General features: G+C 54.8%; 47 protein-coding genes and 1 pseudogene. 26 read left to right on the top strand and 22 right to left on the bottom strand.

Features of this window, described 5'->3' with window-relative positions:
- Nucleotides 1-148: 148 nt before the first annotated feature.
- Together JTI98_RS15175 and JTI98_RS15180 are read left to right on the top strand one after the other, a co-directional pair.
- The gene (locus JTI98_RS15175) at nt 149-1,804 is read left to right on the top strand and encodes a glucan biosynthesis protein D (protein ID WP_044327040.1); all 1,656 of its coding nucleotides are present in this window, start codon (nt 149-151) and stop codon (nt 1,802-1,804) included.
- Nucleotides 1,805-1,970: 166 nt separating this feature from the next.
- A complete protein-coding gene (locus JTI98_RS15180) occupies nt 1,971-2,195 on the top strand; it encodes a YdcH family protein (RefSeq protein ID WP_042318909.1) in 225 nt (74 codons plus the stop codon).
- Nucleotides 2,196-2,405: 210 nt separating this feature from the next.
- Here JTI98_RS15180 and JTI98_RS15185 read toward each other — a convergent pair whose 3' ends face one another.
- From JTI98_RS15185 to JTI98_RS15215, 7 genes are all read right to left on the bottom strand, one after another.
- Nucleotides 2,406-3,182 (bottom strand): DeoR/GlpR family DNA-binding transcription regulator, encoded by a 777-nt coding sequence (locus JTI98_RS15185; protein WP_058588105.1) that lies wholly within the window; start codon nt 3,180-3,182, stop codon nt 2,406-2,408.
- Between the two features lie 15 nt (nt 3,183-3,197).
- Entirely contained in the window at nt 3,198-3,830 is a 633-nt protein-coding gene (locus tag JTI98_RS15190; protein ID WP_130097080.1) for a ribulose-phosphate 3 epimerase family protein, read from the bottom strand.
- 10 nt (nt 3,831-3,840) lie between these two features.
- Entirely contained in the window at nt 3,841-4,272 is a 432-nt protein-coding gene (gene sgcA / locus JTI98_RS15195; RefSeq protein WP_044257860.1) for an SgcA family PTS sugar transporter subunit IIA, read from the bottom strand.
- Nucleotides 4,273-4,390: 118 nt separating this feature from the next.
- Nucleotides 4,391-5,197, bottom strand: a complete 807-nt coding sequence (gene sgcQ / locus JTI98_RS15200) for a BtpA family protein SgcQ (RefSeq protein WP_042318916.1) — start codon at nt 5,195-5,197, stop codon at nt 4,391-4,393.
- A gap of 11 nt (nt 5,198-5,208) precedes the next feature.
- Nucleotides 5,209-6,522 (bottom strand): PTS sugar transporter subunit IIC SgcC, encoded by a 1,314-nt coding sequence (gene sgcC, locus JTI98_RS15205; protein WP_044257862.1) that lies wholly within the window; start codon nt 6,520-6,522, stop codon nt 5,209-5,211.
- A gap of 12 nt (nt 6,523-6,534) precedes the next feature.
- A complete protein-coding gene (gene sgcB / locus JTI98_RS15210) occupies nt 6,535-6,813 on the bottom strand; it encodes a PTS sugar transporter subunit IIB SgcB (protein ID WP_086512595.1) in 279 nt (92 codons plus the stop codon).
- The gene (locus JTI98_RS15215; protein ID WP_058588104.1) at nt 6,810-7,931 is read right to left on the bottom strand and encodes a M42 family metallopeptidase; all 1,122 of its coding nucleotides are present in this window, start codon (nt 7,929-7,931) and stop codon (nt 6,810-6,812) included. Before JTI98_RS15215 ends, sgcB begins: the two co-directional genes overlap by 4 nt.
- A 183-nt stretch (nt 7,932-8,114) precedes the next feature.
- Between JTI98_RS15215 and rimL the strand changes: the two genes are divergently transcribed.
- Nucleotides 8,115-8,660 (top strand): 50S ribosomal protein L7/L12-serine acetyltransferase, encoded by a 546-nt coding sequence (rimL, locus tag JTI98_RS15220; protein WP_044327416.1) that lies wholly within the window; start codon nt 8,115-8,117, stop codon nt 8,658-8,660.
- Here rimL and ydcK read toward each other — a convergent pair.
- A complete protein-coding gene (gene ydcK, locus JTI98_RS15225; RefSeq protein WP_216081460.1) occupies nt 8,652-9,632 on the bottom strand; it encodes a YdcK family protein in 981 nt (326 codons plus the stop codon). The genes rimL and ydcK overlap by 9 nt on opposite strands.
- A gap of 112 nt (nt 9,633-9,744) precedes the next feature.
- On the opposite strand from ydcK, the gene tehA reads away from it, so the two are divergent.
- The 3 genes from tehA to JTI98_RS15240 all read left to right on the top strand — a co-directional run bounded on the left by tehA (nt 9,745) and on the right by JTI98_RS15240 (nt 12,167).
- Nucleotides 9,745-10,749 (top strand): dicarboxylate transporter/tellurite-resistance protein TehA, encoded by a 1,005-nt coding sequence (gene tehA / locus JTI98_RS15230; protein ID WP_044327418.1) that lies wholly within the window; start codon nt 9,745-9,747, stop codon nt 10,747-10,749.
- Entirely contained in the window at nt 10,746-11,342 is a 597-nt protein-coding gene (tehB, locus tag JTI98_RS15235) for a tellurite resistance methyltransferase TehB (protein WP_044257871.1), read from the top strand. Before tehA ends, tehB begins: the two co-directional genes overlap by 4 nt.
- Before the next feature lie 156 nt (nt 11,343-11,498).
- On the top strand, nt 11,499-12,167 hold the full coding sequence (locus JTI98_RS15240; RefSeq protein ID WP_043000637.1) for a DUF3313 domain-containing protein: 669 nt from the start codon (nt 11,499-11,501) through the stop codon (nt 12,165-12,167).
- A gap of 33 nt (nt 12,168-12,200) precedes the next feature.
- Here JTI98_RS15240 and JTI98_RS15245 read toward each other — a convergent pair whose 3' ends face one another.
- Nucleotides 12,201-13,094: a DMT family transporter gene (locus JTI98_RS15245; RefSeq protein ID WP_044267098.1), complete on the bottom strand. Its 894-nt coding sequence runs from the start codon at nt 13,092-13,094 to the stop codon at nt 12,201-12,203.
- Between the two features lie 171 nt (nt 13,095-13,265).
- Here JTI98_RS15245 and JTI98_RS15250 point away from each other — a divergent pair, with 171 nt between their 5' ends.
- Entirely contained in the window at nt 13,266-14,141 is an 876-nt protein-coding gene (locus JTI98_RS15250; RefSeq protein ID WP_216081461.1) for a helix-turn-helix domain-containing protein, read from the top strand.
- Here JTI98_RS15250 and JTI98_RS15255 read toward each other — a convergent pair.
- Nucleotides 14,118-15,272: a benzoate/H(+) symporter BenE family transporter gene (locus JTI98_RS15255; RefSeq protein WP_216081462.1), complete on the bottom strand. Its 1,155-nt coding sequence runs from the start codon at nt 15,270-15,272 to the stop codon at nt 14,118-14,120. The two genes, JTI98_RS15250 and JTI98_RS15255, sit on opposite strands and share 24 nt — an antisense overlap.
- A gap of 91 nt (nt 15,273-15,363) precedes the next feature.
- Between JTI98_RS15255 and JTI98_RS15260 the strand changes: the two genes are divergently transcribed.
- On the top strand, nt 15,364-15,900 hold the full coding sequence (locus tag JTI98_RS15260) for a helix-turn-helix domain-containing protein (RefSeq protein ID WP_216081463.1): 537 nt from the start codon (nt 15,364-15,366) through the stop codon (nt 15,898-15,900).
- A 78-nt stretch (nt 15,901-15,978) separates the two neighbouring features.
- Entirely contained in the window at nt 15,979-17,940 is a 1,962-nt protein-coding gene (locus JTI98_RS15265) for a U32 family peptidase (RefSeq protein ID WP_216081464.1), read from the top strand.
- A 39-nt stretch (nt 17,941-17,979) separates the two neighbouring features.
- Here the strand turns inward: JTI98_RS15265 and JTI98_RS15270 are convergent, their stop codons facing one another.
- From JTI98_RS15270 to JTI98_RS15280, 3 genes are read right to left on the bottom strand one after another with little or no spacing between them, the layout of a single operon-like run.
- Nucleotides 17,980-18,108 carry a DUF2474 domain-containing protein gene (locus tag JTI98_RS15270; RefSeq protein ID WP_071888398.1) on the bottom strand — a complete coding sequence of 43 codons (129 nt, stop codon included), beginning with the start codon at nt 18,106-18,108 and terminating at the stop codon, nt 17,980-17,982.
- Complete coding sequence (gene cydB / locus JTI98_RS15275; RefSeq protein ID WP_058588098.1) at nt 18,108-19,118, bottom strand: cytochrome d ubiquinol oxidase subunit II; 1,011 nt, start codon at nt 19,116-19,118, stop codon at nt 18,108-18,110. Before cydB ends, JTI98_RS15270 begins: the two co-directional genes overlap by 1 nt.
- Entirely contained in the window at nt 19,118-20,521 is a 1,404-nt protein-coding gene (locus JTI98_RS15280) for a cytochrome ubiquinol oxidase subunit I (protein WP_043000644.1), read from the bottom strand. The genes cydB and JTI98_RS15280 overlap by 1 nt, the downstream gene beginning before the upstream one ends.
- A gap of 221 nt (nt 20,522-20,742) precedes the next feature.
- Here JTI98_RS15280 and JTI98_RS15285 point away from each other — a divergent pair, with 221 nt between their 5' ends.
- From JTI98_RS15285 to patD, 7 genes are all read left to right on the top strand, one after another.
- Nucleotides 20,743-21,165, top strand: a complete 423-nt coding sequence (locus JTI98_RS15285; RefSeq protein ID WP_216082255.1) for a type II toxin-antitoxin system HicB family antitoxin — start codon at nt 20,743-20,745, stop codon at nt 21,163-21,165.
- A gap of 87 nt (nt 21,166-21,252) precedes the next feature.
- Nucleotides 21,253-22,662: a PLP-dependent aminotransferase family protein gene (locus JTI98_RS15290; protein ID WP_216081465.1), complete on the top strand. Its 1,410-nt coding sequence runs from the start codon at nt 21,253-21,255 to the stop codon at nt 22,660-22,662.
- 324 nt (nt 22,663-22,986) lie between these two features.
- A complete protein-coding gene (gene ydcS, locus JTI98_RS15295; protein WP_090050444.1) occupies nt 22,987-24,132 on the top strand; it encodes a putative ABC transporter substrate-binding protein YdcS in 1,146 nt (381 codons plus the stop codon).
- 17 nt (nt 24,133-24,149) lie between these two features.
- Nucleotides 24,150-25,163 (top strand): ABC transporter ATP-binding protein, encoded by a 1,014-nt coding sequence (locus JTI98_RS15300; RefSeq protein ID WP_216081466.1) that lies wholly within the window; start codon nt 24,150-24,152, stop codon nt 25,161-25,163.
- Nucleotides 25,164-26,108: an ABC transporter permease gene (locus tag JTI98_RS15305; RefSeq protein WP_216081467.1), complete on the top strand. Its 945-nt coding sequence runs from the start codon at nt 25,164-25,166 to the stop codon at nt 26,106-26,108.
- Nucleotides 26,098-26,904 (top strand): ABC transporter permease, encoded by an 807-nt coding sequence (locus JTI98_RS15310; RefSeq protein WP_216081468.1) that lies wholly within the window; start codon nt 26,098-26,100, stop codon nt 26,902-26,904. The genes JTI98_RS15305 and JTI98_RS15310 overlap by 11 nt, the downstream gene beginning before the upstream one ends.
- A 21-nt stretch (nt 26,905-26,925) precedes the next feature.
- Complete coding sequence (patD, locus tag JTI98_RS15315) at nt 26,926-28,350, top strand: aminobutyraldehyde dehydrogenase (RefSeq protein ID WP_043000650.1); 1,425 nt, start codon at nt 26,926-26,928, stop codon at nt 28,348-28,350.
- Between the two features lie 96 nt (nt 28,351-28,446).
- On the opposite strand, the gene yncL is transcribed toward patD, so the two are convergent.
- Nucleotides 28,447-28,542, bottom strand: a complete 96-nt coding sequence (gene yncL, locus JTI98_RS15320; RefSeq protein ID WP_071887673.1) for a stress response membrane protein YncL — start codon at nt 28,540-28,542, stop codon at nt 28,447-28,449.
- Nucleotides 28,543-28,735: 193 nt separating this feature from the next.
- Here yncL and ortT point away from each other — a divergent pair, with 193 nt between their 5' ends.
- On the top strand, nt 28,736-28,909 hold the full coding sequence (gene ortT / locus JTI98_RS15325) for an orphan toxin OrtT (RefSeq protein WP_042318948.1): 174 nt from the start codon (nt 28,736-28,738) through the stop codon (nt 28,907-28,909).
- Nucleotides 28,910-28,943: 34 nt separating this feature from the next.
- Here ortT and JTI98_RS15330 read toward each other — a convergent pair whose 3' ends face one another.
- The 3 genes from JTI98_RS15330 to JTI98_RS15340 are packed head-to-tail and all read right to left on the bottom strand — an operon-like array spanning nt 28,944 to nt 35,378.
- Entirely contained in the window at nt 28,944-31,094 is a 2,151-nt protein-coding gene (locus JTI98_RS15330; RefSeq protein WP_216081469.1) for a virulence factor SrfC family protein, read from the bottom strand.
- Nucleotides 31,091-34,072, bottom strand: coding sequence for a virulence factor SrfB (locus tag JTI98_RS15335; protein WP_216081470.1), 2,982 nt, complete (start codon nt 34,070-34,072; stop codon nt 31,091-31,093). The genes JTI98_RS15330 and JTI98_RS15335 overlap by 4 nt, the downstream gene beginning before the upstream one ends.
- Before the next feature lie 4 nt (nt 34,073-34,076).
- Nucleotides 34,077-35,378, bottom strand: a complete 1,302-nt coding sequence (locus JTI98_RS15340; RefSeq protein WP_216081471.1) for an SrfA family protein — start codon at nt 35,376-35,378, stop codon at nt 34,077-34,079.
- 259 nt (nt 35,379-35,637) lie between these two features.
- On the opposite strand from JTI98_RS15340, the gene JTI98_RS15345 reads away from it, so the two are divergent.
- Both JTI98_RS15345 and JTI98_RS15350 read left to right on the top strand, forming a co-directional pair.
- Entirely contained in the window at nt 35,638-37,236 is a 1,599-nt protein-coding gene (locus JTI98_RS15345) for an ABC transporter substrate-binding protein (protein WP_216081472.1), read from the top strand.
- Between the two features lie 9 nt (nt 37,237-37,245).
- Nucleotides 37,246-37,479, top strand: coding sequence for a YdcY family protein (locus JTI98_RS15350; protein WP_044267074.1), 234 nt, complete (start codon nt 37,246-37,248; stop codon nt 37,477-37,479).
- Nucleotides 37,480-37,569: 90 nt separating this feature from the next.
- Here JTI98_RS15350 and JTI98_RS15355 read toward each other — a convergent pair whose 3' ends face one another.
- Nucleotides 37,570-38,019, bottom strand: a complete 450-nt coding sequence (locus JTI98_RS15355) for a DMT family transporter (protein WP_043000656.1) — start codon at nt 38,017-38,019, stop codon at nt 37,570-37,572.
- Complete coding sequence (gene mddA, locus JTI98_RS15360; protein WP_216081473.1) at nt 38,016-38,534, bottom strand: L-methionine sulfoximine/L-methionine sulfone acetyltransferase; 519 nt, start codon at nt 38,532-38,534, stop codon at nt 38,016-38,018. Before mddA ends, JTI98_RS15355 begins: the two co-directional genes overlap by 4 nt.
- A 37-nt stretch (nt 38,535-38,571) precedes the next feature.
- On the opposite strand from mddA, the gene JTI98_RS15365 reads away from it, so the two are divergent.
- From JTI98_RS15365 to JTI98_RS15375, 3 genes are all read left to right on the top strand, one after another.
- The gene (locus tag JTI98_RS15365) at nt 38,572-39,147 is read left to right on the top strand and encodes an XRE family transcriptional regulator (protein ID WP_044327434.1); all 576 of its coding nucleotides are present in this window, start codon (nt 38,572-38,574) and stop codon (nt 39,145-39,147) included.
- Nucleotides 39,148-39,204: 57 nt separating this feature from the next.
- Nucleotides 39,205-40,242: an NADP-dependent oxidoreductase gene (locus JTI98_RS15370; protein WP_044327435.1), complete on the top strand. Its 1,038-nt coding sequence runs from the start codon at nt 39,205-39,207 to the stop codon at nt 40,240-40,242.
- A gap of 236 nt (nt 40,243-40,478) precedes the next feature.
- Complete coding sequence (locus tag JTI98_RS15375) at nt 40,479-41,144, top strand: GntR family transcriptional regulator (protein ID WP_216081474.1); 666 nt, start codon at nt 40,479-40,481, stop codon at nt 41,142-41,144.
- A gap of 57 nt (nt 41,145-41,201) precedes the next feature.
- Here JTI98_RS15375 and pqqU read toward each other — a convergent pair whose 3' ends face one another.
- Nucleotides 41,202-43,322, bottom strand: coding sequence for a TonB-dependent receptor PqqU (pqqU, locus tag JTI98_RS15380; RefSeq protein ID WP_216081475.1), 2,121 nt, complete (start codon nt 43,320-43,322; stop codon nt 41,202-41,204).
- Between the two features lie 263 nt (nt 43,323-43,585).
- Here pqqU and JTI98_RS15385 point away from each other — a divergent pair, with 263 nt between their 5' ends.
- Nucleotides 43,586-44,647 carry a YncE family protein gene (locus JTI98_RS15385; protein WP_216081476.1) on the top strand — a complete coding sequence of 354 codons (1,062 nt, stop codon included), beginning with the start codon at nt 43,586-43,588 and terminating at the stop codon, nt 44,645-44,647.
- 35 nt (nt 44,648-44,682) lie between these two features.
- On the opposite strand, the gene ansP is transcribed toward JTI98_RS15385, so the two are convergent.
- The gene (gene ansP, locus JTI98_RS15390; RefSeq protein ID WP_044267069.1) at nt 44,683-46,125 is read right to left on the bottom strand and encodes an L-asparagine permease; all 1,443 of its coding nucleotides are present in this window, start codon (nt 46,123-46,125) and stop codon (nt 44,683-44,685) included.
- Nucleotides 46,126-46,353: 228 nt separating this feature from the next.
- Nucleotides 46,354-47,895 carry a PAS domain-containing methyl-accepting chemotaxis protein gene (locus tag JTI98_RS15395; RefSeq protein WP_216081477.1) on the bottom strand — a complete coding sequence of 514 codons (1,542 nt, stop codon included), beginning with the start codon at nt 47,893-47,895 and terminating at the stop codon, nt 46,354-46,356.
- A 402-nt stretch (nt 47,896-48,297) separates the two neighbouring features.
- Here JTI98_RS15395 and JTI98_RS15400 point away from each other — a divergent pair, with 402 nt between their 5' ends.
- The 3 genes and pseudogenes from JTI98_RS15400 to pptA all read left to right on the top strand — a co-directional run bounded on the left by JTI98_RS15400 (nt 48,298) and on the right by pptA (nt 49,538).
- Complete coding sequence (locus tag JTI98_RS15400) at nt 48,298-48,915, top strand: glutathione S-transferase family protein (protein ID WP_156595233.1); 618 nt, start codon at nt 48,298-48,300, stop codon at nt 48,913-48,915.
- Nucleotides 48,916-48,943: 28 nt separating this feature from the next.
- Nucleotides 48,944-49,246, top strand: a pseudogene (locus JTI98_RS15405) (substrate-binding domain-containing protein); the annotation flags it as partial.
- A gap of 64 nt (nt 49,247-49,310) precedes the next feature.
- On the top strand, nt 49,311-49,538 hold the full coding sequence (gene pptA / locus JTI98_RS15410) for a tautomerase PptA (RefSeq protein WP_044257912.1): 228 nt from the start codon (nt 49,311-49,313) through the stop codon (nt 49,536-49,538).
- Nucleotides 49,539-49,567: the final 29 nt, after the last annotated feature.

Raw genomic sequence — 49,567 nt, forward strand, 5'->3', positions numbered from 1 at the left:
ATTCCGTTTTGTTCAGATAATCTGCGGCCAACAATTGGATTATTAATCAATTTTGTCTAGAGTGAGCGGTCAGAATTATGCATCTTCTTGCCGCTGTCGAGCGCCAGCGCGGGACCCTTCACATGACCAGAAGGATTTACTTTCAGGTATGAATCGCAGACGATTTATTAAAGGTTCAATGGCAATGGCCGCCGTGTGCGGTACCAGTGGTATTGCATCACTTTTCACCCGTGCCGCGTATGCGGCGGAATCCGACATTGCGGACGGACAAACCGTCCGCTTTGATTTTTCCGTGCTGCAATCGATGGCGCACGATCTCGCGCAGAAACCGTGGGGCGGTGCGCCGCGCGCATTGCCCAATACGCTGGCGAATCTGACACCGCAGGCCTACAACAGCATTCAGTATGATGCCGCGCAATCGCTGTGGAACAACGTCGAAGGCCGTCAGCTGGACGCGCAGTTCTTTCACGTTGGGATGGGCTTCCGTCGTCGCGTGCGCATGTTCTCCGTCGATTCCAGCACCCATCTGGCGCGGGAGATTCACTTCCGTCCGGAACTGTTTAAATACAATGATGCTGGCGTTGATACCAGACAACTGGAAGGGCAAACCGATCTCGGCTTTGCCGGTTTTCGCGTCTTCAAAGCGCCTGAGCTGGCACGACGCGACGTGGTTTCTTTCCTCGGTGCGAGCTATTTCCGCGCCGTCGATGATACCTATCAGTACGGGCTTTCCGCGCGTGGTCTGGCGATAGACACCTACACCGACACCAAAGAAGAGTTCCCGGACTTCACCGCCTTCTGGTTCGATACGGTGAAACCCGGCGCCACCACCTTTACCGTGTACGCGCTGCTGGACAGTCCGAGCATCACCGGTGCCTATAAGTTCGTGATTCACTGTGAGAAGAGCCAGGTGATCATGGACGTTGAAAACCGTTTGTATGCTCGCAAAGACATCAAACAGTTGGGCATTGCGCCGATGACCAGCATGTTCAGCTGCGGCAATAACGAACGCCGCATGTGCGATACCATTCATCCGCAAATCCATGACTCCGATCGTCTGGCGATGTGGCGGGGCAACGGCGAGTGGATTTGCCGCCCACTGAATAACCCGCAAAAGCTGCAATTCAACGCCTATACCGATAACAACCCGAAAGGGTTCGGCCTGCTGCAACTGGATCGTGATTTCTCCCACTATCAGGACATCATGGGCTGGTACAACAAGCGCCCAAGCCTGTGGGTGGAACCTCGTAACAAGTGGGGCAAAGGCACCATCGGGCTGATGGAGATCCCGACAACCGGCGAAACGCTGGATAACGTGGTCTGCTTCTGGCAGCCGGAAAAAGCCATCGAAGCGGGTGATGAGCTGGAATATAAATACCGTCTGTACTGGAGCGCACAGCCGCCGGTCCGTTCGCCACTGGCGCGCGTGATGGCCACTCGCACCGGTATGGGCGGATTCCCGGAGGGCTGGGCGCCGGGCGAGCACTATCCAGAGAAATGGGCGCGACGTTTTGCAGTCGATTTCGTCGGTGGCGATCTGAAAGCGGCCGCGCCGAAAGGCATTGAGCCGGTGATTACGCTGTCCAGCGGCGAAGCGAAGCAGATTGAAATTCTCTACGTTGAGCCGTTTGACGGTTACCGCATCCAGTTTGACTGGTATCCCACGTCAGACTCGACCGAACCGGTGGACATGCGTATGTTCCTGCGCTGCCAGGGCGACGCGATCAGTGAAACCTGGCTGTACCAGTATTTCCCGCCGGCGCCGGATAAACGGACCTACGTCGACGATCGCGTGATGCGTTAATCTGCGCCAACGCCCTTCGAAATGCGAAGGGCGTCAACAGCCAGGCATGCGAAATATCTGTTCAGGAATTAAACACGATCCTGTTCGCATTTTTCCCTAAGTCAAATGGGTAAGCTGATGGAGTGTATTTCTTATACACATGGTTTATCACTAACAGGGAGAGCGTATGTTTCCAGAATACAGAGATCTGATTTCCCGACTGAAATCCGAGAATCCTCGCTTTTTGTCGCTTTTTGAAAAGCATAACAACCTTGATCATGAAATTGCCAGGCTGGAAGGTTCCGATGGTCGGGGATACAATCTCGAAGTCGTTCGGCTGAAAAAACAGAAACTTCAGTTGAAGGACGATATGCTCAAAATACTGCAGAAAGAAAGTGTTGACGCGGGATAATCCGCATTTATGAGCCGCCAGCCCTGGCGGCTTGAGAGAGATGACAAACCTTATCCTGATACCGGATAAGAAGAAATCACCTCATTAAAAATCAGGAAAATCAATTTATTGATTTTCGGCTGATAATTACAGAGAAGGAAAAACCACGCTTTTTCCTTCTCTGTCAGCAATCTAAGCCGCCAGCCCTGGCGGCTTTTTTGTGCCTGCTATTCAACGGTGTGGTAAAACCAGGTGGCATCCCGCTTGGGTATAACGCTGAACAATATCATCCGCTAACGCGCTGTCGCTGATAATCGTTTTAATGCAAGAGAGCGTGGCGACGGCATGGGGTTCCACCGCATCAAACTTTGAATGATCGGCCATCAGTATCACTTCTCGTGAACGCTGAATAATCCGCGTCTTCACGCCGACTTCAAACAGGGTGGCGTTAGTGATCCCCGTGGCCAGCGACAGCGCATCGCAGGAGATAAAGGCCCGTTCCACTGAAAACGCATTGAGCATCTCCAGCGCCAGGCTTTCACCAACCGAAAAGTAACCCGGACGAATAAGTCCGCCGATAATGTAACTTTCGACGTGCGGAAAACAGCCCAGTTCATTGGCGATTTTAATGTCATTGCAGATGACCTTCACACGTGCATCGGCCAGACATTTCGCCAGTTCGAGACAGGTCGAGCCGGAATCGAGAAAGAAACAGTCACCGTCTTTGATCATCGTGCGGGCAAGGGCGGCAATCTCTTTTTTTGCCTCGGATTGCAGTGTCCGCTTAACCTCAAAGACATACTCTTTGTCGTCCATACTGTCGTCGAAATCCAGACAGCCATGACCGCGAGTCATACCGGGATACTGGCTGGCGATATACTGGAAATCGCGACGGACGGTCGCCTCCGCATAACCAAACAGTTCCATGGCCTGTTGGGTGGAGAGATGACGATGTTGCCACAGATAGTGCAGCATCTGTTTGATACGGTCAGGGCGCTGTTGGCTCATCGAAGCAATCTCCTCTTACAGTCCTGCAAACCGGGATAACGTGGTGTGATAATTCTCTGATGAGAACAGTGCACGCCCCACGACAAGATGTTGTGCGCCCGCCGTCGCCAGGTGTTGTGCCGCAGAAAGCGTAATGCCGCCATCGGCCCAGCACGCGGCTTGTGGAAAATACTCACGCACCTGGCGGACTTTGGCGCACAGGGGGGGAATAAACTGTTGTCCGACCCCGTCTGGTTCGCTGGTCATCACCATTAGCGCATCCAGTTGCGGGGCCAGATATCGATACCCGTCAATTGGCGTGGCGGGATTCACCGCCAGCCCGGCTTTTGCGCCGATTTCGCGAATTTCTGCCAGCGTCTCAGAAGGGTATGCCAGCGCTTCGGCATGAACAAAAATCCATGCCGGTTTGATCTCTGCCAGAATGGGAAACCAACTCTGCGGGCGGGCAATCATGAAATGAAACGAAAGGGGATGCGTCGTCTGTTGGGCGACAGCCTGTACGGTTTTGAGGCCAAAGGTGATGTTGTTAATAAAGCTGCTGTCTTCGATATCCAGATGCAGTGAGCCGATATCGGCATCGGCCAGCGCGCTCAACGTCGCCCCGTAGTGCAGTGGATCTGCCGATGCGAGAGAAGGGTGCAGAATCATATCGCCTCCGTTAACCGGTAATCTGCGCGAACAGCGCGGCGTCAGTTTGCGCGTGTCGGACTGCTGCGAGTCGTTCAGGCGAATCGATAAACTGGCTGATGCGCTGGATGGTGAGGATATGCGCATTGGCATCCGTCGCGCTGACGCACAGCAGCAGCCAGACCGGATCACACTCTTCATGCCCAAAAGCAACGGGCGTTTTTAACGTCGTGATGCTGACCTGATTATGGTTAGCGCCTTGTTCGGGCCGCGCATGAGGCAAGGCGATGCCGGGGGCAATGACATAGTACGGCCCCCAGTTCAGGGTGTTGTCGATAATACCGTCCACATAGTCTGGTTGCGCCGCGCCAAAGGTAATCAGTGGGCGAGCAGCGATTTCGACGGCCTGACGCCAGTCCCTGGCCTCTCGCTGTGCCTGTACCCACTTAACATCGTTAATCATCAGTCGTTGACTCCTTGCCGGTTAGGGTTACTCTGATAGCGATCCCCGTCGAGACTTTTGACGAAGGCGGCAGGGATCGCTGTTCTACCGGGGGTAAGCGCGCTGCTTATCCCCTTTTTTATTGCCGCAGGTGATGCACTTTTTCCATAAAGCGACTGACCCGCGCCTGATCGACAAAGTTGGCGAACACGCCGTCCTTTTTAAAGGTGGTGGCGGTTACGCAACCGTCGGCGATGCTCAGTTGCTCCTCGACGTTTTCCAGACACACCCCGGTATTCGCCAGCACCACGGTATCCGGTACCGTTTCTTTGACCCGCTTCAGCAGGGCGCTGTCGGTGCGTGCGCCCGCCGTCAGACCAGAGACGCAAAGGGCGTCAGGATGGTTGTTAAAGACCGTGGATTTGGCAATGGAACAAATATCGCGATTACCCAGATACACCGCCGCTTCAGGCACAATGTTGAACAGCGTTTTGACTTCACCTGCGCCGATGCGGTGCTGATGACGAATGGTCTCGCCGACGTTCGTGTCCCAGACCCCAAAGTCGCTGGCGTAGGCACCGGTAAAAATCTCGCGAATGAATTTTGCGCCCGTCGCCATTGCCAGATCGAATGATGCGACCGGATCCCACAACACATTGACGCCAAACGGAATGCGGATTTCGCTCATCAACTGCCCAATCACCCTCGCCATTGCTGCCGTGGTTTCCGGGCGAACCTTCGTGAGATAGGGAAGACTAAACTCGTTGGAAAACATGACGGCATCCACGCCGCCATTCTGTAGCGCCAGCAGATCGTCCCGGGCGCGGTCGATAACCCAGTTCATCCCTTTCTGTGCATCAAAGCTCGGGTCGCCGGGCAATGCACGCAAATGGCACATGGCAATGACGGCTTTTTCCGTTCCAATAACCTCTTTCAGCCAACTCATGAAGGTACTCCTTATTCCGATAGTTCACGTTTACGTAAGAACAGCACGACGCTGGCGACGATACCCACCGCCACGACGACGCCAATAATGCCAAGCGACATCAGCTCCGAGATTGACCAGCCAAACATGTTGCCCACGGACAGCGCGGAGATTTGCGCGTTTTCACCGGCAAAACTAAAGCCGCCCTTAAGCGCCATGTCGGTGAAATACGGGGCAAACTGCGTGGCAATCAACAGGACGGTGACCATGACAATCACGCCGCTGATCAAGGTACGAATCAGGTCGCCGCGATGGATCACCGTCGCCATACAGATAAAGAACGGTGCGACGGGCAGATCGGCAAGCGGCAGCACTTTGTTGCCGGGTAAGATGCTGGCCAGAATCAGCATGATGGGGATCAGCAGCAGACCAACGGCAATCGTGGTGGGATGGCCCAGCGTGACGGCGGTATCCAGACCGATATACACCTCGCGCCCCTTGAAATATTTCTGGAAAAATTTCCGTGCGCCGTCGGAGATGGGGAGCAACCCTTCAACAATCAGGCGGATCATGCGCGGGAACAGCACCATAATCGCCGCGACGGTAATCATCAGGCTGGCGCATCCTTTAAAACCTTCACCTGCAGCGAGGCCAAAGATCAGGCCGAGCACGACGCCGATAATGACCGGATCGCCCACCATCCCGTAGCGTTTCTGGATCTCCTGGGCATCGATGTTGCGTCCCTTCATGAACGGGATTTTTTCATAGATAGCATCCAGCAGAACGAACAGCGGTACGGAACTCGAACCATAACCTTGCGGGATCGAGATCCCATCCAGACCGACAATGCTTTGCACGCGTTTTGCCGTCCAGTCGGCCATTTTTAGCGACAGCGCCGCGTGGCAAATGGCCCCCAGCACGCCATAAATCAGGCTACCGGTCATTAACTGGACCACGGTGCCGGTAATGGCGTAGTGCCAGTAGTTATAGATATCGACGTTCATGGTTTTGGTCAGACGAGTGACCAGCATCGCGACGTTGAGCAGAAAAATGATCGGGATAATCATTGCGCCAATGGCGGTGGCGTACCCGACGCCGGAAGCCGGCCCTGCGCCGACGTCAAACACATGCAGGGTCAGGCCGAAGCGTTCAATCATCACTTTGATGGGCGGGCTGAGGCTGTCGATCGCCATCACGATCACCAGTCCCATCCCGACAAAACCAATCCCTACCGTCACCCCGGCCTTGATCGCCTGCAGCCAGGGAATACGGAAGATCAACCCAATCACAATCATGATGATGGGGACAAAAACAGTACCGCCGAGAGACAGGATGTAGTCAAACATAGTGCCTCCTTGTTATTGCGTTAACAGTGCCTTGATTTCTTGTTTTAAGGCGTCGTCGTTAATTCCCGTTAGCAGGGCCGCGCCGTTTAACGTGGGAACACCGTAATCGTTGTTGGTGCGCATGGAGGTCACAATCAGGTCCATGCCGTTACAGTTCAGCGGGATCTCATTAAGACAGCACTGGGCGGTGCTTGCCGCAATGCCTTGCTCGGCAAGGAACTCCTGCAACTTGTGCGCAATCATGGTTGACGTCGACATGCCGGTACCGCATGCCACAAGGATCTTTTTCATAATGGATTTGCCTCTTGTGTAGTGCCTGAATCAGGCTCAACGGGAAAGTGCTCGGCTGGCAGGCCAGCCAGGGCGGTCAATAAGCGAATGCAGTCAGTCAAATCACGCAGACTGGCGACTTCCGCCGGAGAATGGGTATAACGACAAGGGATGGAAAGGCTGGCGCAGGGAATGCCGTCCTGCTCAACCTGGATATAACCGGTTTCGGTGATGACGCCAGGCGCCACTTCGCGCTGCACGGGAATATGGTGCGCAAGAGCCGTTTGCTCGAGCATCTGGATCAGCCGTGGTGGTGTAATTAATCCCGCCAGCGTGCCACGACCGTGGTAGTTCAGACAGGTGATGCCAACGCCCTGATTGACGCGAACCTCTGAGTAGTCCTGCAGATCCGGCGTATCGCAGGACGGCGTGATATCAATACCGATTGCAAGATCTGGTTTAACGCGACGTAAAACCGGGACAATGCCGCGGATGTTGAACTCTTCCTGCACCGAGGCCACCAGATATACCGCGATATCCAGCGACGCCGCGCCGATGGCATCCGCGACGCCCAGTAGCGCGGTACATCCCAGACGATCGTCCAGCGCTTTGCTACACACCAGGTCGTTCGCCAGCAGTTGCGGCGGGTTATACAGCGTAACCGGTGTGCCAACCTGAATGCCCATCCGCTGGGCGTCGGCTTTATCTTTCGCGCCAATATCAATCCACAGTTTATCGACGGAAGGCGACTGCGTGCGTTCATCCCCCTTTGCGAAGTGGTACGCCTTAATGCCGATGCATCCCATCACCGGGCCGTTATCCCCGGCAAGCGTAACCATCGAGCCGGACATGGTGACCTGCGCCGGGCCACCCACGCGTTCGAAGCGCAAAAAACCCGACGGCTCAATTTTGCGCACCATAAAGCCGACTTCATCCATATGGGCAAACATCATCAGGCGCAAGGCGTTGGGGTTATCACTACCGTAGCGGGCGACGACATTTCCTAAGCGATCGCGCCAGACCTCTTTTGCCTGACGTGTAAATTCGCGTAGCATGACCTCAGCGACGCTGTTTTCATGCCCAGAAACCGCATTGAGATGCAAAAGCGAGAACAGTGTTTCCTGCACAGAAAATGACATAAGGATCTCCGTAGACGATAAAACAATCACTCGTTGAGCGTTTTATAGGCGCTGGCTGGGCGAATAATTGTGAGCTGCTTCACGTGGAAATAGCCAAAGCTGAGGAAATAAAAAATAATGTGAGGTGAGTGGAATAAAAACGCTCAATGCTGATGAAAGTCTGAACGTGGGAGGAAGGAACGGGTGAGTGAAATTATTGAGATCGATGACACGCTGCAGCTACGGGCGGTTGAAGAATGTCACGTTGCCGGCCTGTATCAACTGGTATGTAAAAACAAGGCCTGGCTAATGCAGTTCTTTGACTGGCCGCAGTACGTCAATACGGAAGAGGATACGCGCAAAACGGTGCAGGGTAATATGATGCTGCATCAGCGGGACTACGCCAAAATGTTCCTCATTTTTGCCGGCGAGGAGATGCTGGGCGTGCTGTCGTTCAATCAGATTGAGCCGTTGAACAAAGCGGCCTATATCGGTTACTGGATAGACGAAACGCAGCAGGGGAAAGGGATCCTGTCGCGGGCGTTGCAGGCATTTATTCACCACTATGCCGGGCGCGGCGAAATCCGTCGCTTTGTGATCAAATGCCGGGTAAAGAACCAGGCAAGCAATCAGGTTGCGCAGCGTAATGGCTTTGAACTGGAAGGCTGCCTGAAACAGGCGGAGTTTCTGAACGGACACTATGACGATGTTAACCTGTATGCTCGCATCATTGATTCGACGCTACAGTGAGCCAATCAGCGGCGTGCGGGTGATATGCTGATCGCCGTTGAACACTTTCGGCCCGCGCAGGTGAATGGCGTCGTCTGTGGCGGCTTCCACGGTGGTATGTCCCCGGATATCAACGTGATTTTCAATCAGCACCTCACCAAGAATGCGCGCATCGCCTTCAATCAGGATATGATCGTCGAGTAAAATGGGACCGCCGCACAACACGGCGTTTCCGCCCACCAGAACGTGATGTTTAAGGACACAGTTACCTTCAATCCGCGCTTGTTCCGCCACCTGTGAACTGTAGCGTAGCGTGGGGATCGCATCGTCTCCCGTTCCGGCGATCACCTGCGCCCGTCCGTACACTTTCGCACAATCGCAAATCCAGACGTCGTTTTTGTCATTTCCTTCAATCAGCGCCTCATCAAAGATCTCTGCCCGATGCTCAATAAAGGCGTGACTGACGATGGCATCGCCATAGATTTGTGCCTGGTGGACAATGCGTGAATGGCTGACCGTGGCGCGGTCATAGATTTGCAGGATCTGATCGCGCTCGACGGTCAGCCCGCGTGCCGCGATGATTTCCGATTGCTGCAAAATTCGCGCATCGCCAAAGAGGTGGCAATCGCCACGGACCGTGGATGACTGAATAGTGACGTTGTCACTTATTCTGGCGCCGTGACTGAGTTCAGCGCGGTCAATCCAGACATTATCGCTAATGTGAACGTTGTCGCGCAGAAGACAGGGTTGTGTGATACGCGCATTGCCCGAAATCGTACAGCCGGAAAAGGCCAGCGTATTTTCGTCGTAAATCCAGCAGTGTCCGGCGTGGTCCAGCACGCTTTCATCATCAATCCAGCCGCCAGCGTCACCGGCTTTCACATCATTAAAGTCAATGAGTGCAATAATCTGGCGTAGTAATACGCTCATTTTATTGCCATTATCCTGGTAGCTGAACGCGCGCGGTTCGTCGCTGAGTCGGTATTTACGCATGAAGGCATTCCGTTTAGTGGCTTACTCTAACCGTAGCAAATTCTGCGGCACTGGCTAAAACGGATGAAATTCCATAAAATGCATTTCAAATATACTTTAAAAAATAAACAAAATGAGTAACAGCAAGCATAGCGATCGTGTTCTGAACCTTCCCGCCGGTTACTTTGGCATGGTGCTGGGAACGATTGGAATGGGATTTGCCTGGCGTTATGCCAGCCAAATCTGGCCTGTCAGCCACTGGTTTGGCGATGGTCTGGTGATTCTGGCGATGATGATATGGGGGCTGCTGACGCTGGCGTTTATCACGCGTCTGATTCGTTTCCCCCACAGCGTGATTGCTGAGATTCGCCATCCGGTGATGAGCAGTTTTGTCAGCCTGTTTCCGGCCACCACAATGCTGGTGGCGATGGGTTTTGTACCGTGGTGTCGTCCGCTGGCGATGGGGTTGTTCAGCGTCGGAGTGGTTATTCAACTGGTTTACGCCGCGTGGCAGACCGCCGGGCTGTGGCGCGGTTCGCATCCGCAAGAGGCGACGACGCCGGGACTGTATTTACCGACGGTCGCCAATAACTTTATCAGTGCGATGGCCTGCGGCGCATTAGGCTATACCGATGCCGGACTGGTTTTTTTAGGTGCCGGCGTTTTTTCCTGGCTGAGCCTGGAGCCGGTTATCCTGCAACGTCTGCGCAGTGCCGGGGAATTACCCACTGCCATGCGGACTTCGCTGGGGATCCAGCTTGCGCCTGCGCTGGTGGCCTGTAGCGCCTGGCTGAGCGTCAACGGCGGCGAGAGCGACACGCTGGCGAAAATGCTGTTTGGCTACGGCCTGCTGCAACTGCTGTTTATGCTCCGCCTGATGCCCTGGTATTTGTCGCAGCCGTTTAACGCCTCATTCTGGAGTTTCTCGTTCGGCGTGTCGGCGCTGGCGACCACCGGATTACATCTTGGTCACGCCAGCCCGTCGGGCTTTTTTCACACGCTGGCGCTGCCGCTATTCATCTTTACCAATGTTATCATTGCATTATTGCTGCTACGCACGTTCGCGCTGCTGATGCAGGGAAAACTGCTCATTCGCACAGAGCGCGCGGCATTACTGAAATCTGAGGATAAAAAATGACCCTTCGTGACGAAAATTACTTCACTGAAAAATACGACTTAACCCGCACCCACTCGGAAGTGCTGGAGGCGATGAAGGTCGTTAAGCCGGGAAAAACGCTGGATTTGGGCTGTGGCAATGGGCGTAACAGTCTCTATCTGGCGGCGAAGGGCTTTGACGTGACCGCGTGGGATAAAAATCCGATGAGCATTGCCAACGTCGAGCGAATTAAGGCGGCAGAAGGGCTGGACAATCTCCAGGCCAACGTGGTGGATCTCAACGCGCTAACGTTTGAGGGCGAATATGATTTTATTCTCTCCACCGTGGTGATGATGTTCCTCGAAGCCAAAACGATTCCAGGCTTAATCGAGAATATGCAGCGCTGCACTAAACCAGGCGGTTATAACCTGATTGTTGCCGCCATGGATACCGCTGATTTTCCGTGCACCGTGGGTTTCCCCTTTGCGTTTAAAGAAGGAGAACTTCGTCGTTATTACGAAGGCTGGGATTTACTGAAATATAATGAAGATGTTGGTGAATTGCATCGTACTGACGCCAACGGTAACCGAATTAAACTGCGCTTTGCCACGCTGCTGGCACGTAAAACAGCCTAAGTCGATGTTCCGCTAACCCCCTCTGCGCCCAGCATTTTTCTTAAAAATGGGCGCTCTGAAAAAATTGTGCTTTGGTTACCATTTTTAATCCAACGCAGATGATTTCCCTTTGCTACTATTTCAACTGCATATCTGCATATTCTAAGGGATCGTTTCATGCGTACTCATACTTTATTTAAAGTTGCAGTGCTTACTGGTTTACTGGCGTTATCAGGCTGTGCCTCAAAAGTGACGCAGCCTGATAAATACTCGGGGTTTTTAAAAGACTATTCAGGTCTTAAGGAAACAAAATCTGCTACGGGGCATCCGGTATTGCGTTGGGTTGATCCCAACTTTAGTGATACCAAATATGACAACATCGTCTGGAACCCAATAACCTATTATCCGGTCCCGAAACCTTCCACACAGGTTGGACAGAATGTGCTGGATCAGTTGTTAAACTACACCAACACAAAGATGAAGACCTCTATTGGTCAACGTAAACCGCTGGTGACCACGCCGGGGCCGCGTAGCCTGATCTTCCGCGGGGCGATCACCGGGGTGGATACCAGCAAAGAAGGGCTGCAGTTCTATGAAGTGGTGCCTGTGGCGTTGGTGGTTGCCGGTACCCAAATGGCAACCGGTCACCGCACGATGGACACCCATCTCTACTTTGAAGGCGAGTTAATTGATGCGGCGACCAATAAGCCGGTGATTAAAGTCGTGCGTCAGGGTGAAGGCAAAGATCTGAATAACCAGAATACGCCGATGGCATTTGAGACGCTGAAACAAGTGGTTGATGACATGGCGACGGATGCCACCATGTTTGATGTAAACCAGAAATAATCGTGACGCGCCATCGTTTGATGGCGCGTTTCTTTATGCTGTCCGGCGGCGCAACAGCGCCGGTGGACGGGCAAACATCACCAGGTTTCCCACCAGAATCAGAAGCAGTCCCGCTACCGCATTCACCTGCCAGCTATAACCTTCATAAACCGTAGAAAATGACAGCGCAACCAGCGGAAAGAGCAATGTGCTGTACGCGGCATTACTCGCGCCAATTCTTCCTACCAGCGTAAAGTAGGCACCGAAGGCGATGACCGATCCGAAAACCGCCAGATACAGCAGGGCGCCGATGTAGCTGAAGGTCCATTGCGGAGTGAAGTTATCCCCGCGCAGAAGGGCAATCGTTGCAATCAGCAGCGTGCCGTACAGCATGGCCCAACTGTTAGTAGTCATCACTTCCAGACCTTTTTTCTGATGGCGCAGGCTGATCATATTTCCCAGAGAGAAACCAAATGTCCCCAGCGCGCTCAGACCAATCCCCAGCAGCAGCGATCCGCTAAATCCGCTGTTCATCAGATCCTGCCAGAAGAGGGTGACGATACCCGTCAGTCCCAGCGCGGCGGCGCAGTAAAACCGCAGCGGAGGTTTTTGCCCAAAGAAGAAGAAGCTATTCACCGCGTTAAACAGCACCGCCATGGAAAAGATAACTGATTCCAGTCCGGTATTGATCCAGGCGGCCGCCGTGTAAAAACACCAGAAGTTAAAGCAAAAAACGCAACTGCCTTGCAGCAGACAAAACAGATGGTCACGTAACGACAGCGTCCGTAACTTTCCACGAATCTGCATAATCAACATCATCAACGCCGTCGCCACCGCAAAACGCCAGAAAATCGAGACGGGTGCGGCAACCGGACCTTGCTGTAAATAAATGGCGATCCACGTGGTACCCCAGATCACCACGACCAGACAATATAATAGTGCGTTCATTATTTTCTCCCTTCATACCTAATAATTCACTGTCGCAGATTGCACGGGCGACGCGCTTTCATCGGTTTGCGGGATACTTGCAAAATCTTGCGCTTTTTTCCGTCGGATGGGTGGTAACCGCAATGACCTGCGATAGACTGAATGCCTGAATAACAGTGTTTATGTGGTGGTATGACCCGGTCCTACGATGCCTTTGAAAAGTTGAGTCAGCACAATGCCGTGTTACACGAGTCGGTCGAGCTGCGCTCGGGCGTTCAGTTAGCTGCATGGTCGAATAAGCGCGATACCATCACGCAGTATTGCGATCATCACACGCTCAGTCTGTATGTGGCAGATGGCTACGAGAGCTATCAAAAAACGGCCTCAGGCTGGAAAAATGGGGGCGGACCGGACCGGTTTTGCCTGTTGCCAAAAGAGAGTGAATCTACCTGGGATATCCGCGACGACCTCTCGTTCGTGCATCTTTACTGCACTGACGCGCATTTGCGTGAAGTCGGGGAAAAAGTCTGGGATAAAAGCCCTTACCGTTTTACGCTGGATGAACGGACGTTTGGCAACGATCCAGGGATTACAGCGGTTTACCGCCAGTTTTTACTGGGCAACGACTGGCACCAGCCCGCGAATCACCTGACGCTCAGTGCCGCGTCGTCATTGCTGATGACCCATCTTATTCAACACTACAGCAACGTGCAGTGGCGATTGCCGACGGTAACGGGTGGACTCGCGCCGGTGACGCTGCGTAATGTGCTGGCTTATATCGACACCCATTTGGCGGAGCCGCTGACGCTAGCCGATCTGGCGCATGAAGCTGCGCTGAGCGAATTTCATTTCGCCAGAATGTTCCGCCAGTCGATGAAAATGGCACCGCATCAGTACGTGATGCAGCGCCGGATGGCAGTGGCAAAGCAACTGGTCTGTCACTCACAGCGTCCGTTAACGGAGATTGCGCTGGCCTGCGGATTCAGTTCGCCAAGTCACTTCAGTAACCGTTTCAAGCAGGTGACCGGGAAGACGCCATCGCAGCTACGCGCGTCGCGCCAGCCTTAAGACGGTGTAACAGATCCCGCCCGCGATCAGCCCCCAGAACGCCGAACCAATTCCGTACAGCGTCAGCCCGCTGGCGGTGACCAGAAACGTCATCACGGCGGCATCACGTTCGTTTTCATGACTCAACGCCTGATACAGGCTACCCGAAATCGTCCCCAGCAGTGCCAGTCCTGCCAGCATCTGGATACCGCTCGCCGGCAGCGCCGCCATCACCCCGGTAATCGAACTGCCGAAAATACCGGCCAACAGATAGAACACGCCGGCGGCAGCGGCGGCCAGCCAGCGTTTTGCTGCATCTGGATGGGCCTCCGGACTCTGGCAAATCGCCGCGGTGATAGCGGCAATGCAGATGGAATAAACGCCGAAAGGAGATAACAGCAGCGCCAGTAATCCGGTGACAATGATCAGGGGCGAGACGGGGACATCGTAACCCGCAGCTTTCATGGTCGCCACACCGGGCGCATTCTGCGACGCCATCGTCACCAGAAAGAGCGGTACGGCAATCCCCAGACAGTGGGCCAGCGAAAACTGAGGGGCAATAAACGTGGGCAACACCGGGGTCATCGCTAACGAAGAGGTGGCAATGTCACCTTCAAATAACGCAATGACCGCACCCGCAATCAGCGCCGCAATCACCGCATAGCGCGGTGCAATACGCTTCAGAATCAACCACGCCAACAACATGCCGCCACAAAGCAGAAACTGATCATTGAGACTGGCAAATGCCTGCAGGCCAAAGCGGAGCAAAATCCCGGCCAGCATGGCTGCCGCCAGCGAATGGGGGATGACCTGCATCAGGCGGGCGAATAATCCGGTCACGCCGCACAACACGATCAGCGCGTTGGCGATGATGAACACGCCAATCGCCTCCGGCAGCGTCAGTCCCTGGAGTCCAGTCACCAACAGCGCCGCACCGGGTGTTGACCATGCCGTCAATACAGGCGCACGATACCAGAACGTACTGATCCCCATCGCGAGGCCCAGAGCGCTCATCCAGCCGGCAATTTGCGCGGTACTGGCACCCGCCGCCACGGCGGCCTGCCAGATGATGGCCGCTGAACTGGCATAGCCGACCAGTACGGCGACAAAGCCAGAAAGCAGCGTGGGTAATGGGAGGGAAAATGAACGCATAGGCATTCCTTGTGCGTTATAACGGTCATTTAATCTAGCATCTGGGCGTTATAACGTACAAGTGGTAAGCTGATGTTTTGGGAGGATATCAATGGACAACCTGACACACTATCTGGCGAACACCTTGAAAACATTGCGCAAACAGCGTGAGTGGAGTTTATCGCGCTTGGCCGAGGCCACCGGTGTGTCAAAAGCGATGCTCGGGCAAATTGAGCGCAACGAGTCCAGTCCCACGGTGGCGACGTTATGGAAGATTGCCACCGGGCTGAATGTCCCGTTCTCTACCTTTATTTCGTCGCCGGAATCTGAGCCACTGCCGACGTTTGATCCGCAAGAGCAGGCGATGGTCGTGACGCCGTTGTTCCCGTGGGATCCGGTGCTGTGTTTTGATCACTTTTCAATTTTGCTGGCACCCGGTGCGCTCAGCGAATCCACGCCGCACGAAGCGGGCGTGATTGAACATGTGGTGGTAATCGCAGGCGATCTGGAGATGTGCATTGACCAGCAATGGCGCGTCATCAGGGCCGGAGAAGGCATTCGTTTTGCCGGCGATAGCGCCCATGCTTATCGCAACAGCAGCGAACAGACCGTGCACTTTCATTCGCTCATCCATTACCCGCGCAGTTAAGCGGGAAAACTATTTCGCAAAGCGGCGCTTCTGACTACAATAGCCGCCATTTTGCTGCTACTGGATAAAAACAACGCTATGCGCCCGTCTCCACATCGCCTTGAATTGTTAAGCCCGGCACGTGATACCGCCATCGCCCGCGAAGCCATTTTACATGGTGCGGATGCCGTCTATATCGGTGGTCCCGGTTTTGGGGCGCGTCATAATGCCAGCAATAGCCTGCAAGATATCGCGGAGCTGGTGCCGTTCGCCCATCACTATGGCGCAAAAATCTTTGTCACGCTGAACACGATCCTTCACGACGATGAACTGGAACCCGCACAGCGACTGATTACCGATCTCTACCAGACCGGCGTGGATGCGTTGATTGTGCAGGACATGGGGATTCTGGAACTCGACATTCCGCCGATCGAACTGCATGCCAGTACCCAATGCGATATTCGCAGCGTGGAGAAAGCCAAATTTCTCGCTGACGTGGGGTTCACGCAGATTGTGCTGGCGCGTGAACTGAGTCTTGAGCAGATTCAAGCCATTCATCAGGCGACCGATGCCACCATCGAATTTTTTGTCCACGGGGCGCTATGCGTGGCGTATTCCGGGCAATGTTATATCTCTCATGCGCAAACGGGGCGCAGCGCCAACCGTGGCGACTGCTCGCAGGCGTGCCGTCTGCCATATACCCTGAAGGACGATCAGGGACGGGTGGTGTCGTATGAAAAACACCTGCTGTCGATGAAAGATAACGATCAGACCGCTAACCTTGGCGCGCTGATCGACGCCGGTGTGCGTTCCTTCAAGATTGAAGGGCGTTACAAAGACATGAGCTACGTGAAGAACATTACCGCGCACTATCGGCAGATGCTGGATGCCATCATTGAGGATCGCGGTGACCTGGCGCGGGCTTCCGCCGGACGCACGGAACATTTCTTTACCCCGTCAACGGACAAAACCTTTCATCGCGGCAGCACCGACTACTTTGTGAATGCGCGCAAAGGGGATATCGGCGCTTTTGATTCGCCGAAGTTTATCGGCCTGCCGGTGGGTGAAGTGCTGAACGTGGCGAAAGATCATCTGGACGTTGAGGTCAGCGAGCCGCTGGCGAACGGCGATGGCCTTAATGTCCTGATCAAACGTGATGTTGTCGGCTTTCGTGCCAATACGGTGGAAAAAACCGGACAAAATCGCTATCGCGTCTGGCCGAGCGAAATGCCTGCCGAACTGCATAAATTGCGTCCACACCATCCGCTGAACCGCAACCTTGACCATAACTGGCAGCAGGCGTTAACCAAAACCTCGAGCGAGCGTCGGGTGGCGGTGGATATTGAGTTGGGCGGCTGGCAGGAACAACTTATCCTGACGCTGACCAGCGAAGAGGGCGTCAGTATCACCCATACGCTGGATGGACAGTTTGATGAGGCCAACAACGCGGAAAAAGCGCTGAACGGGCTGAAGGAAGGGCTGGCAAAACTGGGGCAGACAATCTATTACGCCCGCGATATCGCAGTGAATTTGCCCGGCGCGCTGTTTGTGCCGAACAGCCTGCTTAATGCGTTCCGCCGGGAAGCGGTAGAGATGCTGGATGCCGCGCGCCTTGCAAGCTACCAGCGCGGCGTTCGCAAGCCGGTGTCCGAGCCTGCGCCGGTTTATCCGCAATCACACCTGAGTTTTCTGGCCAATGTTTACAACCATAAGGCGCGGGCGTTTTACCATCGTTATGGCGTGCAGTTGATTGATGCGGCGTATGAAGCGCATGAAGAAAAGGGCGAGGTGCCGGTGATGATCACCAAACACTGCCTGCGCTTTGCCTTTAATCTGTGTCCGAAGCAGGCGAAAGGCAATATCAAAAGCTGGAAGGCGACGCCGATGCAACTGGTGAACGGCGATGAGGTGCTAACGCTTAAATTTGACTGCCGTCCGTGCGAAATGCATGTGATTGGTAAAATCAAAAATCACATTCTGAAGATGCCGCTGCCTGGCAGCGTGGTGGCTTCCGTCAGCCCGGAAGAGCTGATGAAAACGCTGCCGAAGCGTAAAGGCTAACAAAGCTGCCGGATACGCATAGCGCTATCCGGCGCCCCATTAATGTGATTTAAATCCTGCCGCCGTCATGATCAGGCGAAAGAACATCCCTACGGCGGCCAGTGCCAGCACGCTGCCGCCCCACAAAATGACCAGCCACATCAGGCGTTTCCAGACAGAGTGTTGCATCAGTGATACCCCTCGCCATGTTGAACTTTGCCGCGAAACACGTAATAACTCCAGAAGGTGTAAACCAGAATAACAGGGATGATCAGTAACGCACCGACCAGCATGAAACCCTGACTCTGCGCGGGTGCGGCTGCCTGCCAGAGCGTAATGGATGGCGGAATGATATGCGGCCAGATGCTGATCCCGAGTCCGCTAAAGCCGAGGAAAATCAGCCCGAGAGTCAACACAAAGGGCAGCGCGTGGCGGTGCGGTTGATGAAGCGTTCGCCATAGCCAGATGCTAATCACCGCGACCAGTAGCGGAACCGGCAGCAGGAACCACAGATTCGGCAGGCTAAACCAGCGTTCCGCTATCACCGGGTGTGCCAGCGGCGTCCACAGGCTGATCATCGCAATCACCAGCAGCATCAACAGCAGTAACTTTTTCGCCACGTCTCGCATTTTATCCTGCAACGGATTTTCACTTTTCATTACCAGCCAGGTGGCGCCCAACAGGGCGTAAGTGACCACCAGTCCCGCGCCGCAGAACAGGGTGAAAGGGGTGAGCCAGTCAAACGGCCCGCCGCTGAAACGACGCCCGGTGACGGCAAAACCATTAATCACCGCACCTACCACCACGCCCTGAGTGAACGTCGCGAGAATCGAACCGCAGAGAAAAGCTTTATCCCAGAACGGGCGATGCGCTGGCGTGGCTTTGAAGCGAAATTCAAAGGCGACACCGCGAAAAATCAGCCCGATAAGCATCAGCGTCAGCGGGATCGTCAGGGCGTCAATAATCACCGCATAGGCCAGCGGAAACGCGCCAAATAATCCCGCTCCGCCGAGGACCAGCCAGGTTTCATTACCGTCCCAGACCGGAGCGACGCTGTTAACCATCACATCGCGATCGTCAGCGTCGCGAATGGCAGGAAACAAAATGCCAATACCCAAATCGAATCCATCCATCACGATGTACATCAGCGTGGCGAAAACGATGATAACGAACCAGATTACCGATAAATCAATACCCATTAGCGGTGTGCCTCATGTTGAGAATCGAGGACGGCAGCAGACAGTGGTCTGGCAGGCGTGCCGGTAGGCGGCGTCGGGGAAATCGTGTCCAGCGGTCCTTTGCGGATGAGGCGGATCATGTAACTGTAGCCCACGCCGAAGACGGCGCTATAGACGACAAAGAACGCCAGCAGAGAAATACTCATGTGCAGGTCGCCGTGAGCGGAGACCGCATCCGCCGTGCGTTGCAACCCGTAGACGACCCACGGCTGGCGGCCCACCTCCGTCGTGACCCAGCCGGCCAGAATGGCTATCAATCCTGACGGTCCCATCCATAAGGCGAAGCGCAGAAACGGTCGCGACGTATAAAGACGCTGCCGGTAGCGTAACCACAGAGCGCAAACACCTAGCAGGATCATGAGCATACCCAGCCCCGCCATAATACGAAACGACCAGAAGACCATCGTCGAATTGGGGCGATCCTCTTTCGCAAACTCTTTAAGCGCCGGGACCTGTTTATCCAGGCTGTGAGTCAGGATCAGGCTACCCAGCGCCGGGATCGCCAGACCATAGCGGGTTCGTTCCTGTTCCATATCCGGCCAGCCGAACAGCAGCAGCGGCGTCGGTTCTCCTGGCGGATTTTCCCAGTGGCCTTCAATGGCGGCAATTTTGGCTGGCTGGTGTTTGAGTGTATTCAGACCGTGCATGTCGCCAATGAGCGCCTGTAACGGTGCGACAATCAGCGTCATCCACAGCGCCATCGAAAACATGGCGCGAATAGCGGGCGTCGCGTTGCCACGCAGTAAATGCCAGGCCGCAGAGGCCCCAATAAATAACGCGCTACTGAGAAACGCCGCCACCGACATATGCAATAAGCGATAAGGGAACGACGGGTTGAAAATGACGGCGAACCAATCCACCGGCACGACCTGGCCGTTGACAATCTCATAGCCCTGCGGCGTCTGCATCCAGCTGTTGGAGGCGAGGATCCAGAAGGTGGAAATAATCGTGCCCAGAGCGACCATACAGGTGGAGAAAAAGTGTAATCCGGGGCCAACCTTGTTCCAGCCAAACAGCATCACACCGAGGAACCCGGCTTCGAGGAAGAAGGCGGTGAGCACCTCATAGGTCAGTAATGGCCCAGTGATACTGCCAGCGAACTCGGAAAACCCGCTCCAGTTGGTGCCAAACTGATAGGCCATCACCAGGCCAGACACCACGCCCATGCCAAAGTTAACGGCGAAAATTTTTGACCAGAACTGATATAGCGAGCGCCAGACAGGATTTTTGCTTTTCAGCCAAAGACCTTCCAGCACCGCAAGATAGCTGGCAAGACCAATGGTGATCGCCGGAAAAATAATGTGGAAGGAAACCGTAAAGGCGAACTGGATCCTTGCCAGATGAAACGCATCAAGACCAGACATGCATTGCTCCGCACTAAAAATTGATTCAGCGCAATTCTAGGCCGGGAAGGGTTTCAGTGGCAGAAACAGAACGGTTCTATTTAACCATAACAGTTGCGTGAATGTTACAAATTGCATCTGTTGATATAAATTCTGGAATCTGCCTTCCCGAATTGATACGAGCGGCTCTACACGACGGGCATTTTTCTGTATTTTCCTTTTATCAGGCGAGAAAAGTAAGCATAAATGTTTACTTTCCCGTTCGTCTCGTTCCTGCGCCAGAAGGTGGCTATGTGGTTTCGTTTCCGGATATTCCGGAAGCGCTCACCCAGGGTGAGACCCGCCAGCAATCCCTTGATACCGCTCTGGAAGCGTTAGTCACCGCTTTTGAATTCTATTTCGAAGATAGTCAGTCTGTCCCGTTACCTTCGCCGGTGAAGGAAGGTGACGACTTTGTTGAGGTCCCGCTCAGCGTCGCGTCAAAAGTCCTTTTGCTCAACGCTTACCTGGCGTCAAAAATCAGCCAGCAAGAGCTGGCGAAACGCATTGGCAAACCGAAACAGGAAATTACCCGCCTGTTCGATTTACGACACGCAACAAAAATTGATGCGGTGCAGACGGCGGCGCGCGCGCTCGGCAAAGAACTGTCGCTTACGCTGTCGTAAACCATAACAGTTCTTAGGATGTTGAGTATTTAATTCACTGATATACACTGCAAGGATCACCTGCCACGGATCCACGAGTGAATAACAATGAAAAAGTACCAGCGTCTGGCTGAACAACTCTGCGAACAGATTGCCTCTGGGGTCTGGCAACCTGGCGATCGCCTGCCGTCGCTGCGTGAGCAGGTGGTCAGCAGCGGGATGAGCTTTATGACCGTCGGGCATGCCTATCAGCTGCTGGAAAGTCAGGGGCGGATCATTGCGCGCCCGCAGTCTGGTTATTATGTCGCGCCGCGCCCGGTTCACCAGCCAACGGTGCAACCGGCCCAGGTGATGCGCGACGAAGCGGTGGATATCAACACTTATATTTTCGAGATGCTACAGGCCAGCCGGGATGCGTCGGTGATGCCGTTTGCTTCTGCATTTCCCGATCCGCGTTTATTTCCCCTCCAGCAACTGAACCGTTCTCTGGCACAGGTGAGCAGAACCGCAACCGCGATGAGCGTAATTGAGAATCTGCCGCCGGGTAACGCGGAACTACGCCACGCCATTGCCCGTCGCTACGCCTTACAGGGCATTACCGTCTCGCCGGATGAAATCGTCATCACCGCCGGGGCGCTGGAGGCGCTCAACCTGAGCCTGCAAGCGGTGACTAAACCCGGTGACTGGGTGATTGTCGAAAACCCCTGTTTTTATGGCGCGTTACAGGCGCTGGAACGACTGCGTCTTAAAGCGCTGTCGGTTGCCACTGACGTGAAGGAGGGGATCGATCTCGCGGCGCTGGAGCAGGCGTTGCAGGCGTATCCGGTCAAAGCATGCTGGCTGATGACCAACAGCCAGAACCCGCTTGGCTTTACTCTCAGTCCGGAGAAAAAAGCGCGTCTGGTTGAGATACTCGATCGTCATAATGTGATGTTGATTGAAGATGACGTTTACGGCGAACTCTATTTTGGCCGGGAGAAACCGCTACCGGCCAAAGCGTGGGATCGGGCCGACAAGGTGCTGCATTGTTCGTCATTCTCCAAGTGTCTGGTACCGGGTTTTCGCATCGGTTGGGTCGCCGCAGGCAAACACGCCCGCCAAATCCAGCGTTTACAACTGATGAGCACACTTTCCACCAGTTCGCCGATGCAACTGGCGCTGGTCGATTATCTCTCAACGCGCCGTTATGACGCCCATTTGCGCCGCCTGCGTCGTCAACTGGCAGAACGTAAACAGCAGGCCTGGCAAACGCTGCTGCGCCATCTCCCTGGCGAAGTGAAAATACATCACAACAACAGCGGCTATTTTCTCTGGCTGGAACTGCCGGAATCACAGGATGCGGGCGAACTGACCGCACAGGCGTTGGCCCACCACATCAGCATCGCGCCGGGAAAAATGTTCTCGACCTCAGACACCTGGAAACGCTTTTTCCGCTTCAATACCGCATGGGGTTGGGGGGAACGTGAAGAAGCCGCGGTAAAACAACTGGGGCAACTCATTCGCGCGCAGATGAAATAAAACGTGCGCGCGATTCAATATAAAAGAATGGCGCGTTCTTATTTAGAAAATATCAGCAAAAACCGTACGACGTTATTTCCCGTAGACCATCATAGGAAATATCAATAGCTTTTGTTTTTCCTCCTCGTCAGCTAACCCCTTGTCTATACTCCAGAAGATAGCCACACAACGCCGCAGTCCGGGGCGTAATGCGCGTTATGTCACAACCTGATTAAATTTCCTCATGCCGGGAGGTGCGCTGACGGCGCGCCGACTATTTTTAGGAAAGGACATATATTTACGGCAAGGCTGCCGCTCAATATTTTGCGACAGGAGTAAGATCTTATGAGCAAGAAATTTGCCCGCAGCAGCCTGTGCGCGCTCAGTATGACGCTGATGACCGCGCACGCCGCCGAACCCCCCACCACGTTAGGTCAGACTGAAGGTCGCCTGGATATTATCGCCTGGCCGGGTTATATCGAACGCGGTCAGACCGATAAACAGTACGACTGGGTAACACAATTCGAAAAAGAGACCGGCTGTGCGGTTAACGTCAAAACGGCGGCGACATCGGATGAGATGGTCAGCCTGATGGCGAAAGGGGGCTACGATCTGGTCACGGCCTCAGGTGATGCTTCGCTGCGTCTGATCATGGGGAAACGCGTGCAGCCAATCAATACGGCGCTCATCCCGAACTGGAAAAACGTCGATCCTCGCGTGGTCAAAGGCGACTGGTTTAACGTGGCGGGCAAAGTCTACGGTACGCCGTATCAGTGGGGGCCGAACCTGCTGATGTACAACACGCAAACCTTCCCGACGCCACCAGATAGCTGGAGCGTGGTGTTCGTCGAACAAAACCTCCCGGACGGAAAAACCAACAAAGGCCGCGTTCAGGCCTATGACGGACCGATTTACATTGCCGATGCGGCGCTGTTCGTGAAAGCCACCCAGCCACAACTGGGGATCTCGGACCCGTATCAACTCACCGAAGAACAATACCAGGCGGTGCTGAAAGTGCTGCGCGCACAACAACCGTTGATTCATCGCTACTGGCACGACACCACGGTGCAAATGAGCGATTTCAAAAATGAGGGCGTCGTGGCCTCGAGCGCCTGGCCGTATCAGGCGAACGCGCTGAAAGGTGAAGGACAACACATTGGCACAGTGTTCCCGAAAGAGGGCGTCACCGGTTGGGCTGATACCACCATGTTGCACAGTGAAGCCAAACACCCGGTTTGCGCCTATAAGTGGATGAACTGGTCGCTGACGCCAAAAGTTCAGGGTGATGTAGCCGCCTGGTTTGGATCGCTGCCGGTGGTCACCGAAGGCTGTAAAGCCAGCACGTTGCTGGGCGATAAAGGCTGCGAAACCAATGGTTACCGCTATTTTGACAAAATCGCCTTCTGGAAAACGCCTGTTGCTGAAGGCGGTAAATTCGTGCCGTACAGTCGCTGGACGCAGGATTACATCGCCATCATGGGCGGTCGTTAACGTCACTGGGGTGATTTATGACGTACGCAGTGGAGTTTGACAACGTCTCGCGCCTGTACGGTGACGTGCGGGCGGTCGATGGCGTCAGTATTGCGATTAAAGACGGGGAATTTTTCTCTATGCTGGGGCCATCTGGCTCCGGCAAAACCACCTGCCTGCGCCTGATTGCCGGTTTTGAGCAGCTTTCGGGCGGATCGATTGTTATCTTTGGCAAGCCTGCCAGCAATTTGCCGCCCTGGGAGCGGGATGTGAACACCGTGTTCCAGGACTATGCGTTGTTTCCGCACATGTCGATTCTCGACAATGTCGCCTATGGGCTGATGGTCAAAGGCATTGATAAAAAACAGCGTCATGCCCAGGCTCGCGAGGCGCTGGAGAAGGTGGCGCTGGGGTTTGTCTTTGAGCGCAAGCCGTCACAGCTTTCCGGCGGTCAGCGTCAACGGGTGGCGATCGCCCGGGCGTTGGTCAACGAGCCGCGTGTGCTGTTGCTGGATGAACCGCTCGGTGCGCTGGATCTGAAACTGCGCGAGCAGATGCAACTGGAGCTGAAAAAACTCCAGCAGTCGCTGGGGATCACGTTTATCTTCGTCACGCACGATCAGGGCGAAGCGCTGTCGATGTCCGATCGTGTGGCGGTATTTAACAACGGGCGTATTGAACAGGTGGATTCACCGCGTGAGTTATACATGCGACCGCGCACGCCGTTTGTTGCGGGCTTCGTCGGGACATCGAACGTCTTTGATCCGGCGATGGCCTCGAAGGTATGCGGGATGACGGGCAGCTTCTCGCTGCGCCCGGAACATATCCGGCTCAATGTTCCTGGCGAGATTCAGGCGCAGGGGGTGATTCAGGCGGTGCAGTATCAGGGCGCCGCCACCCGTTTTGAGCTAAAGCTTACCGGCGGTGAAAAGCTGCTGGTCAGTCAGGCTAATCAGACGGGAGAACCCTTTGCGACCACGCTTGCGCCCGGTCAGCCGGTGATGGTCTCCTGGCCACGCGAGGTCATGGTACCGCTGGTCGAGGAGAGGTGAATGGCAATGAACGTGCTCTCCACGCCTTCACGGCCAGGTGGCTTGAGTAAACTCACCGGTTTTTTCTGGCGTTATCCCGGGTTGGGACTGTTTTTGCTGTTGCTTGGTCCGCTGATGTGGTTTGGTATTGTCTACTTCGGCTCGCTACTGACGCTGCTGTGGCAGGGATTTTACACTTTTGACGACTTCACCATGTCGGTGACGCCGGACCTGACGCTTGCCAATCTTCGTGCGCTGTTTAATCCCGCCAATTACGACATCATTTTACGCACGCTGACGATGGCGATGGCGGTGACGATAGCCAGTGCGATTCTGGCGTTTCCGATGGCGTGGTACATGGCGCGCTATACCCGCGGCAAGATGAAAGCATTTTTCTATATCGCGGTCATGCTGCCGATGTGGGCGAGTTATATCGTCAAAGCCTATGCCTGGACGCTGCTGCTGGCAAAAGATGGCGTGGCGCAATGGTTTCTGAACCATCTTGGTTTAGAACCTTTACTGACCAGTCTGCTGACGCTGCCAGCCGTGGGAGGAAACACGCTCTCAACGTCGGGATTAGGGCGCTTTATGGTGTTCGTCTACATCTGGCTGCCGTTCATGATCCTGCCGGTTCAGGCCGCTCTGGAGCGGTTGCCGCCGTCGCTGTTACAGGCGTCTGCCGATTTGGGCGCGCGTCCACGACAGACCTTCCGTTATGTGGTTCTGCCGCTGGCGATCCCCGGAATTGCCGCCGGTTCGATCTTCACCTTTTCCTTGACGCTGGGCGATTTCATCGTGCCGCAGTTGGTGGGACCTCCGGGGTATTTCATCGGCAACATGGTCTATTCGCAGCAGGGGGCGATTGGCAACATGCCAATGGCGGCGGCGTTTACGCTGGTACCGATCGTGTTGATAGCCCTTTATCTGGCGTTCGTGAAACGTCTGGGAGCGTTTGATGCACTCTGAGCGCGCACCGTTTTTCCTCAAACTGGCGGCCTGGGGCGGGGTTGTTTTCCTGCACTTTCCCATTCTGATCATCGCCGCCTATGCGTTTAATAGCGAGGACGCGGCCTTTAGCTTTCCCCCGCAGGGACTGACGCTGCGCTGGTTTAGCGTTGCGGCACAGCGGAGCGATATTCTGGATGCCGTGACGTTGTCACTAAAAATCGCCGCGTTATCGACGGCGATTGCGTTGGTGCTTGGCACACTGGCAGCGGCGGCGCTCTGGCGGCGTGAATTCTTCGGCAAAAACGCCATCTCGCTGTTGCTGCTGTTACCGATCGCCTTACCGGGGATTGTCACCGGTCTGGCGCTACTGACCGCGTTTAAGACGGTCAATCTCGATCCGGGTTTTTTCACCATTGTGGTCGGTCACGCGACGTTCTGCGTGGTGGTGGTATTTAACAACGTGATAGCCCGCTTTCGTCGTACTTCATGGAGTCTGGTAGAGGCTTCTATGGATCTTGGCGCGAATGGCTGGCAAACCTTCCGCTATGTCGTGCTGCCGAATCTGGGTTCGGCGTTGCTGGCGGGGGGAATGCTGGCGTTCGCGCTGTCATTCGATGAAATCATCGTCACGACCTTTACTGCCGGTCATGAACGGACGCTGCCGCTGTGGTTGCTCAATCAGTTAGGGCGACCGCGTGACGTACCGGTGACAAACGTCGTGGCACTGCTGGTTATGCTGGTCACAACCATTCCGATTCTGGGGGCGTGGTGGCTCACGCGTGAAGACGACAGCGTCGCCGGAAACGGTCAATAAACAACGATATGGGAAAATGCTATGCAACATCAATTACTGATTAACGGCGAGCTGGTCAAGGGTGAAGGTGAAAAGCAGCCCGTCTATAACCCTGCCACCGGCGAGGTGCTGCTGGAAATTGCAGAAGCGTCTCCCGCTCAGGTGGATGCGGCCGTCCTCGCCGCCGATCGTGCGTTTAGCGAATGGGGACAGACAACCCCGAAAGTGCGCAGTGAACTGCTGCTGAAGCTGGCGGATGTTATTGAGCAAAATGCGCATGAGTTTGCTGAACTGGAATCGCGCAACTGTGGTAAACCGCTGCATTGTGCGCTCAATGATGAGATCCCGGCGATTGTCGATGTGTTTCGCTTTTTCGCCGGTGCCGCCCGCTGTCTGAACGGTCTGGCGGCGGGGGAATATCTGGAGGGCCATACCTCGATGATTCGCCGCGACCCGGTTGGCGTGGTGGCCTCCATTGCGCCGTGGAACTATCCGCTGATGATGGCGGCATGGAAACTGGCCCCCGCGCTGGCTGCCGGTAATTGCGTGGTGATCAAACCTTCGGAAATCACGCCGCTGACCGCGCTGAAGCTGGCGGAATATGCCAAAGATATCTTCCCGCCGGGTGTGCTCAATGTGCTGTTTGGCAGAGGCAAAACGGTTGGCGATCCGCTGACCGGGCACAAGAAGGTGCGTATGGTCTCGTTAACCGGCTCCATCGCGACCGGTGAGCACATTATCAGCCATACTGCGCCGTCGATTAAGCGCACGCATATGGAACTGGGCGGTAAAGCGCCGGTGATTGTGTTTGATGATGCCGATGTGGATGCGGTGGTGGAAGGTGTGCGCACCTTCGGCTTTTACAATGCCGGTCAGGACTGTACCGCCGCCTGTCGCCTCTACGCGCAGAAGGGTATTTACGACGCGCTGGTGGAGAAACTGGGGGCCGCCGTAGCCAGCCTGAAAACCGGCGCACCGGAGGAGGAATCGACCGAACTGGGGCCGCTGAGTTCACTGGCGCATCTGGAGCGCGTCACTAAAGCTGTTGAGGAGGCCAAAGCGCTGGGACATATCAACGTGGTCACCGGTGGAAAAAAAGTAGAGGGGCCGGGCTATTACTTTGCCCCGACGCTGCTGGCAGGGGCTAAACAGGAAGATGCAATTGTCCAGCGAGAAGTGTTTGGTCCGGTGGTCAGTGTGACCGTCTTCGAGGATGAAGAGCAGGTGCTGGAGTGGGCCAATGATTCGCAATATGGCCTCGCGTCGTCGGTCTGGACGCGTGACGTCGGACGCGCTCACCGGGTCAGCGCGCGTCTGCAGTACGGTTGTACGTGGGTTAACACCCATTTCATGCTGGTGAGCGAAATGCCGCACGGCGGGCAGAAACTGTCCGGTTATGGCAAAGATATGTCACTTTATGGGCTGGAGGATTACACCGTGATCCGCCACGTAATGGTTAAACATTAAGGGTAATTTACGCCCGAAAGGTGGCGTGGGAAGATGATCACTCGAAGGCAGAGAGAAATATTCTCTCTGCCTGTCTGCGCCGCAAGCTCTCAAAAATTACATAAACCAGCCAAATCTCAATGAGATAAGAGCAAAAAGACCCACAGCAGCAAAGAGATTTATTAACACTACGGTTCTACTGGATACATTCATATTTGCCACCTTGCGTTAGTGCCCCTTTGTGTATAGTCCGGCATCCTGTGATCCGCAATAGTACGAACCAGGGACTTAACGTAAGCGGTCATAAAAAATGGCAAATGGTTTGACCGAAGGGGATAAAACTTGATGTATGTCAAAAAATGGAGCATATTGCGCGCGATTTATTCTTCTGGCCGGATGCCCGTAAATGTCTTTGTACCAAAAAATGTTGATGTTCTATGCGGTGATGGCCGCGATTGCCTTTCTGATCACCTGGTTTCTCTCGCACGATAAAAAACGCATCCGCTTTCTGAGCGCCTTTCTGGTCGGGGCCACCTGGCCCATGAGTTTCCCGGTGGCACTGTTGTTTTCATTGTTTTGAGCAGACATCGCCGGCATCCATTCCGGCGGAACGCTCAAAGCGTTGCCAGCAGCGCGTTTAGTGCCTTTCGGTCGGCTTCAGTCACTTCCTGCGGATGCTGATATCCCTTGTTTTCCGTTGCCCGGGTATACAGCGCAACCAGCCAGTCATAAACATAGCGGCTGGCGGCGTGCACCGGCTGTTCTTCCAGATGCGTCAGACGCGCCATCGGCTGGCGTTTGACCGCGCTGAAAATTGCCGTTCCTTTAGCGATTCGGCTGGCGGGTCGCTCTGTTTCTGCCACTTCGGCATAGCCAATCCAGGCAATAAAGTTGGCGATGCAGGCGTGCAACTGAGCGCCGCAAACTTCTTCACGCTGCAATATTTGTTGCAGTTGCTGCGGCAGTTGCAGGCGATAGCTGGCGATCGCCAGGATGTCGACGACCTGACGCAGCGCAGCGGGCGTCAACCCTAAACGCTGCGCCTGACTGTCATCGCGACTCCACTGGCGAATATGGTTGAGCCACAGGCGGTGCGCCTGATAGCCCGTCTCCTTGTTCTCTGACGGCTGCGGCGTATCACGGACTTCGGCGAAAAGGTCAATGGTCTCATTGAATAAACCGCTGACCTGTTCTTCACGCGGTTGCTGAATGCGGAGCAGGGTTTCAAACTGTTGAACCGCTGGTAACAAACCATCAAGCAGATCGCCGTGATGTGCCGCCTGTTGCTGTAGCTGGCGAACCACTGCTTCCGCACTGAGCGCTTCGACAGGTTGCGCAAACATCAGTTCACGAACGCGCTGCTGATGCTGTTCGCTCAGCGCCTCCAGGCGTGCCTGACGCTGCGGGGCTGAAGTGGCTTGCGACAGCCACTCGATCAGGCGCAGCAGACTGTGTTTGTCCAGCGCCTGCAGGGTGCCCCAGTGTTGGCCTGGTTTTCCCATCAGATGCTGGACCGCTTCGTCCAGATTCTGTTGTGTCGTAAAGCGTGCATCTTGCGGCGTAATGGCCCACACCACGCCGGGCAACGCGGTCTCGCGCGTCGGCTGTGTATCGTGCACCCAGTTGAGCAGTGTTCTGGCCGTAGACGGCGTTTGTGTGCGGGTGGCGGTGGCGTTACAGACGACCAGCACATCGGGCTGTAACTGCTGGCGGTAATGCTCCAACAACCAGCCGAGTTTGGCCTGCCAGAGCGGCTGCGGGTGACTGAGCGGCGCAAGCGGAATATCCAGCAGATCGACGTTATCGAGTACGCACTCTTCGACGCTCAGTACCATTTCGCGGGTCAGCAGAGCCAGCGATGCCTGAGCCAGGCTGACGGCGTTAAGTAATTTCTCATCCACGATCGGATGGACAACCACATCGCTTTGCGCCTCCTGCGAGGCCAGAAATTCCTGGGTGATAAAATTTTCAGACGGTAAGCCAAACTGATCGACCAACAGGCTCAGCGGCGCGGCGACTTCGCCGGCATGACCCGTCTGCTGGAGGACCTGCGCCAGTTGCAGCCACTGCTGCGTCAGTTCTGGCTGTTCACCCCACAGCAACGACCAGGCGCTGGCACGGGTTGAGAGATCGACCGTCGGCAGCAGCAGGGCAAACTGGTGCCACAGCGCGTCATCAATCTGCTGTTGTGAGGCGGGGATACAGCGCTGCCAGAAGCGGGCAATGGTCGCGACTTCCTGCGCCGTCACGCCCTGAACCGGGTGCAACTGACGCAGCGACTGCCACTTTTCAATACGCGATTCGATAATCGCTTTTTCCACCTGCTGGTACGCTGACTGCGCGCAGGCCTGGGTGATGAAGATCTGCACCAGTTCTGCTTCCGTAACCAACCGCAAGCGTAACGGCCACTCGTCATCCGGCAGATTTTTTTGCCGTGTAAAGCGCAGCGCCATATTAGTTGGCGCGTGTCCGGGGTTGAGATGACTGAAATAGTCAAAGCTGCGGTCCGGGGTCATGACATTGACCTTACCGTTGCCGCTGCTGCACAGCGCGGCAAGGAGATGTGCTTTTGCCGCCTGCGAGTAGCCGTAAAGTCCAATGCTGGCGCGATCGTGTCGGGCGGCATTGAGCGCGGATTCGGTGGCGGCTGCGCGGTTGAGTTGGGCCAGTAGCGCATCCGCTTCGTCATCCAGCGTGACGGCATGCTGTCGGGTACGGTTAACCCACGCGATCGCGGCCTGAGTGGTATTCAACATCTTGCTCATTTCAGGTACACGCTCCCGCTGTCAATCCAGTAATGGCTGCCGGTGTGTCGGCGGTCAGCCAGGGTATTCAGTTTTAAAGTCAGGGCATTCGCCGCCACCGGCGTGCCGTCCTGTAACCACGCATCACTCAGCACAAACGACTCGGGGCCGGTCTCTTTGTTGCCGCCGCGCAGTTGCAGACGCACGTTTAACACGCCGTCACCGGCGATATTCTTTGCCAGATCGGCGGAGTTAATGCTCAGCGTATACAGCGGCGTCGCGGGCCAACGACTGTTCGCCAGTTGGCGAAAACCGAGCGTAACGTTACCGCGGAGCGGGAAATGCACGCGGGTGTCGAGCTTCGCCCCGGGTTTATCAAGATCGATATCCTGATACCAGACGTTTTCCTCACGCAACGTATTCACCGTATTGTCGAGGACGCCGAGGTAACGCACGGTCGAGTAGGCGCCAATATCAGCGGCTTTAAAGTTAAAGCGCGGCAGGCGCAGATCCAGCGCCAGGCTGCACAGCATCGCGCCGACTGCGGCGGTGGATTTCGGATTGCCGATGCGTCCCTGTTGGCTGAACGGATACCATTCATGGACGCGGTAGTTATCCATCCACACCATGCGGTTGACCGGAACCGGCTGCAGATGGCGGATCAGCGCCTGAACTGCCGGGATACAGGTCGGTCTGCCGGTGACCAGCAGAACATCACAACAATAATGCGAAATGGCTTCGCAGACCGCATGCAGTGGGGACGTCAGGGTAAACTGACCTGCCAGCATCGCCTCCTGTAACTGGCTGAACTGCACCTGTAACGGGACGCTAAAGAGATCAAACGTCGGCGAGCCCGACGGCAGAGCGTGATCAATCGCCTGCTGAATGTAATTGAGCACGTTGCGGGTCGGACGATGGTTCAGCAGATCGCCAAAGGTAGCGTGCAGTCCGGCCAGCGGATCGTTAATGTCACTCTTCTCCCACGCAGAAAGGACCGCGTGACCGAGCGGCATAAAGAGCTGAAGCGCCGTTTGTTGTCGCAAAACGGCCTGGGTGTCGATGCGTCCGGAATCGCCAAACAGCGTGGCGAGCAGGGCGGCGGCATCCGTCACTCCCGCCTGCTGCAGCCGGGTTTGCAAGGCCGGTAAAATGCATTTCTGGATCACATCCAGCAGCATGTCGTCGCCCGCGACCTTAAAACCTTCGCGGAACAGCAGATGCGGCGTGATTTTCACATTGGCGCCGACGCCGTCGTCCAGTTGATAGTGAACAATCGCCATATCGGTGGTGCCGCCGCCGATATCAATCGAGGCCACGCGCAGCGCCCGGCCTTTCGTTTCGCCAGGTTCAGGCAGGCGATCCGGGCGGGCAAGGGTGTTGAAGAATGCTTCGCTGCGTCCGGCGTAATGGGAAATGGCTTCGTTATACAGCCAGACCAGTTGGCCACAGCTGGCCTCGTCCCACTCCATCTGAATTTCTGGCACCGGAACCACGCTTTTTTCCTGCTGCTTGCGGGTGCTGAAATCTTCATCCTGCGGGTGCCAGCCCATCGCTTTCCATACAATCGCTATCGCTTCAAACATGCGCAGACGGAAGATCTCACGCTCCTGTTTCGGCATCGCCGAAGGGAGTGTGAGGATCAATGAGCGTAACTGACGTGGGGACGCCGGGAAACCCAGACGCAGTCGGGTTGCGACACTGTTAATTTGTCCCAGCGCCTGGGCGAGGATCTCACACAGCATGTGGGTCATCAGCGTACTGCGGCTGTACTGAGGCGAAAACACCGGCAGACGGTCATCCTGCGGCAGCGAATAGAGCGGCTGTCCATCGTCGTTCATCAGGTTCATCAGCGGAAAAGCGGTGGCAAGCGGTTCGCGCTGGGTTTTGCTGTTCATCTGGCTGAAGCGCCAGTCATGCAGTACCGGCGTTTCATCCCACAGATAGCGGCGCGGACTGGAAATGCCGCTGTTACCGTCCGTCCCCGTACGCTGCATCGCCAGCTTGCGCGCTTCGTCACCGACCCGCACAATCGACGGCCAGATGAACGCATCTTCACGGCCGCTTTCTACCGAGAAATGCTGTTTACCAAAGCGGGCTTCTGAAAATTCAAGACGACTGGTGAACAGCGGATCGTTGAGATACTGCGGTTCGCTGAGCGAACGGACCTGCAGTTCCGCCGTCTGGCGCAGCCCGTCATTGGCGTCGCCGTGATCTTCAATCAAGACGCCGCAGGTATGGGTGTTACCGACATCCAGAATCAAATCAACCGGGATCGCCGGGGTACTGAGAGTGTGGGTCACCAGTTTGACTTCCGGTACGGCGAGCTGTTCACCCAGCAGCGTCAGCAGGTTCAGCCAGTGCGCCTGATACTCAAAGTTACGCAGCGCCAGGCTGATGGCCTGCTCAGTCCGGTTTTCCTGCTGGCTGACGTGGGTGAGGAACGCCTCGCGTAGCCAGCCGTCAATCCAGGTCTGATCGAGAAAATCGGCGATCTCATCATCGCGCCAGGCGAGGGCAAAACGGGTGCCGTTCAGCAGATCGTTTTCGCCGGGCGCAAGCGAGGCGGGGGCATTCTCGCTCAACTGGCTATCGAGCGCGAGCGTCACACGATGGGTGTTGCCCGCGCTGTCGGGTTCGGCAAGCTTACGTACCTGAACGCGCGCCCAGTTGTCTGGCCCTTCAACGAAGGTGCGCGGCGGATTAAAACGCAGGAACGGCAGCGGCAGCCAGATGCCGTCGAGAACCTCCAGGGAATAATGCAGCGTTTGCGTACTTTCCGGTTTTACCACTTCCGGCTGCGAGCCCGGTCGCGCAGGCAGGGTATAGCGACCATTCGCCAGGTCGAAATCCAGACGCAGCAGGGGACCGTTGGCCGTTTTACGCACGAAGCGACCATGATGCGCGGATTCCTGCGGCGTCAGCCCGAAATCGAGAAACTGCACGCCGCTGTTTGCGATGAGCGTGACGCTCTGTTTGTAATCACACAAATTCACCAGCATAAAATCAGGCCCCTGTCTTCTTGAACGTCAACGGGATCGCGGCTTTCGCATCAAAGCGGGCGGTACAAACGGCGACATCATGAGTCCCGGCTTTGCAGGTGATTTCCGGCATTGGATAACGTGAACCGTCGGTGCAGCGCGCATTGCCGCGACTCTTAATCATTAATTCCCCGCTCTGATGCAGCCCTGAGAAGAGGTCCGCGCGGCAGACGATGTTATCGCCGTGAACCACGCGCGCCGTGCCTTTATTGTTCTGGATCTGGTAACGCATAGACGGCGCTTTACCGGTGACGGGATCTTTCACGTCCACCATGACGCGCCAGTTACCGTTGAGAAAGCGCGTAGTACCAGCCTTCATCTGATTCGCATCCATCACCAGCGCGTCTTTCGGGATCGCGGCAATCACCACCGGCTCATCGGCAGGTTTCTCTTTTTTCACTGGTGCAATGACCTCTGCCTGGTGCAGCGGTAGCGCGACGGTGAGCGTTTGCAGCGGTGCCATTTCCGGTTGCGGCGCATTGACCACTTCCGTCGCAATGGCGGGGGCCTGCGCTTTCCACAGCAGCGGGGCGGCAATGGCGGCAACGATCACTGCGGCGACGGGCAGACTCCAGAGCGGCAGGCGACGTGACGGTTTAACCGCAACAGGCATCACCTTTTCTTCCGCGATCGCGGGAACCGGCTGCGGTGCAATCACGGGGTCAGGCTCGCTGACCGGCACGATCGGCGTAGTGAGCAGCGGTTCATCCGCCTGGGCAAATGTCACTTCAGGCGCGGGCTCTTCGACAGGTTCTGGTTCAATGTGAATTTCCGGTTCGGGTTCTTCCTGGATACGCAGGCATTCCAGTATCTCCTCACGGATGTTCTCATTGAGATTGATAAATCCCCAAAAGGTGATGACCGGCTTGTCATCTACCAGAAAAACGTGATTCTCACCAGGAAACTGGACGGCCTTTTCCAGCAGCGAACCAAACAGTTGCAGTGACGTCTTCCCGGACTGCAGGCTTTTGCGGCTCAGCGATGCAGCGCTTTCCAGCGTCGCGGAAAGGTAGCGCAGGGCGCGAAGGCGAGCCTCTTCATCGGCGGCTTTCCACGCGACGGCTACGCCTTCAAGGGGGGAATACCAGTCAACCCGATCGCCGCTGTCGTTGACTTGTGGAATGGCGAGACAATCTACCATCGCCTGCTGTTTACGCAGACGGAGCGTTTCACGAATTTGTAGTGCTGAATCAAAGACGGCCTGGCCGCCACCGCCGACGGCCTGATAATCATCCAGATTGCCGCTGCGCAAGAGTGTTTTTGCCACGATAAGGTCCCTAAGACTTTTTCACGCATCTACTTTACGGATTCGTGGCTCAGGCAAACGGTGGAAGAGAGGCAAAAAGGGGTGAATTTTCTGGGCATAGAGGCGTTGACGTTTTCGAAAAGCCTTAACGGAAATTCTGTGGCGAAAGATCCAACAAAAATGCGCGGATTCGCATAACCTGAGACGGATTTGTTATTTTTCAGTTTTCTTAATCTATGCTCCTATAACCCCCTCAATAATAACGATGAAGGTTCATATCATGTCCACAGGGAAAACGCTGCTCGCACTGGCGCTCAGTGCGGTGCTACCGATCGGAGCCGCGTTTGCGGCAAATAACGACACGATTGTTTATTGCTCGGAAGCCTCGCCAGAATCCTTTAATCCGCAAATTGCCAGCTCTGGCCCGTCGTTTGTCGCCAGTTCGCAGGTGCTCTACAACCGGCTGATTAATTTTGACCCGGTAAAAAACACGCCGGTACCGTCGCTGGCCACGGACTGGACCATTTCTGAGGATGGCAAAACCTACACCTTTACGCTGCGTCAGGGCGTGAAGTTCAACAGCAACAAGTTCTTCAAGCCGACCCGCGACTTCAACGCCGATGACGTCATTTTCTCAGTATTACGCCAGAAAGAGGCCACGCATCCGTACCACAATGTGTCGCAGGGCAGCTATGAGTATTTCAACGACGTCGGTTTCGATAAGCTGATTAAAGAGGTGAAAAAGGTCGATGATTACCATGTACAGTTTGTGCTGAACGAGCCAAATGCGGCGTTTCTTGCCGACTGGGGAATGGATTTTGCCTCGATCCTCTCGGCGGAATACGCCGACGCGATGCTGAAAAAAGGGACACCGGAAAACGTCGATAACTGGCCGATTGGTACCGGGCCGTACGTGCTCCAGCAGTACAAGCAGGATTCGCAAATTCGCTATCTGGCAAATCCGAATTACTGGGACGGAGAGGTGCTGACAAAGCATCTGATCTTCTCCATCACGCCAAACGTGCAGACGCGAATGGCGAAACTGCAAACCAACGAATGTCAGATTATCCCGGCGCCATCGCCAGTACAGTTCGACGAAATCCAAAAGAATAAAGACCTGACGCTGCATGCCGTTGAGGCGCTCAACGTCGGTTATCTGGCCTTCAACACCGAGAAAAAGCCGTTTGATAACGTGCTGGTGCGTCAGGCGCTGAACTACGCCACCGATAAACAGGCGATTGTGAAAGCCGTTTTCCTCGATTCGGCGAAAGTGGCAAAATCCCCGATCCCGCCGAACATGATGGGTTTTAACCCGGAACTGAAGGATTACGCATACGATCCGGAAAAAGCGAAAGAACTGCTGAAACAGGCCGGGCAGGAAAATGGGTTTGAAGTCACCCTCTGGTCGATGCCGGTGCAGCGACCGTATAACCCCAACTCGCGACGCATTGCCGAGATGATTCAAAGCGACTGGGCAAAAGTGGGCGTGAAGGCGAAGATTGTCTCTTACGAGTGGGGCGAATACCTTTCCGGGATGCGTAAAGGCGAACATGACAGCGCGCTGTTTGGCTGGATGTCGGATAACGGCGACCCGGACAACTTTGCCGATGTGTTGCTGGGTTGCAACAGCATCAAAACCGGATCGAATGCCGCACGTTGGTGTGATAAGGAGTATGATTCACTGGTCCTGAAAGCGAAGCGGGTCAGCAAGCCGGAAGAGCGTGTGAAACTCTACCAGCAGGCGCAAGAGATCTATTATCAGCAGGCGCCGTGGATTGCGCTGGCAAATGGCAAAACGTTCTACGCCACGCGCAGCAATGTGACCGGTTATAGCGTCAGCCTGATGGGCAGTGATTTTTCGAAAGCAAAACTGAATTAAGGAGTTTTTATGTCGCACCTGGATGAGGTCAGCGCCCGTGTCGATGCCGCTATTGATGAGGGCGTCATTACCCATATGAATGAACTGCTGATAGCCCTGAGCGATGATGCGCAGTTAAGCCGTGACGATCGCTACACGCAGCAGCAGCGGCTAAGAACCGCAATTGCGCATCACGGTCGTCAGCATAAGGAAGATATGGAAGCGCGTCGCGAACAACTCACGAAAGGCGGCACGATCCTTTGATTGAGTCTCTGTAGTGCCGGATGACGCTGCGCTGACTTGGCCTATGGCGATGGATATGTGTAGGCCTGATAAGCGTAGCGCCATCAGGCATTAAAACTGGCGTCTCGCCACCAGCCAGGCGCCGACCACCAGCATCACTGCGCCGCAGACCGGGCCGATCAAGGCTCTTAGCGGGACGCCGTGACTGCGCAAAATATCCAGTACGAGACCGCCAATGAGCTGGCTGGCGACCAGCACCGCAATCGTGGTCGCAGCCCCCACATGCTGATAGCCGCTAATGCTGGCGAAAACGAAAAACGAGCCCAGCAGACCCGGAATCAGCGTCCACCAGCGCACGCTGGCGGCCAGTTCACCAAATCCCGCCATTCCCTGTTTGAACCACAGAATGCTGACAAACAGCACAATTCCGACCAGCGAGTTCAGCAACATAGCGATCAGGATGGTCGATGAGGTCTGCGTAATCCGCACCATCAGAGTGTTTTGCACCACCAGGCCGATGCCAGCGGCGATCAGAAAGGTGAGGGTGAGCGACTGGTTCATCCGTGCACGTCCGGTTCGTGGCGATCGTCAAGCTGCAACTGCATAAAGGTCAGATCCAGCCAGCGGCCAAATTTGGTGCCTACCTGCGGCATCTGCGCTGTGGTGTTAAACCCGAGCGTTTCATGTAAATGCAATGAGGCGTGGTTTTGCGATTCGATACCAGCAACCATCACATGTTTACCGCAGCGGCGAGCTTCTTCGATTAACCGGCTCAGTAACTGGCGTCCCAGCCCTTTTCCCTGATGATCCGGATGGACATAAACCGAATGTTCGACGGTATGGCGGAAGCCATCAAAGTTACGCCAGTCCCCAAAGGAGGCATAACCCGTGACAACGTCACCTTCCACGCTCACCAGTACCGGATAACCCAGCGCCTGTCGTGCCTCATACCAAGCGATGCGGTTATCGGTATCGACCGTCTGGTCGTTCCAGATGGCCGCCGTGTGCAGCACCGCATGGTTATAGATCTCTGCGATGGCGGCGCAGTCCTCTTTGCTGGCGAATCGAATAGACATGTTGAACCTCAGGGGTTGTACACTATAGTATTACGATATGAATACTATTGAAGACAGCATAAATCAACGGATCAGCGCAAGAATTCGCCTTGAACGTGAATCCCGCAGTTGGTCTCTAACCGATCTGGCTGAACGGGCGGGTGTGTCGCGCGCGATGATCCACAAAATTGAACGCGGTGAAAGTAGTCCAACGGCGACGCTGCTTGGCAGGCTCTCCGGGGCGTTTGGCATCAGTATGTCCACGCTGATTGCCCGTGCTGAAATGCAGGAGGGCAAACTGTCCCGTTTCGCCGATCAGCCCGTCTGGCGCGACCCGCAAAGCCACTATCTGCGCCGCCATGTGTCGCCGCGCAGCGATTTGCCGATCGATCTGGTGCAAATTGAATTGCCGGCGGGCAGCGATATCCCGATGCCTGCCTCATCGTATGTTCAGGCCCGGCAACTGATCTGGCTGCAGCAGGGCGAACTGGTGTTTATGGAAGGTGACACGCGCCACGAGATGAAGGCGGGTGACTGCCTGGAACTGGGGCCGCCGAATGACTGTCGTTTTATCAATGAGACAACGCAACCCTGTGTTTACCTCGTTGTGCGCTTAAACCAGGCCGGGAGTTAATGACCGCCGCGGCCTGCTACTATTGATGGATTCATGCTAAAAGCAGAGGAGAACATCATGGCTCAACAAACACACCGTAACCGTCGCTGGGTATTAGCATCCCGACCCCATGGCGCACCGGTGGCAGAGAATTTCCGTCTGGAAGAGGACGATGTCGCAACCCCTGGTGAAGGCCAGGTTTTACTGCGCACTGTTTATCTGTCGCTCGATCCGTATATGCGTGGGCGCATGAGCGATGAGCCGTCATACTCGCCGCCGGTGGAGATTGGCGGGGTGATGGTGGGCGGCACCGTCAGTCGTGTGGTGGCGTCAAATCACCCCGACTATAAACCGGGTGAATGGGTGCTGAGTTACAGCGGCTGGCAGGATTACGATATTTCCGACGGCACGGGACTGGTGAAGCTTGGAGACAATCCTGAAAATCCGTCGTGGGCGCTCGGCGTGCTGGGGATGCCTGGATTCACCGCCTATATGGGATTACTGGACATCGGCCAGCCAAAAGCGGGCGAGACACTGGTCGTAGCGGCCGCCACGGGGCCTGTCGGCGCCACGGTTGGACAAATCGGTAAGCTGAAGGGCTGTCGCGTGGTGGGCGTGGCTGGCGGAGCGGAAAAATGCCGTCATGCTACCGAGGTGCTGGGCTTCGATCTCTGTCTGGATCATCATGCCAGCGATTTTGCTGAACAACTGGCGAAAGCCTGCCCGCAAGGCATTGATGTCTACTACGAAAACGTGGGCGGGAAAGTGTTTGATGCCGTGCTGCCGTTACTGAACACCTCGGCGCGAATTCCTCTTTGTGGTCTGGTCAGCGGTTATAACGCGACAAACTTACCGGCTGGGCCTGACAGACTGCCGCTGCTGATGGCGACCCTGCTGAAGAAACGGATCCGTATGCAGGGCTTTATCATCGGTCAGGATTACGGACATCGTCTTCACGAATTCCAGCAGGAGATGGGACGCTGGGTGAAAGAGGGGAAAATCCACTATCGCGAGCAGGTTACCGACGGACTGGAGAACGCGCCGCAAACTTTTATCGGCCTGTTGACCGGTAAAAACTTTGGTAAAGTGGTGATACGCCTCGCCGACGACGCGTAAACCATACCTGGCGGCGAGAGCCGCCATAAAAAAATGGGCAAATTTTTAAATTCCAGCTTTAATTATTTAGGGTATATATCACCGCGTAACCGACGAATAATCTGTCGGCGCTGTTAATAAAACGCGGGTAAATTGCTATTCATTACGTTTCACATTTTTTAAACCAGGCGATATTTATATCAATTAGGCGATTTAGCTTAATTGCGATTGGCTATGTTATGAGGTGAAGAAACAGAATGCCTGGTATGGAAAAAACGCAACATATAAGTTTGACCACGCAAGTTGAAAGAGGGCTAAAAGACAAATTAAGCATTGGCGCATTACGTCCTGGCACCAGGCTAATCACTAAAAATATCGCGCAGGCGCTGGGGATCAGTATCACCCCGGTTCGGGAAGCGCTATTACGCCTGGTCTCCGCAAACGCATTGGCTATCGCGCCTGCACAAGCCTTTATGGTTCCGGATATTACAATGACGCGGTTTAGCGAAATCATACACATCCGCTGCGAGCTTGAAGGCATGGCGGTAATGACGGCGACGGGCGAGGTGACGGCGGAGCGGATGGAGATTCTGCAAGCGCTTCTGGCGGACTATCAGCTGGCCCACGAGAGCGGTACGGTCGAGGATCGCCTGCTGGCAAACCAGGCGCTGCGCTTCAAAATCTATCAGTTTGCGAATATGCCCACCCTGGTCGAAATGATCGAACAGCTTTGGGTACGCATGGGGCCAAGTCTGCATTTTCTCTATGACAGGGCGAAGCATGACGCTTATCAACACAACGTCGGGCATTATCAGGAATTACTGAATGCGATGGCGGCGGGAAATAAAGACGCCAGCCGTCATTGTTTAATTGACCTTATCAATAAAAATGTAGCGATAATTAAACAACAGTACCATCATTAAGTCTGGCTTAAATATAGCGGGGAATATCCCCGCTAGTACGATTATGAATAATCGATTTTACTCAAAACGCCAGGCCAGATTGACACCTACACCATAGTTTCGTCCTGGCGCCGGTTCGTAGTAACGGCCATTCGATTCATTCACGATAACTGAGCCGACATACTCTTTGTCGAACAGATTATCGACACGACCGAACACGTCCACCGTCAGGCTGCTGACGGTGAATTTATAGCCGGTATTCAGGCCGACAACAGTATAAGACGGGGCTTTGGCGGTGTTCTCATCGTCAGCCATGATATCGCCCATATAGCGCGCTTCGGCTCCTGCGTACCAACCTTCATCAGGCACGTAGCCCAGCGAAGCAAACCCCATGTTCCGCGCGATGCCGGGCATTCGGTTACCATTGCAGTTCTGGTCACGACACACGTTACTGCGATAAGTGGCATCCAGCCAGGTCCAGGAAGCGTTGAACCGCCAGTTTCCGGCAAAGCGTTGATCCCAGGCGAGCTCCGCCCCCTGGCGGCGCGTCTTCCCGGCATTCTTATAGGTCGTGCGTCCGCCGCTACTGGAATCAACCACCAGTTCATCGTCAGTATCGGTCTGGAAAAGCGCCGCCGTCAGCAATCCATCGCCGATCCGGGTTTTGCTGCCGATTTCTACCGTATCGTTGGTTGAGGGTTTGAGACCAAAATTCATCCCGCTTTGCCCGTCTGCACGGTAAGAAAGCTCGTTGATGGTCGGCGTTTCGAAGCCCCGGCCCGCAGCGAGATAGACGTTCCAGGCGTCGGTTAAGGCGTATTTCAGCGAACCGGCAGGTAACCACTGATGGTAACTGGCGTCACCGCTGTCATCGCCATTGCCTGGCGTGACGTAATGATCGTTGGAATCGAACCACACCGAACTGTAGCGCACGCCAGCATCCAGCGAGAGTTTGTCGGTCAGTTGCCACTGGGTTTGCAGATAGGGATCCACGTTCCACATCAGGTTACGTTCATCGCGGCGCAGATCGCCTTTCTGACCGTACTCCGGTACGCCATTGTTCAGTCGATAGTTGTTATAGCCTTTGCGGTTTTCGCTCATGTTTTCGTAGTTCAAACCGGTGGTGAAGGTTACGGGGACGCCCAGTTCACCGCGATGCGTCCAGCGACTGTCGATACCCTGGTAATGGCGCTGCAAAGCGATCACGCCGCCCGCATGAGAGGGGCGACGCTGTGGCGCCATAGGTATCGACTGATACTGCGTGGTTTCGCGCTCTCCGGCGTACATCATGATGCTCATGTCATCTTGCGCGCTGAGCTGGCGTTCATAACGCAATCCGGCCTGGGTCTGCTTGATGGTTTTGCGCGTGTTGTATTGTTCAGCGCGGGGGGATTGTTGAGGGTCCGCCCGCCATTCCGCTTCAGTCAGACCACCTGGATCGTCGGCTTTAATATCGACGCTATTGAAAATCAGACTCAGCTTGCTGGCGTCATCGATATGTACGCCCAGTTTTGCGTTGGCCAGATTTTTTTGCGCGCCGCTGCGATCGCGATAGCCGTGGGTGGTGAAACGGGTAGTGGAGACCGTGTAATCCACGTCGCCCGCCTGAGTACCATCACCCATCGCGCCCGTGGCTTTCAGCCCATAACGCCAGCTCCCGAAACTACCGTAATAGCTGCTCGCTTCTATCGTCGGCGGCTGTTGACCGGTTTGGGTCGTGACATTCATCACGCCGCCGGAAGCATTACCGTATAGCGCAGAGAAGGGACCGCGCAGCACTTCAACGTTCTGTACGCTGCTGAGGTCGATGTTCGATGTCTGCCCCTGACCGTCCGGCATCGTCGCTGGAATGCCGTCCACATACAGACGAATGCCGCGGATCCCATAGGTGGATCGGGAGCCGAACCCACGCATCGAGATCTGCAAATCCTGCGCATAGTTTTGCCGGTTTTGTACCTGAAGTCCCGGCACGCGGGTCAGTGATTCCGACAGGTTGATGCGCGGCGCGGCCAGACGCATATCTTCACCGTCAACGACGCTGACGGCTGCAGGGGTATCCAGTTCTGATATCGCCTGGGGTGAAGCGCTGACGATCATTGTCTGGTCATCGCCAGCCTCATCTGCCATAACCGACGATGAGAACACAAGCGGGAGAAAAAGTGCGGGTACTGCGATATGTCGTGTGGAAATAATATTCATGAAAAAGGCCAGTTAAATTGAACGTACCCAGAGGCATGTAAGTTCTATGTTAATAGATTTGTAAATATTTGAAAATTTTAACGGCACGATGCGTTAAAAATTAATGGGGAAATTAAGAAGATTGTAGCCAGAATGCGAATAAATGCTCCACATTCACATGAATAATGATTACCATTCCCATCTATAAACAAGAGCAATACCAGGATGTTGCTCGTTGAAGCGATGTGAAGCAGCAAAATAGCTATTTATCAAAGGGAGTCGTCATGCATTTTCGTCATCTGTTCTCGCCGCGTCTGCGGGGTTCATTGCTGTTAGGTTCACTGCTGGTTGCTTCTACATTCAGCGCTCAGGCTGCAGAAGACCTGCTGCGTAAGGGTGTGGGCAAAGGCGCCTACGAAATGGCCTTCAGCCAGCAGGAAAACGCCCTGTGGCTGGCGACCTCGCAAAGCCGCAAACTGGACAAGGGCGGTATCGTCTATCGTCTTGATCCGGTGACGCTGGACGTCACGCAGGTTATCCACAACGATCTCAAACCGTTTGGTGCCACCATCAATAATGCGACCCAGACGCTGTGGTTTGGCAACACGGTCAACAGTGCGGTGACGGCCATTGATGCGAAAACGAGTGAAGTGAAAGGGCGACTGGTTCTCGACGCCCGTAAGCGCTCAGAAGAGGTACGTCCGCTGCAGCCGCGTGAGCTGGTTGTCGATGAAGCGACCAATACGGTTTATATCAGTGGTCTCGGTAAAGAGAGCGTGATTTGGGTGGTGGATGGCGAAAAAATTGCGCTGAAAGAGACGATCCAGAATACCGGTAAAATGGGCGCGGGCCTGGCGATCGACAGCCAGGCGAAACGTCTGTACACCACCAATGCCGATGGCGAATTCATTACTATCGATACTGTCACCAACAAGATCCTCAGCCGTAAAAAACTGTTGGAGAATGGCAAAGAACATTTCTTCATCAACCTGAGCCTTGATACAGCAGGTCATCGCGCATTTGTGACCGACTCAAAAGCGGCTGAAGTGGTGGTTGTCGATACCCGCAACGGCAACGTGCTGGCGAAAGTCGCGGCGCCGGAGTCGCTGGCCGTTCTGTTCAACCCAACGCGTAACGAAGTGTACGTCACGCACCGTCAGGCGGGTAAAGTGAGCGTGATTGACGCGAAGAGCTACAACGTGGTGAAAACGTTTGATACGCCAACCTTCCCGAACAGCCTGGCGCTGTCCGCCGATGGCAAAACGCTGTACGTAAGCGTGAAGCAGAAATCTACGCGTGAGAAAGAAGCCACTGAACCGGATGATGTGATTCGCATCGCCCTGTAAAGTAAAAGGCCTGCACCGTGTGCAGGCCTTGTTGTTTATGGTGCGCTGCGGTGTATTTCCGCCACTCGCTTACGCACGCCGTACCAACCGGCGACCAGCAGGATGGCAATCAGCGGCAGGGAAGCAATGGTCCATGTCCCGTTCGGATAATCGAAGGCCATCAGGACCAGCACGCTCAACAGGAACAGCAGCGTTAACCACGAGGTAAACGGCGCGCCAGGCAGTTTGAAGCTGACATCGGCGGCTTTTCCTTCTTTGATTGCCTGACGCAGACGCAGCTGGCAGACCACAATAAAGCCCCATGAAGCGATGATCCCCAGTGACGCAAAGTTCAGCACGATTTCGAAGACCTGCGATGGCACCAGATAGTTGAGAAAAACTCCAACAACGTACACCGCCAGCGTCGCCAGAATTCCCGCGTAGGGCACATGCTGACGACTCATCTTACTCATGAATTTTGGCGCAGATCCGCCCATCGCCATCGAACGCAAAATGCGCCCGGTGCAATAGAGGCCGGAGTTCAGGCTGGAGAGGGCGGCAGTCAGCACGACGATGTTCATAATGCTGCCAATGTAAGGCACGCCGAGCTTCGAGAAGAAGGTCACAAACGGGCTTTGTCCCGCCTGATAGGCGTTCCACGGTAATAGCAGAACCAGCAATACTACAGAACCGACGTAGAACAGGCCGATACGCCAGATCACGCTGTTGATGGCTTTCGGTACCATCGTCTGCGGATCTTTACACTCGCCAGCGGCGGTTCCCACCAGTTCGATAGACGCAAAGGCAAAGACCACCCCTTGTACCAGCACCAGCGCCGGCAGCAGGCCGTGGGGGAAGAATCCACCGTTATCGGTAATCAAATGAAAACCGGTGGCGTTACCGTCCAGCGGTTTACCCGAGCCGAGGAAAATCGTCCCGACCACCAGAAAGAGCACAATGGCCAGCACTTTCACCAGCGCAAACCAGAACTCCATCTCCGCAAACCATTTCACGCCGATCATGTTCATGGTGCCGACAATCGCCAGCGCGCCGAGGGCAAAGACCCACTGCGGAACATCACCAAATGCGCCCCAGTAATGCATATACAGCGCGACGGCGGTGATATCGACGATACCGGTCATTGCCCAGTTGATGAAGTACATCCAGCCCGCGACGTAGGCGGCTTTCTCGCCGAGAAATTCACGGGCATAGGAGACGAAACTGCCGCTGGAAGGGCGGTGCAAAACCAGTTCGCCCAATGCGCGCAAAATAAAGAATGAAAAGATCCCGCAGACCAGATAGACCAGCGCCAGCGCGGGGCCTGCCATTTGCAGGCGCGCACCGGCGCCCAAAAATAATCCGGTCCCAATGGCGCCGCCGATGGCGATCATCTGGACCTGACGGTTGCCCATCGCTTTGTGATACCCCTCTTCATGGGCATTCAACCAGCGTCGTTTCGCCGCGTGCTGCTCCGACACCGTTGTTTCTTGTGTATTCATTACGTTACCTGTTTACCTGTCTGATAAATCGAACCTTTTGCCGCAACTCCCCGGCGCGACGCGGGTGATGATTCCCGTCATTCTGGGTAGGGATAACACCACCGGCGGAGCATCCTACCTGCAAATAATAAACGGTGCAAAATAGTCCATTTAAAATGGTCAGATTGCGTAATAATCAACCAGAACTGAAGTGAGATCCCGCTCTGAACAGGCAGAGCGGGAGGGGGATCAGACGGAGGTGCCGAAGACGCTCACCGCCTGTTGCAGGCGTGAGGAGCGCCTGGAAAGACTGCCAGCGGCATCCCTGACGCTTTCCACCATCGCGGCGTTGTTATCGGTCATGGTGCCGATGCGGGAGATCGAATCGTTAATCAGTTCCAGCGCCTGGGTTTGTTCACGCGTCGCAAGACCAATTTCTCTGATCATGGTCGACATCTGGAACACGTCCTCGATCATCCCGGTCAGATGGGTTTCCGTCTGCTCAACCATGCTCACGCCGGCATTAACGTTGGCGACGTTCTTCTCAATCAGCGAGGTAATCTCTTTGGCTGCCGACGCGGAGTGTTGCGCCAGATTCCGCACCTCGGCGGCAACGACCGCAAACCCACGTCCAGACTCACCGGCGCGCGCGGCTTCGACCGCTGCGTTAAGCGCGAGGATATTGGTCTGGAAAGCAATACTGTCGATCACGCCGATGATGTCGACGATCTGCCCGTTATCACGGGAAATCGACTGCATCATGCCGATCGTCTGCTTCATAAAATCGCCCCCTTCGCTGGCGTTAGCGCTGGTTCTGTCCGCCATCGTCATGGTTTGTGCGGCGGTATCCGCCGTTTGCTGTACTGCGCTGCCAATCTCTTCAATGGCTGCCGCAGTTTGTTGTAGATTGGCCGAGGTCTCTTCGGAACGCTTATGCAACGCCGTGCCTTCCTGACTGACGCGCTTGCTGATTTCCTGAATCCCGGCAATTTGCGTACTCACATCATCCACCAGTGAATTCAGATTTAATCCAGCCTGATTAACCAGACGCATCATCATCCCCAGTTCATCGACACGATTTAAATGAATGCTGTCGGGTTTGCGCCCGGCGACCACTTTCTGCATCTGGGCCAGGATCTGTTTAACCGGATGACAAATTTGATACTTAAGGTAAATAGCCAGCAGCAAAAATAAGAGGGTAAATGCGCCTGCCTGAATAAGCGGATTAATGGCTAAGAAAATAATACCCAAGGCGAGAAACAGACTGATACCGATAGCATAATTGACACGTTGACGGATGGACAACCATTTAAATGCCGACAAACAGGCCAGTACGCCACGACGGATAATAATTCCCTTAAATAAACGATGCCCCTTGAAATTGTTATTATTTATCTTTTGATAAAGCTGCTCGCTTTGCTCAATTTCCTGTCGCGCGGGAACGGTGCGTACCGAGATGTATCCGGTTAATTGTTCGTTATGCCAGACGGGGGTGACGTTGGCGCGAACCCAGTAATGATCGCCGTTATGGCGGCGGTTCTTGACCATGCCGGTCCAGCTGTCGCCCTGTTGCAGGGTAAACCACATATCGGCAAATGCAGCAGGCGGCATATCCGGGTGACGGATGATATTGTGCGGCTCGCCCATCAGTTGATTTTCGTCAAATCCGCTGGCGTCGATAAACGCTGAATTCGCATAGGTAATATGGCTTTGCGTATTCGTTGTCGATAACAGCGTCGTTTTCTCGTTAAGTAAATACTCTTTCTGTGTAACGGGGATGTTACTTCTCATGAAAGACTCCTGGTGATGCTGTGCGGAATAAACACAAAAGTCCGTCAGCCTGGGCTGACGGATAATAAAGATTGATGTATTTAGAATGCTGCATTCTCTACTAAACATAAGAATGGCGAAAGTATTTAAAATGAAATTTACAGGCTTTAATTAAACTGTGATGTCATTAAAATGAAAAATAAATACATCTGCGTAACCTGTGAAGATTGTCGCGCTCCCTTAAGTAAAACCTGACCGATAAAAAAATGACAAAAAAACAATATGACTGTGTAATTACGGTAAACATCATAAGTTTTACAGACCTATTAATTTTCGTAGGGGGCAGACGGGAAGAACGGTGAGAAAGCCATGCCAGAAATGCAGGTTACTCTACACTTAGAGTTTTAACCTGCAGGAGGCAGTATGATAAAGGTTTATGGCGCGCCTGGGTGGGGGTCAGCGATCAGCGAATTAATGCTTACGCTGGCGGACATTCCGTATCGTTTTGTCGATGTCAGTGGCTTTGACAGCGAAGGGCCACAGCGAGATCTGTTGCAAAAAATCAATCCGCTGTGTCAGGTACCGACGCTGACGCTTGAAAATGGTGAGGTAATGAGTGAAACAGCCGCCATCGCGCTGATGGTCCTCGATCGTCGCCCCGATCTGGCACCGCCCATCGGACGCAGCGAGCGTCAGCAGTTTCAGCGTCTGTTGATCTGGCTGGTGGCCAATATCTATCCGACATTTACGTATGCCGACTACCCGGAACGCTGGGCGCCTGATGCGCCCGCACAGTTGAAAAAGAACTGTATTGAATACCGTAAATCACTCTATCTCTGGCTCAACGATCGGCTCAGCGCGGAACCGTATGCCTTCGGCGAACAGTTAACGCTGCTCGACTGTTATCTGTGCGTGATGCGCACCTGGGGGCCGGGGCATGACTGGTTTCAGGATAATACGCCGAATATCAGCGCAATAGCGGACGCCGTGTGTCAGCGGGCAGAGTTACGTCAGGTGTTGAAAAACAATGGGATCCTCTGAAAGCAACGGGAGTGGCGGGTAAACGCACACTAAACTCTTCAGCGAAGGGGAATTTGACGTGATTGTCTGCAGTTCCGATACCCTGGCGCAGGGGGCAATGATGGAAGCGGAAAGCCGTGGATGACGTATTCCGCAGGATTTGGCCGTCATCGGTTTTGGCGACCTCGATTTTGCCGCCAGCAATCGCCCGTCGACTACCACCGTCAGCGTCGACCGCCGCGCCATTGGTCAGCGCGCCGCCACGCTGCTGGCGAATCGCATTGAACAAGCGGCAGTGGAAGAGGCCATTATCGATATCGATTTTCACCTGATCGAGCGTGAATCCGCATAAACCGACACATGCATGTTGTCAAGTGTGCTAGCGTTAACGTCACACTGACAATAAGGAACCTGCTATGCCACACGTTGATATTAAATGTTTTCCGCGCGACCTGAATGATGAACAAAAAGCGGCGCTGGCCGATGATATAACTGAGGTGATCATCCGTCATCTGAAAAGCAAGGAGCGCTCAGTGAGCGTGGCGCTGACTGAAGTTCCGGAGGATCAGTGGCAGGGCGTCTGGGAGCGCGAGATTGAACCACAAATGGACGTGCTGATTAAAAAGCCAGGCTACAGCATGTAATACAAAAGCCCGGTCACGAAGGTTGACTG

Origin of the sequence: Citrobacter sp. MGH 55 (genome assembly GCF_016906145.1) — a bacterium.
Classification (GTDB): domain Bacteria; phylum Pseudomonadota; class Gammaproteobacteria; order Enterobacterales; family Enterobacteriaceae; genus Citrobacter_A; species Citrobacter_A amalonaticus.

Bases quoted from the DNA above. Each gene is read 5' to 3' on its own strand.
- ydcK (WP_216081460.1), bottom strand. From the start codon at position 9,632: ATGCGTAAATACCGACTCAGCGACGAACCGCGCGCGTTCAGCTACCAG.
- JTI98_RS15270 (WP_071888398.1), bottom strand. From the start codon at position 18,108: ATGCAACACTCTGTCTGGAAACGCCTGATGTGGCTGGTCATTTTGTGG.
- sgcQ (WP_042318916.1), bottom strand. From the start codon at position 5,197: ATGAGTTGGCTGAAAGAGGTTATTGGAACGGAAAAAGCCGTCATTGCC.
- JTI98_RS15375 (WP_216081474.1), top strand. From the start codon at position 40,479: ATGCCTGGTATGGAAAAAACGCAACATATAAGTTTGACCACGCAAGTT.
- JTI98_RS15280 (WP_043000644.1), bottom strand. From the start codon at position 20,521: ATGTCTGGTCTTGATGCGTTTCATCTGGCAAGGATCCAGTTCGCCTTT.
- JTI98_RS15310 (WP_216081468.1), top strand. From the start codon at position 26,098: ATGCACTCTGAGCGCGCACCGTTTTTCCTCAAACTGGCGGCCTGGGGC.
- sgcB (WP_086512595.1), bottom strand. From the start codon at position 6,813: ATGAAAAAGATCCTTGTGGCATGCGGTACCGGCATGTCGACGTCAACC.
- JTI98_RS15180 (WP_042318909.1), top strand. From the start codon at position 1,971: ATGTTTCCAGAATACAGAGATCTGATTTCCCGACTGAAATCCGAGAAT.
- JTI98_RS15300 (WP_216081466.1), top strand. From the start codon at position 24,150: ATGACGTACGCAGTGGAGTTTGACAACGTCTCGCGCCTGTACGGTGAC.
- JTI98_RS15350 (WP_044267074.1), top strand. From the start codon at position 37,246: ATGTCGCACCTGGATGAGGTCAGCGCCCGTGTCGATGCCGCTATTGAT.
- JTI98_RS15365 (WP_044327434.1), top strand. From the start codon at position 38,572: ATGAATACTATTGAAGACAGCATAAATCAACGGATCAGCGCAAGAATT.
- JTI98_RS15245 (WP_044267098.1), bottom strand. From the start codon at position 13,094: ATGAACGCACTATTATATTGTCTGGTCGTGGTGATCTGGGGTACCACG.
- JTI98_RS15400 (WP_156595233.1), top strand. From the start codon at position 48,298: ATGATAAAGGTTTATGGCGCGCCTGGGTGGGGGTCAGCGATCAGCGAA.
- yncL (WP_071887673.1), bottom strand. From the start codon at position 28,542: ATGAATGTATCCAGTAGAACCGTAGTGTTAATAAATCTCTTTGCTGCT.
- sgcA (WP_044257860.1), bottom strand. From the start codon at position 4,272: ATGATTAACGATGTTAAGTGGGTACAGGCACAGCGAGAGGCCAGGGAC.
- JTI98_RS15265 (WP_216081464.1), top strand. From the start codon at position 15,979: ATGCGCCCGTCTCCACATCGCCTTGAATTGTTAAGCCCGGCACGTGAT.
- JTI98_RS15290 (WP_216081465.1), top strand. From the start codon at position 21,253: ATGAAAAAGTACCAGCGTCTGGCTGAACAACTCTGCGAACAGATTGCC.
- JTI98_RS15215 (WP_058588104.1), bottom strand. From the start codon at position 7,931: ATGTCATTTTCTGTGCAGGAAACACTGTTCTCGCTTTTGCATCTCAAT.
- JTI98_RS15255 (WP_216081462.1), bottom strand. From the start codon at position 15,272: ATGCGTTCATTTTCCCTCCCATTACCCACGCTGCTTTCTGGCTTTGTC.
- JTI98_RS15250 (WP_216081461.1), top strand. From the start codon at position 13,266: ATGACCCGGTCCTACGATGCCTTTGAAAAGTTGAGTCAGCACAATGCC.
- ortT (WP_042318948.1), top strand. From the start codon at position 28,736: ATGTCTTTGTACCAAAAAATGTTGATGTTCTATGCGGTGATGGCCGCG.
- pptA (WP_044257912.1), top strand. From the start codon at position 49,311: ATGCCACACGTTGATATTAAATGTTTTCCGCGCGACCTGAATGATGAA.
- ydcS (WP_090050444.1), top strand. From the start codon at position 22,987: ATGAGCAAGAAATTTGCCCGCAGCAGCCTGTGCGCGCTCAGTATGACG.
- JTI98_RS15335 (WP_216081470.1), bottom strand. From the start codon at position 34,072: ATGCTGGTGAATTTGTGTGATTACAAACAGAGCGTCACGCTCATCGCA.
- patD (WP_043000650.1), top strand. From the start codon at position 26,926: ATGCAACATCAATTACTGATTAACGGCGAGCTGGTCAAGGGTGAAGGT.
- pqqU (WP_216081475.1), bottom strand. From the start codon at position 43,322: ATGAATATTATTTCCACACGACATATCGCAGTACCCGCACTTTTTCTC.
- JTI98_RS15305 (WP_216081467.1), top strand. From the start codon at position 25,164: ATGGCAATGAACGTGCTCTCCACGCCTTCACGGCCAGGTGGCTTGAGT.
- sgcC (WP_044257862.1), bottom strand. From the start codon at position 6,522: ATGTTTGACTACATCCTGTCTCTCGGCGGTACTGTTTTTGTCCCCATC.
- JTI98_RS15330 (WP_216081469.1), bottom strand. From the start codon at position 31,094: ATGAGCAAGATGTTGAATACCACTCAGGCCGCGATCGCGTGGGTTAAC.
- JTI98_RS15185 (WP_058588105.1), bottom strand. From the start codon at position 3,182: ATGAGCCAACAGCGCCCTGACCGTATCAAACAGATGCTGCACTATCTG.
- tehA (WP_044327418.1), top strand. From the start codon at position 9,745: ATGAGTAACAGCAAGCATAGCGATCGTGTTCTGAACCTTCCCGCCGGT.
- JTI98_RS15345 (WP_216081472.1), top strand. From the start codon at position 35,638: ATGTCCACAGGGAAAACGCTGCTCGCACTGGCGCTCAGTGCGGTGCTA.
- JTI98_RS15175 (WP_044327040.1), top strand. From the start codon at position 149: ATGAATCGCAGACGATTTATTAAAGGTTCAATGGCAATGGCCGCCGTG.
- mddA (WP_216081473.1), bottom strand. From the start codon at position 38,534: ATGTCTATTCGATTCGCCAGCAAAGAGGACTGCGCCGCCATCGCAGAG.
- JTI98_RS15370 (WP_044327435.1), top strand. From the start codon at position 39,205: ATGGCTCAACAAACACACCGTAACCGTCGCTGGGTATTAGCATCCCGA.
- JTI98_RS15190 (WP_130097080.1), bottom strand. From the start codon at position 3,830: ATGATTCTGCACCCTTCTCTCGCATCGGCAGATCCACTGCACTACGGG.
- JTI98_RS15355 (WP_043000656.1), bottom strand. From the start codon at position 38,019: ATGAACCAGTCGCTCACCCTCACCTTTCTGATCGCCGCTGGCATCGGC.
- cydB (WP_058588098.1), bottom strand. From the start codon at position 19,118: ATGGGTATTGATTTATCGGTAATCTGGTTCGTTATCATCGTTTTCGCC.
- ansP (WP_044267069.1), bottom strand. From the start codon at position 46,125: ATGAATACACAAGAAACAACGGTGTCGGAGCAGCACGCGGCGAAACGA.
- JTI98_RS15395 (WP_216081477.1), bottom strand. From the start codon at position 47,895: ATGAGAAGTAACATCCCCGTTACACAGAAAGAGTATTTACTTAACGAG.
- tehB (WP_044257871.1), top strand. From the start codon at position 10,746: ATGACCCTTCGTGACGAAAATTACTTCACTGAAAAATACGACTTAACC.
- JTI98_RS15240 (WP_043000637.1), top strand. From the start codon at position 11,499: ATGCGTACTCATACTTTATTTAAAGTTGCAGTGCTTACTGGTTTACTG.
- JTI98_RS15260 (WP_216081463.1), top strand. From the start codon at position 15,364: ATGGACAACCTGACACACTATCTGGCGAACACCTTGAAAACATTGCGC.
- JTI98_RS15385 (WP_216081476.1), top strand. From the start codon at position 43,586: ATGCATTTTCGTCATCTGTTCTCGCCGCGTCTGCGGGGTTCATTGCTG.